Annotated in this window: 50 protein-coding genes and 3 pseudogenes (2 of these 53 cut by a window edge); 35 read left to right on the forward strand and 18 right to left on the reverse strand. The window is 63.5% G+C overall.

What is annotated here, in order from left to right:
• Window positions 1-2,124: the 3' portion of an ATP-binding cassette domain-containing protein gene (locus PV768_RS07525; RefSeq protein WP_421092686.1), read on the forward strand. 729 nt of this gene lie to the left of the window's left edge; only the last 2,124 of its 2,853 coding nucleotides appear in the window; the start codon falls outside the window, past its left edge; its stop codon occupies window positions 2,122-2,124.
• A 140-nt stretch (window positions 2,125-2,264) separates the two neighbouring features.
• Window positions 2,265-3,089 (forward strand): alpha/beta fold hydrolase, encoded by an 825-nt coding sequence (locus PV768_RS07530; protein ID WP_421092687.1) that lies wholly within the window; start codon window positions 2,265-2,267, stop codon window positions 3,087-3,089.
• Between the two features lie 94 nt (window positions 3,090-3,183).
• On the opposite strand, the gene PV768_RS07535 is transcribed toward PV768_RS07530, so the two are convergent.
• The 3 genes from PV768_RS07535 to PV768_RS07545 form a co-directional block, all read right to left on the reverse strand.
• Window positions 3,184-4,416 carry a saccharopine dehydrogenase family protein gene (locus tag PV768_RS07535; protein ID WP_421092688.1) on the reverse strand — a complete coding sequence of 411 codons (1,233 nt, stop codon included), beginning with the start codon at window positions 4,414-4,416 and terminating at the stop codon, window positions 3,184-3,186.
• 29 nt (window positions 4,417-4,445) lie between these two features.
• On the reverse strand, window positions 4,446-8,084 hold the full coding sequence (metH, locus tag PV768_RS07540) for a methionine synthase (RefSeq protein ID WP_421092689.1): 3,639 nt from the start codon (window positions 8,082-8,084) through the stop codon (window positions 4,446-4,448).
• A gap of 394 nt (window positions 8,085-8,478) precedes the next feature.
• On the reverse strand, window positions 8,479-9,060 hold the full coding sequence (locus PV768_RS07545) for a recombinase family protein (RefSeq protein ID WP_421092690.1): 582 nt from the start codon (window positions 9,058-9,060) through the stop codon (window positions 8,479-8,481).
• A gap of 206 nt (window positions 9,061-9,266) precedes the next feature.
• On the opposite strand from PV768_RS07545, the gene PV768_RS07550 reads away from it, so the two are divergent.
• The 4 genes from PV768_RS07550 (at window position 9,267) to PV768_RS07565 (ending at window position 12,181) form a co-directional block, all read left to right on the forward strand.
• Window positions 9,267-9,602, forward strand: coding sequence for a helix-turn-helix transcriptional regulator (locus PV768_RS07550; RefSeq protein WP_421092691.1), 336 nt, complete (start codon window positions 9,267-9,269; stop codon window positions 9,600-9,602).
• Entirely contained in the window at window positions 9,599-10,258 is a 660-nt protein-coding gene (locus tag PV768_RS07555; RefSeq protein ID WP_421092692.1) for a hypothetical protein, read from the forward strand. The genes PV768_RS07550 and PV768_RS07555 overlap by 4 nt, the downstream gene beginning before the upstream one ends.
• A 167-nt stretch (window positions 10,259-10,425) precedes the next feature.
• Window positions 10,426-11,517 (forward strand): glycoside hydrolase family 15 protein, encoded by a 1,092-nt coding sequence (locus tag PV768_RS07560; protein WP_421092693.1) that lies wholly within the window; start codon window positions 10,426-10,428, stop codon window positions 11,515-11,517.
• A 169-nt stretch (window positions 11,518-11,686) separates the two neighbouring features.
• Entirely contained in the window at window positions 11,687-12,181 is a 495-nt protein-coding gene (locus PV768_RS07565) for a GNAT family N-acetyltransferase (protein WP_421092694.1), read from the forward strand.
• A gap of 133 nt (window positions 12,182-12,314) precedes the next feature.
• On the opposite strand, the gene PV768_RS07570 is transcribed toward PV768_RS07565, so the two are convergent.
• Window positions 12,315-13,190: an alpha/beta fold hydrolase gene (locus PV768_RS07570; RefSeq protein WP_421092695.1), complete on the reverse strand. Its 876-nt coding sequence runs from the start codon at window positions 13,188-13,190 to the stop codon at window positions 12,315-12,317.
• A 237-nt stretch (window positions 13,191-13,427) separates the two neighbouring features.
• The gene (locus PV768_RS07575) at window positions 13,428-13,940 is read right to left on the reverse strand and encodes a GNAT family N-acetyltransferase (RefSeq protein ID WP_421092696.1); all 513 of its coding nucleotides are present in this window, start codon (window positions 13,938-13,940) and stop codon (window positions 13,428-13,430) included.
• Window positions 13,941-14,367: 427 nt separating this feature from the next.
• Here PV768_RS07575 and PV768_RS07580 point away from each other — a divergent pair, with 427 nt between their 5' ends.
• The 4 genes from PV768_RS07580 (at window position 14,368) to PV768_RS07595 (ending at window position 18,568) form a co-directional block, all read left to right on the forward strand.
• Window positions 14,368-14,982, forward strand: a complete 615-nt coding sequence (locus tag PV768_RS07580; RefSeq protein ID WP_421092697.1) for a hypothetical protein — start codon at window positions 14,368-14,370, stop codon at window positions 14,980-14,982.
• Between the two features lie 224 nt (window positions 14,983-15,206).
• Entirely contained in the window at window positions 15,207-16,502 is a 1,296-nt protein-coding gene (locus tag PV768_RS07585) for a TIR domain-containing protein (protein ID WP_421092698.1), read from the forward strand.
• A 20-nt stretch (window positions 16,503-16,522) separates the two neighbouring features.
• Complete coding sequence (locus PV768_RS07590; RefSeq protein ID WP_421092699.1) at window positions 16,523-17,311, forward strand: hypothetical protein; 789 nt, start codon at window positions 16,523-16,525, stop codon at window positions 17,309-17,311.
• A gap of 81 nt (window positions 17,312-17,392) precedes the next feature.
• Window positions 17,393-18,568, forward strand: coding sequence for a hypothetical protein (locus PV768_RS07595; protein WP_421092700.1), 1,176 nt, complete (start codon window positions 17,393-17,395; stop codon window positions 18,566-18,568).
• A gap of 218 nt (window positions 18,569-18,786) precedes the next feature.
• On the opposite strand, the gene PV768_RS07600 is transcribed toward PV768_RS07595, so the two are convergent.
• The 3 genes and pseudogenes from PV768_RS07600 to PV768_RS07610 all read right to left on the reverse strand — a co-directional run.
• The gene (locus tag PV768_RS07600; RefSeq protein WP_421092765.1) at window positions 18,787-19,050 is read right to left on the reverse strand and encodes a DUF3953 domain-containing protein; all 264 of its coding nucleotides are present in this window, start codon (window positions 19,048-19,050) and stop codon (window positions 18,787-18,789) included.
• Between the two features lie 461 nt (window positions 19,051-19,511).
• Window positions 19,512-20,007 (reverse strand): annotated as a pseudogene (locus PV768_RS07605) (LLM class flavin-dependent oxidoreductase); the annotation flags it as partial.
• A gap of 155 nt (window positions 20,008-20,162) precedes the next feature.
• A pseudogene (locus PV768_RS07610) lies at window positions 20,163-20,536 on the reverse strand (homocysteine S-methyltransferase family protein); the annotation flags it as partial.
• Between the two features lie 12 nt (window positions 20,537-20,548).
• On the opposite strand from PV768_RS07610, the gene PV768_RS07615 reads away from it, so the two are divergent.
• Both PV768_RS07615 and PV768_RS07620 read left to right on the forward strand, forming a co-directional pair.
• Window positions 20,549-21,184, forward strand: coding sequence for a hypothetical protein (locus PV768_RS07615; RefSeq protein WP_421092701.1), 636 nt, complete (start codon window positions 20,549-20,551; stop codon window positions 21,182-21,184).
• Window positions 21,185-21,399: 215 nt separating this feature from the next.
• A complete protein-coding gene (locus PV768_RS07620) occupies window positions 21,400-22,068 on the forward strand; it encodes a hypothetical protein (protein ID WP_421092702.1) in 669 nt (222 codons plus the stop codon).
• A gap of 113 nt (window positions 22,069-22,181) precedes the next feature.
• Here PV768_RS07620 and PV768_RS07625 read toward each other — a convergent pair.
• Window positions 22,182-23,228: pseudogene (locus tag PV768_RS07625) on the reverse strand (ABC transporter ATP-binding protein); the annotation flags it as partial.
• Between the two features lie 158 nt (window positions 23,229-23,386).
• Window positions 23,387-24,370, reverse strand: coding sequence for a LysR substrate-binding domain-containing protein (locus tag PV768_RS07630; protein ID WP_421092703.1), 984 nt, complete (start codon window positions 24,368-24,370; stop codon window positions 23,387-23,389).
• Between the two features lie 132 nt (window positions 24,371-24,502).
• Between PV768_RS07630 and PV768_RS07635 the strand changes: the two genes are divergently transcribed.
• The 3 genes from PV768_RS07635 (at window position 24,503) to PV768_RS07645 (ending at window position 27,832) form a co-directional block, all read left to right on the forward strand.
• Window positions 24,503-25,882 carry an MFS transporter gene (locus PV768_RS07635; RefSeq protein ID WP_323058260.1) on the forward strand — a complete coding sequence of 460 codons (1,380 nt, stop codon included), beginning with the start codon at window positions 24,503-24,505 and terminating at the stop codon, window positions 25,880-25,882.
• 109 nt (window positions 25,883-25,991) lie between these two features.
• Window positions 25,992-27,203, forward strand: a complete 1,212-nt coding sequence (locus PV768_RS07640) for an FAD-dependent monooxygenase (protein WP_421092704.1) — start codon at window positions 25,992-25,994, stop codon at window positions 27,201-27,203.
• 5 nt (window positions 27,204-27,208) lie between these two features.
• Window positions 27,209-27,832, forward strand: a complete 624-nt coding sequence (locus PV768_RS07645; RefSeq protein WP_421092705.1) for an NADPH-dependent F420 reductase — start codon at window positions 27,209-27,211, stop codon at window positions 27,830-27,832.
• A 22-nt stretch (window positions 27,833-27,854) separates the two neighbouring features.
• On the opposite strand, the gene PV768_RS07650 is transcribed toward PV768_RS07645, so the two are convergent.
• Both PV768_RS07650 and PV768_RS07655 read right to left on the reverse strand, forming a co-directional pair.
• A complete protein-coding gene (locus PV768_RS07650; protein WP_421092706.1) occupies window positions 27,855-29,873 on the reverse strand; it encodes an ABC transporter ATP-binding protein in 2,019 nt (672 codons plus the stop codon).
• Window positions 29,870-31,603: an ABC transporter ATP-binding protein gene (locus PV768_RS07655; RefSeq protein ID WP_421092707.1), complete on the reverse strand. Its 1,734-nt coding sequence runs from the start codon at window positions 31,601-31,603 to the stop codon at window positions 29,870-29,872. Before PV768_RS07655 ends, PV768_RS07650 begins: the two co-directional genes overlap by 4 nt.
• A gap of 201 nt (window positions 31,604-31,804) precedes the next feature.
• On the opposite strand from PV768_RS07655, the gene PV768_RS07660 reads away from it, so the two are divergent.
• A complete protein-coding gene (locus tag PV768_RS07660; protein ID WP_311216728.1) occupies window positions 31,805-32,236 on the forward strand; it encodes an Lrp/AsnC family transcriptional regulator in 432 nt (143 codons plus the stop codon).
• Window positions 32,237-32,400: 164 nt separating this feature from the next.
• Window positions 32,401-33,429 carry an ornithine cyclodeaminase gene (locus PV768_RS07665; protein WP_421092708.1) on the forward strand — a complete coding sequence of 343 codons (1,029 nt, stop codon included), beginning with the start codon at window positions 32,401-32,403 and terminating at the stop codon, window positions 33,427-33,429.
• Between the two features lie 5 nt (window positions 33,430-33,434).
• Here the strand turns inward: PV768_RS07665 and PV768_RS07670 are convergent, their stop codons facing one another.
• A complete protein-coding gene (locus tag PV768_RS07670; protein WP_421092709.1) occupies window positions 33,435-35,033 on the reverse strand; it encodes a PucR family transcriptional regulator in 1,599 nt (532 codons plus the stop codon).
• A gap of 104 nt (window positions 35,034-35,137) precedes the next feature.
• On the opposite strand from PV768_RS07670, the gene PV768_RS07675 reads away from it, so the two are divergent.
• The 6 genes from PV768_RS07675 (at window position 35,138) to PV768_RS07700 (ending at window position 41,081) form a co-directional block, all read left to right on the forward strand.
• A complete protein-coding gene (locus tag PV768_RS07675) occupies window positions 35,138-36,004 on the forward strand; it encodes a chorismate synthase (protein WP_157240831.1) in 867 nt (288 codons plus the stop codon).
• 23 nt (window positions 36,005-36,027) lie between these two features.
• Window positions 36,028-36,969, forward strand: coding sequence for an ABC transporter substrate-binding protein (locus tag PV768_RS07680; RefSeq protein WP_421092710.1), 942 nt, complete (start codon window positions 36,028-36,030; stop codon window positions 36,967-36,969).
• Window positions 36,966-37,982, forward strand: a complete 1,017-nt coding sequence (locus tag PV768_RS07685) for an amino acid ABC transporter permease (protein ID WP_421092711.1) — start codon at window positions 36,966-36,968, stop codon at window positions 37,980-37,982. Before PV768_RS07680 ends, PV768_RS07685 begins: the two co-directional genes overlap by 4 nt.
• Complete coding sequence (locus tag PV768_RS07690) at window positions 37,979-38,788, forward strand: amino acid ABC transporter ATP-binding protein (RefSeq protein ID WP_157240825.1); 810 nt, start codon at window positions 37,979-37,981, stop codon at window positions 38,786-38,788. Before PV768_RS07685 ends, PV768_RS07690 begins: the two co-directional genes overlap by 4 nt.
• Before the next feature lie 62 nt (window positions 38,789-38,850).
• On the forward strand, window positions 38,851-39,963 hold the full coding sequence (locus PV768_RS07695) for a mandelate racemase/muconate lactonizing enzyme family protein (RefSeq protein WP_421092712.1): 1,113 nt from the start codon (window positions 38,851-38,853) through the stop codon (window positions 39,961-39,963).
• Complete coding sequence (locus tag PV768_RS07700; protein WP_421092713.1) at window positions 39,960-41,081, forward strand: amidohydrolase; 1,122 nt, start codon at window positions 39,960-39,962, stop codon at window positions 41,079-41,081. Before PV768_RS07695 ends, PV768_RS07700 begins: the two co-directional genes overlap by 4 nt.
• Before the next feature lie 13 nt (window positions 41,082-41,094).
• On the opposite strand, the gene PV768_RS07705 is transcribed toward PV768_RS07700, so the two are convergent.
• The 3 genes from PV768_RS07705 to PV768_RS07715 form a co-directional block, all read right to left on the reverse strand.
• Window positions 41,095-41,961: a 3-hydroxyacyl-CoA dehydrogenase family protein gene (locus tag PV768_RS07705; RefSeq protein ID WP_421092714.1), complete on the reverse strand. Its 867-nt coding sequence runs from the start codon at window positions 41,959-41,961 to the stop codon at window positions 41,095-41,097.
• A 48-nt stretch (window positions 41,962-42,009) separates the two neighbouring features.
• A complete protein-coding gene (locus PV768_RS07710) occupies window positions 42,010-43,230 on the reverse strand; it encodes an acyl-CoA dehydrogenase family protein (protein WP_421092715.1) in 1,221 nt (406 codons plus the stop codon).
• Between the two features lie 128 nt (window positions 43,231-43,358).
• Window positions 43,359-44,261 (reverse strand): LysR family transcriptional regulator, encoded by a 903-nt coding sequence (locus PV768_RS07715; protein WP_157240816.1) that lies wholly within the window; start codon window positions 44,259-44,261, stop codon window positions 43,359-43,361.
• 208 nt (window positions 44,262-44,469) lie between these two features.
• Between PV768_RS07715 and PV768_RS07720 the strand changes: the two genes are divergently transcribed.
• The 12 genes from PV768_RS07720 to PV768_RS07775 all read left to right on the forward strand — a co-directional run bounded on the left by PV768_RS07720 (window position 44,470) and on the right by PV768_RS07775 (window position 56,070).
• Window positions 44,470-45,678 (forward strand): CaiB/BaiF CoA transferase family protein, encoded by a 1,209-nt coding sequence (locus PV768_RS07720; protein WP_157240814.1) that lies wholly within the window; start codon window positions 44,470-44,472, stop codon window positions 45,676-45,678.
• Window positions 45,671-46,084, forward strand: coding sequence for a thioesterase family protein (locus tag PV768_RS07725; protein ID WP_321214522.1), 414 nt, complete (start codon window positions 45,671-45,673; stop codon window positions 46,082-46,084). The genes PV768_RS07720 and PV768_RS07725 overlap by 8 nt, the downstream gene beginning before the upstream one ends.
• A gap of 102 nt (window positions 46,085-46,186) precedes the next feature.
• On the forward strand, window positions 46,187-47,347 hold the full coding sequence (locus PV768_RS07730) for an acyl-CoA dehydrogenase family protein (RefSeq protein ID WP_421092766.1): 1,161 nt from the start codon (window positions 46,187-46,189) through the stop codon (window positions 47,345-47,347).
• A 59-nt stretch (window positions 47,348-47,406) separates the two neighbouring features.
• The gene (gene fabG, locus PV768_RS07735) at window positions 47,407-48,183 is read left to right on the forward strand and encodes a 3-oxoacyl-ACP reductase FabG (protein ID WP_421092716.1); all 777 of its coding nucleotides are present in this window, start codon (window positions 47,407-47,409) and stop codon (window positions 48,181-48,183) included.
• Window positions 48,183-49,367 (forward strand): thiolase family protein, encoded by a 1,185-nt coding sequence (locus PV768_RS07740; RefSeq protein WP_157240808.1) that lies wholly within the window; start codon window positions 48,183-48,185, stop codon window positions 49,365-49,367. Before fabG ends, PV768_RS07740 begins: the two co-directional genes overlap by 1 nt.
• Window positions 49,368-49,618: 251 nt before the next feature.
• Window positions 49,619-50,593 carry a tripartite tricarboxylate transporter substrate binding protein gene (locus PV768_RS07745; protein WP_197432463.1) on the forward strand — a complete coding sequence of 325 codons (975 nt, stop codon included), beginning with the start codon at window positions 49,619-49,621 and terminating at the stop codon, window positions 50,591-50,593.
• A gap of 18 nt (window positions 50,594-50,611) precedes the next feature.
• Complete coding sequence (locus PV768_RS07750; protein ID WP_321214526.1) at window positions 50,612-51,145, forward strand: tripartite tricarboxylate transporter TctB family protein; 534 nt, start codon at window positions 50,612-50,614, stop codon at window positions 51,143-51,145.
• Window position 51,146: 1 nt separating this feature from the next.
• Window positions 51,147-52,727: a tripartite tricarboxylate transporter permease gene (locus tag PV768_RS07755; RefSeq protein WP_157240802.1), complete on the forward strand. Its 1,581-nt coding sequence runs from the start codon at window positions 51,147-51,149 to the stop codon at window positions 52,725-52,727.
• Between the two features lie 83 nt (window positions 52,728-52,810).
• Window positions 52,811-53,809: a tripartite tricarboxylate transporter substrate binding protein gene (locus PV768_RS07760; RefSeq protein WP_421092717.1), complete on the forward strand. Its 999-nt coding sequence runs from the start codon at window positions 52,811-52,813 to the stop codon at window positions 53,807-53,809.
• Window positions 53,810-53,849: 40 nt separating this feature from the next.
• Window positions 53,850-54,305, forward strand: a complete 456-nt coding sequence (locus PV768_RS07765) for a MaoC family dehydratase (RefSeq protein WP_421092718.1) — start codon at window positions 53,850-53,852, stop codon at window positions 54,303-54,305.
• Between the two features lie 17 nt (window positions 54,306-54,322).
• Complete coding sequence (locus tag PV768_RS07770) at window positions 54,323-55,237, forward strand: CoA transferase subunit A (protein ID WP_421092719.1); 915 nt, start codon at window positions 54,323-54,325, stop codon at window positions 55,235-55,237.
• A 71-nt stretch (window positions 55,238-55,308) separates the two neighbouring features.
• A complete protein-coding gene (locus PV768_RS07775) occupies window positions 55,309-56,070 on the forward strand; it encodes a CoA-transferase subunit beta (protein WP_421092720.1) in 762 nt (253 codons plus the stop codon).
• A gap of 88 nt (window positions 56,071-56,158) precedes the next feature.
• Here the strand turns inward: PV768_RS07775 and PV768_RS07780 are convergent, their stop codons facing one another.
• Together PV768_RS07780 and PV768_RS07785 are read right to left on the reverse strand one after the other, a co-directional pair.
• A complete protein-coding gene (locus PV768_RS07780) occupies window positions 56,159-57,628 on the reverse strand; it encodes an MFS transporter (RefSeq protein ID WP_421092721.1) in 1,470 nt (489 codons plus the stop codon).
• Between the two features lie 11 nt (window positions 57,629-57,639).
• Window positions 57,640-57,671, reverse strand: partial view of a tripartite tricarboxylate transporter permease gene (locus PV768_RS07785; RefSeq protein ID WP_421092722.1) — the final stretch only. It continues 1,615 nt past the right edge of the window; only the last 32 of its 1,647 coding nucleotides appear in the window; its start codon lies beyond the right edge, outside the window — the gene reads right to left on this strand; its stop codon occupies window positions 57,640-57,642.

The raw sequence follows: 57,671 nt of genomic DNA on the forward strand, positions 1-57,671 counted from the left end.
CGCATCGCCGGAACGGACCGGGCCGCCACGCCGCCGCGCGATACCGCCCGACTCATCGGCGTCGTCCTGCAGAATCCCCGTGCCGCCTTCGCCAGCACCCGGGTGCGGGACGAAATCTCCCTCGCCCTTGAACTGCGCGGCATGCCATCAGCCGCCGCCACGGCCCGGGTGCTGGAGGTCGCCGAGCGCATCGGGGTCTCGGCGCTGCTGGACCGGAACATCAGTACCCTCTCGGCGGGGGAGGCAACGCTCGTGGCCATCGCCGCCGCGGTGGTGGAGCAGCCTCCCCTGCTCCTGGTGGACGAGCCGCTGGCAGACCTCGACACCACGGCCCGCAGGGACGTAATCGCCGTGCTCAATGCCCTCGCCGGTGACGGCGTCTGCATCATCGTGGCGGAGCACCGGGCGGCAGCGCTCGTCCCGGTTGCCGACTCCTGGTGGACTATCGCCGACGGCGCCCTGGTGCCGGGCGCCGCGCCGTCGCCGCCTTCGCACCGCGATGCTTCTCATCCAGCGCCGGCACAGCCTGCGGGCGCCGCGCCCGTGCTGACAGCGACCAACCTCGCGGTGCACCGCAAGGGCACGCCGCTGGTGCGCGACGCGTCCCTGGCCCTGCACCGCGGCGAAGTGGTGGCCCTGGTGGGGCCGAACGGGGCAGGAAAATCGTCCCTGCTGGTGGCGCTTGCCTTAGGTGAGGGGGCGGTCAGTAAGGTGGCGGGCGGAGTAGAAACCAACGACGGCGGAACGGTCGACGGCGGCCGCGTCGCCCTGGTGCCGGACGCCTCGGACGACCTCTTCACCAGGGATACGGTCGAGGGAGAGCTCCGCGCGGCCGAGCGGCGCCTTGCGCGCCGAAAGAAGGGCGAACAGCCCGAGCCCGGCTTGGCGGCGTCACGCCTGGCCCGTCTGCGGGGCGACGTCACGATGCCCATTGGACACGAGCATCCCCGGGACCTCTCCGCAGGCGAGCGCAGGATCCTGGCCATTGCGCTGCAGACCATGGATGATCCCCAGGTGCTCCTGATCGACGAGCCCACCCGCGGGCTCGATCCGGCCGCGCGCAAGGCGGTCTCGGCCGCGCTCCGGTCCGCAGCGGATTCCGGTACCGCTGTCCTGATCGCCACGCACGACCACGACTTTGCCCACGGTCTCGGCGCCCGGATCCTCCCGATGCGTGACGGCGTCGCGCCTTCCCCGCCGGTGACTGACGCGCCGGAACCGCTTGCCCTGATTCCCCGGCAGGCGGGCGCCCGGCCAAAGCCATTCACCGAACCGGACTTCCAGGGCGCGGAACGGAAGCCCCGCATCCGGCTGCCGCGCGGCGTCGAACTCGCCGTCCTCGCAGCCGCAAACGTCGTGGCCCTCGCCGCGTTCTGCTGGCCGCTGCTTGCCGCGGCACTCCCGCAGGACGCAGCCGCCGCCCTCCCCTACGCGGCGCTGGCAATCGCGCCGCTCGCCGCCGTCGCCATCGTTGTGTCCCTGGACGGCTCAGTCCGCTCCGCACACACGGTCGCGCTGCTCGGCGTCCTGGCCGCCGTCGGCACGGCTGTCCGGGTGGCGAGCACCGGCGTCGGGGGCGTTGAAGCAGTGTTCATCCTGCTGATCCTGGCCGGCCGGGCGTTCGGCGCCCGATTCGGCATGCTGCTCGGCGCCGCCACCATCGCCCTCTCAAGTGCCCTGTGGGGCGGGATCGGGCCGTGGACTCCGTTCCAGATCTTCGCCTGTGCGTGGGTGGGTGCGGGGGCCGGCCTGCTCCCCCGGCGGGTGCGCGGCAGGGCCGAACTGTGGATGCTGGCCGGCTATGGTGTGGTGGCGTCCTACCTGTTCGGCCTGCTGACCAACCTGTGGTTCTGGCCCTTCGCGGTGGGCGCCGGCACCGGCATCTCGTATGTGCCCGGCGCGCCGCTGGGCACCAACCTGAGCAGCTTCCTGCTGTACTCGCTGGTGACGTCGACGGCGGGCTGGGACACCCTGCGCGCGATCACCACCATCATCGGAATCGCCGTGGTGGGGCGGGCCATCCTTGCCGCGCTCCGGCGGGTGAAGCCGGTCTCCAGCGCGGGCGGTCAAGCCGAAAAGGCTCATTCCGCCCAGGCCAAGGATCGGCTACAGCTCAGGGTTTGAGGAGTCGCGTAAGCCGTGTCAGTTTGCAACGGGCTGCATCGATGTCGCTGTGAAGGTCATAGTGGGAGGATCCCTAGGATTCGCAATTCCCCGTGGATAGTCTGGGACAGGACGCCACTCTACGGAGGGTCAGTGAGAATGTGATCGAAGCAGCTGCTGCGGTAATCGGCCGGAACAATGTCACCATATCGGGCCGGGATGATGGGCCTGTGATGATGTTCGCACACGGTTTTGGCTGCGATCAGGCTATATGGCGGAAGCTGCTGCCCTATTTCGTTGATGATTACCGGCTGGTGCTTTTTGACCACGTTGGTGCAGGACACTCCGACATCAGCGCCTATGACTGGGACAAGTACGGGTCCCTGAATGGGTACGCGTCGGACCTGCTGGAGATTTGCGCCGCCCTTGAACTCGATGACGTCATCCTGGTGGGCCACAGTGTCAGCACGATGATCGCCGTGATCGCCGCAGTGCAGGACCCCAACCCTTTCTCCCACCTGGTCCTGCTTGCTCCTTCACCCCGTCATACGGATGACCCGTACGACGGCTACGTGGGCGGGTTTTCGAGAGAAGACATCGAGGGCCTGCTGGCATCCCTGGACAGCAACTATTTCGCCTGGGCCGCGGCCCTGGCGCCCATGGTTATGGGCAACCCGCAAGAGCCGGAGCTAGCGGAGGATCTGCGTGGCAGCTTCTGCCGGACAAATCCAACCATCGCACGGCACTTCGCCGAGGTAACCTTCTTCTCCGACACCCGCCCTGAACTGAAGAAGGTGCGCACCAGCTGCCTGATTCTGCAGTGCTCCGACGATCGACTTGCCCCGCCGGAAGTGGGCGCCTACCTGCACAAGAATCTGGAACACAGCACCCTGGTGCAGCTCCAGGCCACCGGGCATTGCCCCCATGTCAGCGCCCCGGAGGAAACGGCCCGGGCGATTCTGCACTACCTCGACACCCGCTCCTGACAGGCGCCGCTGGCCCCTCCTCCGCCCGGTTTTGCCTGGTCGAGGCAGGTTCAGTCAATGATTGCCCATTTCAGGCGAGCTGCAGGATCCGGGTTCAGGCGAGTTTGGTTACTTCGTACGTGTGGCCGGCCGCGCGGAGTCGCTGTATGAGCACGTCGCCGAGTGCGGTGGCCGGTGTCAGCGACCCTTTAGCGGTTGGCAGCCGGTCACTGTCGAGGGCAAGAGCGAGTGCAGTCTCCCCTGCCATCACGGCGGTGGCGGCATAGCCGGGATCACCGGGGCCAGCAGCAATCGCCCGGTAACGCTGGCCGTCCTCGGTGCGGGCGGTCACCTGGGAGTGGAACCAGCCCGCGCGCTGCGTGCTGATGCTCGGACCCGCACCCGGTACCGGAAGACAGCGGTCGAGCACCCTCCGGGTCGGCGGAAATGCCATCGCGCCCGTGAATGCCCGAAGCCCGAGTGCCATTGCCCTGGCGAGGACCGCTCCCGCCGGTCCGGGGGCCACCCCCATCACCTCGCCGTACTGAAGGGAGCGTCCGTAGGCCCAGCCCTGCAATGCGTTGCTGCGGCGCACTATCCGGGTGTTGAACGGGGCCATGATGAACGGCGCAGTCCAGGTGCCGTCAGCGGAACGGCGCACAGGCCCGGCATCGGGTGGCTGTGGTGTTGTCGGCTCCCGGGTGCGGTCGGGGCTCAGAGCGAAGGGGTCCGCGGCTAATGACCTCAGGGCGGTGCTCGATCGCATCGCGTCGAGCTGCCCGCGCATCGATTCGAGCGTGCCTCCGCTCAGGCCGCCCTTGGCCTTAGCAACGAGTTGGACCTCGACCAAACCGCCAGCGGCATCGGCTTCTGCCGCCTGATGAAGCAGCAGTACGGCGAGGTCGGACGGCACTGAGTCGTAGCCGCAGGAGTGCACGATCCTGGCTCCGCTCGTCCTGGCCAGAACGTCATAGCGATCGATCGCCTCCCGGATGAAGGACACCTCACCCGCGAGGTCGGCATAGTGGGTACCGGCCCGTGCGCAGGACTCGACGACGGGTAGTCCGTGTCTCGCGTATGGACCGACGGTTGTGAAGAGCACCCGTGTGTTCGCAGCCAGGGCGGCGATTGAGTCCGCATCCTCCGAGTCGGCTTCGATGAGGGCCCATCCGTGCGCCGCGGCCGGCAACTGCGACCGAACCGCCTCGAGTCTGGACTTGGACCGGCCCGCGAGTCCGACTCGGAGACCGGCCGGTGCATGCTCGGCGAGGTAGGCGGCGATCAGTCTGCCAACGAAACCCGTCGCTCCGTAGAGAACGAGGTCATTTTCCCGAGATGAGGTGTCCATGACTGCAGCCTTTCACAGCGGCATTGCGCTCACACCTTGAAGTACTTCGCCTCCGGGTGGTGGAACACAAACGCGTCCGTGGACTGTTCGGGGTGCAGCATCAGCTCGTCGCTGAGCACCACGCCCATCCGTTCGGGCTTCAGGAGCTCCGTCACCTTGCGGCGGTCCTCCATGTCCGGGCACGCGGGGTAGCCGAGCGAGAACCGCGCACCGCGGTACTCGAGCTTGAAATACCCTGCCGTATCCTTCGGCTCCTCGGCGGCGAAACCCAGCTCCTTGCGGATCCGTGCGTGCCAGAACTCGGCCAGCGCCTCGGTGAGCTGCATGACCAGGCCGTTGAGCTCGTAGTAGTCGCGGTACTGGTTGGCGGCGAACATCTTGGAGGTGAACTCCTCGATCTTCGAGCCGGCCGTGACCAGCTGCACCGGCAGCACGTCGATCTGGCCGGATTCGCGGGACTTCACAAAGTCCGCGAGGCACAGGTGCCGGTCGCGGCGCTGGCGCGGGAAGTTGAAGCGCAGACGGTCGCTGCCGATCGGGCCGCCTGAACCACCGTCCGGGGCGAGGAGCCCCGCAGTGCCCAGGACGCCGTCGCGATCCTCGCCGTGGTGCAGCACCACCACCTGCTCCCCCTCGGAAACCACCGGGAAGTAGCCGTAGGCGACGGACGCGTCGAGCATGCCCTCGCCGAGGATGCGGTCCAGCCAGTAGCGCAGGCGCGGCCTGCCCTCGCGTTCCACCAGTTCCTCATAGGAGGCGCCGTCCTCGCCGCGGCCGGGCTTGAGCCCCCACTGCCCCATGAACGTGGCGCGCTCGTCGAGGAACGCCGAGTAGTCGTGGAGCGAGACACCGCGCACAATGCGCGTGCCCCAGAACGGCGGCGCGGGCACGGGGTTATCGGAGGCGACGTCGGACCGGCCGGGCATCGCTTCGGGCTCGGTGACCGTGAACTTCGCGCCGCCCTTGTGGATGCGCTTCTTCAACGGCGGCAGGCCGACGTCGTCCGGCGATTCGCCCCGGGCCACGCGGACCAGCGGCTCCATGAGGGAAAGGCCCTCGAAGGCGTCCTTGGCGTACCGGACCACGCCGTCAAACTGCTCCGCCAGGTCCTGCTCCACGTAGGCGCGGGTCAGGGCTGCACCGCCGAGGATCACGGGCCACTTCTTCGCCAGGCCGCGGGACTGCAGCTCCGCAAGGTTTTCCTTCATCACCACGGTGGACTTCACCAGCAGCCCGGACATGCCGATCACGTCGGCGTTGTGCTGCTCGGCTGCGGCGATGATCTCAGCGATGCCCTGCTTGATGCCGATGTTGACCACTTTGTAGCCGTTGTTGGTGAGGATGATGTCCACCAGGTTCTTGCCGATGTCGTGCACGTCGCCGCGCACGGTGGCGATCACCATGGTGCCCTTGCCGGAGGAATCCGACTTCTCCATGTGCGGCTCGAGCAGGGCCACGGCGTTCTTCATCACCTCGGCGGACTGCAGCACGAACGGCAGCTGCATCTCGCCGGCGCCGAAGCGCTCGCCCACCACCTTCATGCCCTCGAGCAGGTGGTCATTGATGATGCCGAGCGGGGTCATGCCCTCGCTGCGCGCCAGGTCCAGGTCCTCCTCGAGGCCCTTGCCCTCGCCGTCGATGATGCGGCGTTCCAGGCGCGCGCCCGTGGGCAGTGCGGCGAGTTCGGCAGCGCGCTGGTCCTTGAGGGCTGCGGTGTCGACGCCGGCGAACATGTCCAGCATGATGGCCAGGGGGTCGTACGTGGTGTTGCCCTCGGCGTCGTATTCGCGCTTGTCCCAGACGAGGTCCAGGGCCACTTTGCGCTGCTCCTCCGGGAGGGAGGCGAGCGGCACGATCTTGGCGGCGTCGATGATGCCGCTGGTCAGGCCCGCCTGCACGGCCTCGTGCAGGAACACGGAGTTCAGGACGACCCGCGCTGCCGGGTTCAGTCCGAAGGACACGTTGGAGACGCCGAGCGTAGTGTTGATGCCCGGGTACTTGGCGGTGATCTGGCGGATGGCCTCGATGGTTTCGATGCCGTCCCGGCGGGTCTCTTCCTGGCCGGTGGCGACGGGGAAGGTCAGGGCGTCCACGATGATGTCCTCGACGCGCATCCCCCATTCGCCCACCAGGGCGTCGACGAGGCGGGAGGCGATGGCCACCTTGCCTTCGGTGGTGCGGGCCTGGCCCTGTTCGTCGATGGTCAGGGCGATCACGGCGGTGCCGTGTTCCTTCACCAGCGGCATGATGCGCGCGAAGCGGCTGTCCGGGCCGTCCCCGTCCTCGTAGTTGACGGAGTTGACCACCGGGCGGCCGCCGATGTGTTCCAGGCCGGCCTGCAGTACGGCGGGTTCGGTGGAGTCCATGACCAGCGGGAGCGTGGAGGCCGACGCGAAACGCGAGACGATCTCCTTCATGTCGGCCACGCCGTCACGCCCCACGTAGTCGATGCAGACGTCCAGCAGGTGCGCGCCCACGCGGATCTGCTCGCGGGCGATATCGACGCAGTCGTCCCAGCGCTCTTCGAGCATTGCCTGACGGAACGCCTTGGAGCCGTTCGCGTTGGTGCGTTCACCGATGGCGAGGTAGGAGGCGTCCTGGTCGAAGTTCACGTGCTGGTAGAGGGAGGCGACGCCGGCCTCGCGCTCGGTGGGGACGCGGGCTGGGCCGCTGCTCGCTTTCGTCTCGCGGGTGCGGAAGGGCGCAAGACGTTCGACGACGGCGGCCATGTGCTCCGGCGTCGTACCGCAGCAGCCGCCCACCAGGCCCAGTCCGAACTCGCGCACGAACTGCTCGTGGGCGGTGGCGAGTTCGGTGGGGGTGAGCGGGTAGTGCGCGCCGTTGGCGCCGAGGATGGGCAGGCCTGCGTTGGGCATGCAGGCGATGGCCACGGAGGATTGCTTGGAGAGGTGGCGCAGGTGCTCGCTCATCTCGTCCGGGCCGGTGGCGCAGTTCAGGCCGATGGCGTCGACGCCGAGCGGCTCGAGCGCGGTGAGGGCGGCGCCGATTTCGGATCCCATCAGCATGGTTCCGGTGGTTTCGACCGTCACCTCGACGAAGATGGGGAGCCGGATGCCGCGGGTGACGATGGCCTGCTTGCAGCCGTTGACGGCGGCCTTGGTCTGCAGGAGGTCCTGGCTGGTTTCGATGAGGAAGGCGTCCGCTCCCCCGTCGATGAGGCCCTCGGCCTGCAGGGCGAAGGTCTGCTTGAGGTAGTCGTAGCTGGTGTGGCCGAGGCTGGGGAGCTTGGTGCCCGGGCCCATCGAACCCAAGACCCAGCGCATCCGTCCGTCTGTTTTTTCTGCCGCCTCAGCGCGTTCGCGGGCGATCTTCGCGCCCTTCAGGGCGAGCTCTGCGATCCGGTCGTCGATGCCGTAGTCGGAGAGGTTGGACCAGTTCGCACCGAAGGTGTTGGTTTCGACGGCGTCGATGCCGGTGGCGAAATAGGCGTCGTGGATGTCGGCGAGTACGTCCGGGCGGGTGTCATTGAGGATCTCGTTGCAGCCTTCCAGGCCCAGGAAGTCCTTCTCCAGCGAGAGGTCCCGGCCCTGCAGCATGGTGCCCATGGCGCCGTCGGCAATGACCACGGAGTGGTTCACGGCGTCCAGAAGCTCCTGCGAACGGGCAGGGCGGGGCACGGATTCGATGTCGAGCGCAAAACGGGGCATCAAACAAGGTTACGCGGAGGGGCCAATTACATTGCTTAGTGTTTCTGTGTGCTACGGCGGGGGTGCGATGCCGGGCGCCATACCGCGAGCGCCAAGTCAAGTCTCTACATGTGACGGTAAGAGCGACCACATTCAACGACCACCCACTGCACAAAGTTGATAACGGGCTCCGGCTTCCTCAATCCAAAAAACCTCCCTCGCCTAGTTTTGACCAAGGTCGCTCCAGTAGTTTCCGGTGTCGAACTTTGACACGGCGATGCACCAACTAAAGCCGGCTCTTTGTGTCATTTTCCGAAGTCGTCTGCACGGAATTTCCGAAGTCCTCTGCACAAGTCTCGGTGGCGCCGTGCGATACGGGTCCGAGGAGGGTTGGTAGGGAAATCACGCTAAGTGGTCATGTGGCGTCGCCTGCGCGTTTGATGGCACGGTAGACGGTTGAGCGCGCTACCGCGAAGAGTTCGGCAAGTTCCACCGTGGTGTGCGTCCCTGCACGGTGAACGGAGACCAGGTGGGCTTCCTGCTTTTTGGAAAGCTTGGGCTGTTTCCCCCGCAGGCGACCCTTCGCCTTGGCGACCGCCATGCCTTCCCGGGTCCGTGCCCGGATCAAGTCGGCTTCGAATTCGGCGACCATTGCCAGGACGTTGAAGAGAAGCCGGCCCATGGGATCGGTGGGGTCATGGACGGAACCGCCGATGCTCAGCTTGACTTCGCGGCGGGTGAGTTCGTCGACAATGTCCGTCGCGTCGCGCAGCGACCGGGCCAGGCGGTCGAGTTTGGTCACGACCAGGGTGTCTCCGTCGCGGCAGGCGGCCAGCGCTTCCCTGAGTCCCGGCCTCGCCCGGTTGGCGCCGGTCAGGCCTTGGTCTGTGAACGTCTTTTCCGACGATACTCCCAGAGCGGCCAGGGCATTCTTCTGGGCGGTGAGGTCTTGGTCGTTGGTGGATACGCGGGCATATCCGATGAGGAGTCCGGTCATGGTGTTGAATGTACCGTTTAGCCCCCCGTCACCGGGCATATTTGCGGGCGGGTCTTACGGGAATCGGGCGGCTGCGGAAATCCGGCGAATCGTGATCCGAAAATTTTGGGTGGCGCTTGCGCCGGTGGGGGACCGGCTTGCGGGCGGTGTGTTCGGGGGAGTAACTGGCGGCTTGACATCTAAATCTATATAGATAGATTTGGCCTATGGAGAACTTGGGGCGGGTTACGCCAGCCACCGCACTGGTCCTGGAAGCCCTATTGTCGGCCGACAGCGTTTGGGGGCTTCACATCGTGAAGGATGTCGGTAAGAAGCCGGGAACGGTCTACCCCATACTTGACCGCCTCGAGTCGGCGGGTTGGGTTCAGGGGGAATGGGATTCATCGGAGGAGCGCAAGGGCCCTCGCCGTAGGTACTACCGCCTATTGGCTGAGGCGCGTCCTCTGGCGCAGGAGTACGTGGCGGCACAACAAGCGAAGCTTACGCCCTCTCCACTCCCGCCCTCGCCGGCAATTCTTCAGGGCCAGTGGTTCGGCGTATGAAGATGACTGAGGCTGCCCTTGCCCTCTGTGTGGCGCTGACTCCAGACCGCCTTCGGGAGGTTCGTGAGGAGCAATGGAAAGCGGACCTGCGGGACGGCCCCCAAATTGGCATCTCCGTGTCGTCGCTGCTCATCGGAGCGGCCTGTTCATCGGCAACTGCAAGGTTCTATGAGGTGCTTCACCGCGGCAGCCAGGTGCTGTCGCGTTTCAAAAAGGGGGAAAGTATGAAACTAGGACTGGGCGTGGCCGGTGCGGCCGCCATCCTATTAGTCGGCGCTGCTGTCGGCATTCAAGCAAGCGGATCAAATGCGGAAACACCGCCAGTGGCTCGAACGCCTGTGCACGACCGTCCGATCGGCGGCTACGAAGGGTGGTGGAACTCCACGCCGGAGCGCGGAAGCACGGCGAATTTGCCTCAGGAAATCGTGGCAGTGAACACCCGCACTGGTGCAGTCGTAGATGCGTTTAATCGCGCGACTAACAGCACCAGCATCCCGGACGTCAACTACGCGCCAGTTCCTGACCCGTCATGGCCAGCGAACTCCATCATCATTATCGACACCGCCTCGGGCCAGGTCGTCGAGGACTTTCTTGTTGACGAGAGGGGCGTCCCACTCGACGCGAACGGACGGCCCCTCGACGCCATTGCTGGTTAGGGAACTCCGGAGGGTGGCAAAAAGACTTGGACGTTCGCTCGCTCGGAGGGTTATAAAGTCGCGACGCCCGGTAAGGGATCCTCGAACGGAACGTGAAAACCGCCAAAAACCGAACTGTGAAAAAGCCGCCATTCCGAACCAACAGCTACAGCCGCCACACTGTAGCTATGACCTTGACTGCTTCCCGCTCGGTTGATCTCCTCGTTGGTGCGCAGACTCGATGGGGCTCGATTCCCGCGAGCACAGAGCATGAGGTGTACCAGTTCGGGTGGCTGCGCGATGGTTCGTGGTGTGCGTACGCCCTCGACGTCGCCGGGCACCACGAGCAGGCCGGGGCCTGGCATCGGTGGGTGGCGCGCACCCTGCTCGACCATTCCGCTCGGTTCGATCAGGCATGCGAGGCCGTCCATCACGGCGCGGTCACCGGCGCGGTGATGATGCCCGCCCGGTTCACCCTGGACGGCCACGAGGAAGAATCAAGCGCCGGCGACGCGGAAGAGTGGCCCAACTTCCAAACGGACTGCTACGGATTCTGGCTGTGGGCGCTAGCCGATCACGTCAACCGAGGCGGTCTGCTCGACGACACACTCACCGCCGCCGCTGACCTGGTCATCCGCTACTTGCTGGTCGCCGGTCAAACGCCCTGCTTCGACTGCTGGGAGGAACACCCGGGCAACGTGCACACCTCGTCGCTGGCCGCTGTGGCGGCCGGCCTCCGCGATGCCGGCCGGATGCTCGGGCACGACTCCGCGATCGCCGCCGCCGCCCAGATCACGGCCCGTGTCACTGGTCCCGAGCACACCCTGGGCGGAGCCTTCATCCGCTTCCCCGGTGACACGCGGGTCGACGGCTCGCTACTGTGGCTCGCAGTGCCGTTCGGCCTCATCGAGGTGACCGACCCCACCTTCGTCAACACGGTGACCCGGATCCAGCAGGAACTGGTCGTGCCGGGTGGTGGGGTCCGTCGCTATCTCGGTGACACCTTCTACGGCGGTAGTGAATGGATCCTGCTGGCCGCCTCCCTTGGCTGGGTGCAAACCCAACGCGGCGACACCGCCACCGGCGCGGCGATGCTGGACTGGATCGAAGCTGCCGCCACGGTCGACGGGATGCTACCGGAGCAGGTGCAAGATCACGTTCAATCGCCCTACATGCTTCAGTTCTGGCGCACGAAGTGGGGCCAGACCGCCACGCCGCTGCTGTGGTCTCATGCGATGCACGTCGTACTCAACGACGTATGCCGCCGCGGCTCGGCCTGAGCGGCTCGAAACGTCGTCTCACGGCTGCCGCAGCTGACAGAGCAGAGACTGGCGCGTCGATCCCATGCCGAGGTCTTCCTAAAAACGGAGGTACCTATGTGTGTGTCTCCTTGTCCGGAGCAGGATCGGCTTACGGGATCCGCCGCCAAGTGTTTTGTAGGCTTTGCGCGTGAACACACCCGAAACAGGCCGCCTCCGGTTCCGCGAGATGGACGACAGCGACCTCGACAACATCGCTGCCATGCTAGGCGATCCGGAGGTCATGGCGTTTTACCCCTCCCCGAAGACCCGGGCCCAGGCGCAGGACTGGATCGATTGGAACAAAAGGAACTACGTCGAGCACGGCTTCGGCCTCTGGCTCGTGGAAACCACGGACGGGGAATTTGTTGGTGACTGTGGACTCACCTGGCAAGAGGTCAATGGCACCCTGGCTCTTGAGGTCGGCTATCACGTTCGCGTCGACCTCCAAGGCCGGGGCTACGCGAGTGAGGCAGCAGCCGCCTGTCGCGAGTTCGCCCGTGGACTCGGGGCATCCCATCTGGTAGCGATCATTGACCCCGCAAACATCGCCTCCCAACGTGTCGCTGAAAAGATCGGGCTGTCGTTCGAGCTCACGGCAACCGACGGCGGCCGTCATCGCTCAGTCTTCGGAGCCGACCTTTAGACCGCGCGACCGTTTAGGGTTCCCCCTACGGACCGCCTCCCGCGCCCCGGGGCATCATCCCCAGCCGTCGCAGGTTCCACCTTTCTGAAGCCAACTCAACGTGGATGGCTCCGCCCCGGCGCTCAGCCGCAGCTCAGGCGGTGCTATCGAGGATCAGGCGCGCCGCTTCCGTTGGTTGGTCCCAGTGCGGGAAGTGACCGCAGTTTTCGAACCAGTGCAGCGTTGCATCCGGGAACAGCTCCGTGGCCCGCGCCGCCTCACTGGGAACGGTGACCTTGTCCTTCCGCCCCCATCCAATGACCACTTTGCCCTTGAGTGAACCGGCCGGTGCGCCTTCCTGGCGGGGTCCGTGAATCAGCGCGTTGAGGGCCGGGTCCAGACTGGTCGATGTCTTGAACCCGCGAAGCTCATGCAGGACCAGATCCTGCGGCAGCTTCCAGGGGTGGGCGGAGAACTGAGCCAACAGGGCCGTGCGGCCCACGGGGTTGCCCGTGAGGAAGGGGAGCGCCGGTTGGATGCGGCGCACCAGTGCGACGGAGGCCTTGATGCTTGCACCAAAGATCGCTGCCTGGCGGTCATTCCAGAATCCACCAGGGTCCAGTGCGATCGTGGTGCCAGCGTGCCCTCGCCGTGCCATTTCCATCGCCATGCGGGCACCCATGGAGCTGCCCACCAGATCAAGGTCACCCAGTTCACTTTCGCGAATAAAGGCTTCGACGGCATCGGTCAGCGTGGCAATGGTGGTTTCGCCGGTCAGCGGCGCGGATTCGCCGCAACCGGGGAGGTCGACGGCGATGACATCGCGTTCAGCGGCCAGCGCCGGGATTATCGGGTTCCAGTTACCAATACTGGAACCGAGCCCATGGATCAGGAGGAGTGGCTTACCGGAGCCTTGCCGGGTTGAGTGCAGCATGACTTCACTGTAAGGGGCGGTGCAAAATATCTGGCCAGAGGTCATCTGGCGAAAGGCCCGACGGCACAGCGATACGCGGTTAGGCAGCGTATCCAACACGCCTCAGGTCGAACACATCTCAGGCAGGGGCGAAGAGTTCAAGCGCCATGTTGTCGAAGGGCACTGAATTCCAGGATGTAGCCGGCGCCGATGTCCTTGACTTCCCCATGCGCAATGCCGGGCTCATTAGGGTTGACCGATCAGGGATCCCCTGCGGGAGCTTGCTTGCGATGACATCTGGATGTGCCACCAATTTGTAAGGAACGTTTGCAGGGAACACCGTTCCCGTATCTGTTATGAAGTGCTCGCTCTTAGCCTTAGAACGTAGCGGACATAGGGCCGACCAGAATCAAAGACTCCATGATCTGTGGGCTGCCAGCCCGCACTCTCGTATATTTTGCGCGCCGGAAGATTCTCAGCCAGGACTCTGAGGGTGGCTTCTGTGAATTTCTCAAGCGCAAGCGAGTAAGTGAGTTTTGTAAGCAACGACTTTCCCAGGCCTTGGGATTGGTTTCTTGGGTCCACGGCCATCAGCGTGACGTGCGCTGTTCGAGCCCCACCTGGCTGAGTGCTGTCCGTTGCCATAGCAAACCCACGGATCCTCGAAGCGCCTTCTGCGATGGAGAGAACGTTTCCTCCGCCAGCGAGCTTTTCCAACGCTCGGCGCTTCACTTGCGGATCCGGGGATGTTCTGTCACGCACGGCCAAGGCGTGCATCCAAAGTTCTGCGCACGGAGCGAAGTCTGATTCGACTCCCTCGCGGAACGTTATCGACTGCGGCTGAGTGCGCCTATTTGGGCTTTGCATCGAATCATTTGTAGCGCAGGAAAGCGAAACCGACGAATGGCGGCATCTGAGGGGCTACGGGAAGTCGGTGGACGCCACCACAATCTCCACCGTTGAGCCGGTGGACCGTCGGGTGACCAACTGGAGGTGTCCCGGTGAAGGTTCCGCTTACGGACAAGTAGCGGCCGTGCAGAGGACTTTGGACATTTCGTGCAGACGACTTCGGAAAATGACACTTTGTGAGGATTCCGTGCTTGGTCGTCGACACTGGCAAACGATCGTTTTTGACTACCGGGAAATCAGGGCCGAGCAACTGAAGTCCGGCTCCCGCGTCAGTGACTCCCCTAGCGCCCAGTCGCGCGGCTCGGAGACAGTCGATTGAAACCAGTTGGCGACGGCTCCCAGCAAAGTCCAGTCTTCTGCACAGGAGCTGGGTCAAGATAGTCCAATGGACAAGTGGACGAGCAGTGAATGGCTGGCCTTCTGGAGCATCGTGATTGGCGGCGTCATAGCTATTGCTGCGATCTTCTTCAGCATCTGGGCAGCACGGCGTTGGGGAAACCGCAGGGGAAGACTACTGCTGGCTTACAACGTCACAAATCTCATGCCTAATGGAGGGCCACGGGAAGGCCTCGGCTTCACATACAAAGGAATGCCCATGAATGACCCGCAGCTTGTGACCTTGCGGCTAAAGAATGTAGGTCCTCACGACATCACCCGAGATCACTTCGATCAGAATCAGCCGCTCTGGGTTGGACTCGACGCAACATTTATGGGCTTGATCCGCACAACCAGTACAGTCGGCATCTCCCCGGGAATGGCAATGCAGGCCATCGGAACCGAAAAGGCTCAAATTGGATTCAATCCTGGGCACTTGCCTCGAAAAGCTGAATGGATGGCAGAGTTCCTCGTAGAGGGGACTGCTGTACCAAGTTTACGAGGACTTCTCATCAACACTGACATCGACGAAGGCGAGAGCGGCAGTCGTAAGGTCCTTCGCGAGTTAGCACTAATGACTATCCCATGGCCCGGCCGCGTGTTAGCGGAACTGCTGTTCAAATAGGAAGCCAGGCAAGCGCAGTCGTCCGCTAGGAACCGGCACCGTGGCACCGTCGCCAGATACAAGTACATTCAAAATCAGTCGTTCTTGTAGTGCCTTACCGGTTCCTGATGCTCCCCAGCTAGTGGGCGTCTTACCGTCATAGCGTACCGGGGCGCTCACTAGCGGCTGACGGGCTGCCGCAGCAATTAGAGTGATCACAGACCTTTCCACTGCAGGAGACAAGAATGCGCGTGCCCAGAATATTTATTGGATCGTCCTCAGAGGGGAAGGATGTTGCCCAGCGTCTAGCAGTGCACCTGGAGGCTGACGGCTCGGCCGAAACCAATATCTGGACTTACGGCGTGTTTGATCTCGGGGAGCATGTGCTGGACGGCCTTATCCGACAGGCACAGACGTCTGACTTCGCTGTTCTGGTGCTAAGTCCTGATGACACCGTGTCCAGTAGAGATGCCATTGCCCAGGCACCCCGCGACAACGTTATTTTTGAACTCGGCCTTTTTATCGGGGCCCTTGGTAGAGATCGCACCTATATGGTGCAGCCACACGGACTTGATCTAAAACTTCCCTCGGACTTGGCAGGAGTCACCCAGGCTAGGTATCGTCCCCGATTTGATGGCGACGTCACTGCCGCGCTCAACGCGCCTGCATTAACCATCCGTGATCGAGTCAAGAAGTTGGGCCTTCGGTCTACAGCGGATACAGAACCAGCGGTCGTTCGTGATTCACATGAGCCGGCCGGAGCAGTTTCACGAGAACTGGCTAACCAACCACAGTTCGACGTCTCGCTCAATGGTGCAGCACACATTATCCTGCACTCCAAGGATGCCAGAGATCAACTCATCGAAAACGAGATTGAGAGGGCACGACGAGAGGAGGTCGAGGAAGATTCCGCGGAAGCCGGGCCGTTCTCGCTTAACTTGTCCTCAGCCAGGGCGTTGCTAGGAGTTTCACGCCTGACGTCCGACGCATTCGAAACGAAAGCAAAGGCCTGGGAGAAGGAAATCATTGGATCGTGGCCGGATATCTTGAATGAACTGGCCAGCTTCACGCTTGCCGCTCCGGTCATCAAGGTCAGCAATACCAAGCAACAGTTCTTAGAGTCAGTGCGGATTGACATACTTTTTAAAAATGCGACAGGGCTGGACAAGAAGGACCTGGATGACCTTGACCTTAATTCGCTCATTCCGCCGGTCATACCGGCCTCCAACCCACATGGTCACTCATTTATCCACCAATACATTCCCGGCCCCGTGGTTACGGGTTCCTACCCGCTGACTTGGCGCAACGAGCCCGCTGGGGTCCAGGTGGTCGTCGAGTTGGACAACCTTCGACCACAGACACCTTGGGTAAGCGATGGAGATGATTTTGTACTGATTGCCCATGCCTCAGAGGTTTTAGCGGAATGGCGCATCACCGCCCGCGGATATCACCAATCTTTTGAGGGAAGTTTCCCTGTGCCCGTCGCAGGGCAGCACGACTTCCGCTCGCTACTGGCTCTAACGAGCGGCGAGGAAGCGTGACGTCGCCTGAGGATTCACAAGTGAACAACCAAAAACAGGGTCGTCCCTGGTACAAGAAGTCCTGGTTTTACACCGTCATACTGCCGATTTTCATAGGCGTAGGTATAGCGATTTTTGGCGTGTTATTCGAATACGTCGTTGTCAAGCCGGTAGAAAATGAACCGCCTACAGCAATATTCGCGCGTATTGGGAGCCTCCTCTGGCGGGCTGTCCCCTGGATTGCCGGAGCTGTTGTTCTGCTCTTGCTGATCAAGTCCATCGTTCAGAAAAGGGGCAGAGCCCGCTGGGCTGCGCTATGGGACTTTGTTACTGGCCTTCGCTTCCGCGCCCCCGTTACAGTCAGGAAGCACCGCTGGGCGAAGGCTCGACTAGCAGCGGAGCAACAACGGGACGCAAAACGGCTGAAATTCGATGCGGGCTATGCAAAGCGTAGTGCTGAGGTGGCCGCAGAACGCGCCGCCGTGCGGAGGCCGGACTGGGAGATACGACCGCACGAACATCGTGGTCAGGTTAACTACACTCTCTACAACTACGCATACCCCGTGAGTAAGGTGCGATTGACCGCTCCTAGTGAATACTTCGATTTTGGGGGGTATGATCCGCGCTTCCCGGACCCGTTCGAGGGCCGAATCGGCGGCGGATTCTCAGGGAAGTACTTTGAAGGGCAGCCCACAGACAATGGCATGAGCGAGGGCGTCGACTTCACTATTCATTATGTGGATGAGAATGGAGACCCGCAGGAGGACCTCGTAACAGTCAAGCCTGAACTCTTGAAGCGTGCCGCGGCCGACGATGAGAAGGTCGGCTAGGTGGAGTCGGCTGAGGGTGGCAGCACTAGCAGTATCAGAGAGCAGGTTCGCCGGGCTGTTGATCCCACCGGCAAGCAGTCAATGATGTTCGCCGCTATTGATGCAGCGCCGGACCTCTACGGCTGGCTTTCAACGCTGGACCGAGAAGTCGCCGGTCAGTTCGCGTCCATGGCGGCAAGGAAAGACGAGTATGTCGAACTCCTCCGGTCTATGGAAGATGCTTTGGAGGTTCTGGTTCCTCGTGGGTGGGCGCCGTTCAACATGGATTCGGCGGTAGTGGCTTCGGCTGTCGCTCTGGTCCGTTCAGGTCGCCCTGCTGAGGCAGATGCCTTGCTGGCCGGCCAATGGGAGGACGGAAGACTCACGGGCCAGGTGTGTTCCCGTGTCTCCGTTATGGGGGCAGGTGAGGGTGAGCATGCCTACCACGATTTGTTTAGGCAACGGGCTCGCCTCCTCCGCAAGGCCCACGAGCATCACCAGGCCAGCCGCTACGATGCTTCGATTCCGATCATTCATGCCCAAATTGAGGGGCTGGTGATAGATCTGTCGTCGGGAAAGAAGTTCTTTACGAAGGGTCCGCAAAAGGCCAATCTCATCAATCCAACTCAGTTGGTCAGTATCGAGGCTTGCCTCTCAACCCTTCAGGCCATCTTCGGGGAGGGCGCAGGAGAAACCCAAGCGGCGGGAAGCTTGTCCCGCCACGCAATTGCACATGGACGCGAGCTTGCTTATGACACCAAGGAAAACTCTGCCAAGACCTGGTCTGTCATTCACGCCTTAGTCCAATGGGCACAGCCGTTGGCCCAACAGGAAGCACAGCGGCTTCGCCGGGACCGTGAGGCCAAGAACACCGGCATTGATGGTGTAAACGAGAAAGGCCAGCGAATAGACAACCGAGAGTTCCGCGAAACAAGGGCCATGCTGAGAAAGCTACTTACCCCGGCAATGGCACAACTGTCTCAACATGGGGCCGTGCAGCGAGCCATAATTGGGGATCTCTACCGCGCGAAAGACTTCCAGCAGGCAGGATTGCCGGCCGATCCCTGCATCGAAATGAGAAGATCCGCCGATGGAAAAATAATTTGGTTTTGGCGTACGACCGTTTCGGGGTGGGTGCTCGGGGCTGCTGTCGGACTGACTGGGGAAGGGTTTGATGAGTGGCTCTGTTCCGGCCCGACGCCACCTCTGGAGTCACCAACCGAGGCGCCAGCACTTTGGGGAAATGCTTTTGATACCCCAGCCGACTGGAGATCATGACGACGCCAAAAATGAGCGGGCCAGCACGGTATTCGCTGGCCCGCTCCGGTTTTCCTCTGCAAAAGACATCTGTGTTTCAGCGTAGTTGAATTCTTGACGGTGCTGCAACGGGGATGGGGACCGTCGTTGTTCCGGGTCCCGCCGTGGATTGGTTTTGGGCTTGTGTCGCGTTGAGCGGCGGTCCGCCGCTGGTGAGTGAGCGCCGTCTACGGGGATGGCTACCTCGGCCCCCGGATCGCATCCCGCACGTCCGCTGGAGGATATGCATACTCTTCCGACGCTGATGTGTGGAAAGTGTGCGCACGGAATGGTCTTCCTACCAAGAACCGTTGTGTCTTTCGGACACGGCGATTGTGAGCCCAAATATGGGTGAGTGTAAGGACAAGGCCGCTCACCAGCAGGGCGAGTATGGCGACCCCTCGAGGGTCCTGTTTCTGTAATTCGGATATTCCAAATACGCCAAGCGTCGCAAATCCAACTATTTAAAGGAATAATCCATAGACTTCAGCGGCTCTTTTCACTCGATAAGAATGACAGTTCACTCTGGTCGGAGGTGAAAGGACCAATCCGCAATCGCTTTTGCCCCCTAGCTCTAGAGAGATTGTTGCGAACTTGCACCAAGGCTGGAGGTGTCTGCAAGGTTAGCTAGCAGCTGTCATATTCGGGGATGTGTAGCTAGATGCCGTTCAGCCTCTCGCGGCCACCCACGAAGCTGCGCGTCAGTAGTGAGCTCACGCTCACGCGGTGAGCCGACGGATCTCGTCCCGTATTGCACCAGACCACCGCAGGAGTAACAGCGCGGTCCGCTGCAACGGATCGGACATGCCCGCGATTGCACTCGTTAGGGTCCAACTCCTGCCGGGGCAGATATCGGGGAACTGTCTCCTGCCTGCGAGGCGCGTCCCGGGTCGTGAGCAGCGGCCCACTTGGGCAACCATGATGACTAGGATGCCGCGCTGCCATCTTTTGGAGTCCACCCCAAGGCCGGCCCCAGCTTCCCTGCGATGTCCGTCAGGATCTGTACGTAGTCCTCATGGTAGAAGCTGAAGGGCAGTGCGAACGCCACCTCGTCCACCTTCTGGAACCCGGCGTGCGCGTAGAGCTGCTCGGCGATCTCCTCGCTCGTTCCGATCAGGTCCCGGGCGAACATCATGCCCCGCGGCCCCTGCGGCGCGGAGGTGCGGGGCGTGCGTTCGTCCACATGCCGCTGGTATTTCTCCCGCTGGGCCGCCGACGCAGAATCTGCTGGAATCACCACCAGCCCCTGCGACACCCGCGCCGAACCACGCCCGGACGCTGCAGCGATTTCCCGGAACGCTCGGATCTGCGACTGCTGGACGAGGGCGAAATCCGGCTCCTGCCCTTCGTCCGGGGAAGATCACACTGCTGGAAAGCAGGTTGAAGCCGTTCGCGCGGGCCCACACCGCCGACGTCGTCGATGATAGGTGTCAAGCTACTGACCCTCGAGGACCTCGGCTTGACCGCACTGGGCGAGCCCGGCGGGCCGCCGTCGGACGCCAGGATGGCGCCGCTGGCGTTGATGCCGTCGTCGCAGGAAAGTGATGGACGCGGCGAGCTGAGATCCCTAGGTGGCCACCGGGAGCCGGACGCCGCGGGTGATGATGGCCTGTTTGCAGCCGTTGACCGCGGCTTTGGTCTGCAGGAGGTCCTGGCTGGTTTCGATGAGGAAGGCGTCCGCTCCCCCGTCGATGAGGCCCTCGGCCTGCAGGGCGAAGGTCTGCTTGAGGTAGTCGTAGCTGGTGTGGCCGAGGCTGGGGAGTTTGGTGCCCGGGCCCATCGAGTACAGGACCCAGCACATCCGGCCGTCTTTTTTTCTGCCGCTTCCGCGCGGTCGCGGGCGATCTCCGCGCCTTTGCGGGCGAGCTCTTCGATGCGGTCATCGATGCCGTAGTCGGAGAGGTTGAACCAGTTGGCGCCGAAGGTGTTGGTTTCGACACCGATCAATCCGAACTCTATTCTTTGATCGACAGTCTCACCCGAGGGCTAAATCCGACCCTGCGAATAGAACTTGAGACCGCGATTGTCCCCGCCGCCGATGAAGACGGCATCAGTCGTCTAACTGACATTGAGGACCAAATTGCGTTTTTCAACAAGCTAATTGAGATGATTCCCGATCACCGAACGCCTCGACGGCGCCTCGTTCGGCTATTTCTTAAGAATGACAAGTTAGCTGATGCGGAGCATGAACTTACTACGGCCGAACGAGCGCTGGGTGGGGGCCAAGTTCTCGCTAGATACAACGCACTGCTCCATCTTCGTAGGACCGGCTCTTTGCCGAACCTAGAGATGAGTGATAGGAAAGCAATACTGCAGGATGCCGAGGGCATAGTACGTCGCAGCATAAGCAACCATGGTCCAGATATCGACACCTACAGGGCACTCGGTGATGTGGGACTTGCCCTGGCTGGTCGATTTAGCGAATTTGCCGCAATTGATGATGCCATCACTCTGTTGCAGGAGTTCGAAGAGCGAAATACTGACCCTGAAATACAAAAAGTGAGACGGTCACTACAGTCGCAGTTACGCTCGATAGAAAACGGAATCCCTCAAAATGACTTTGAGGTAGGAGATGATGCGGCGCTGATCGACCTCTAGTTCGTGGCCGTAATTGCACAGGAAGCGAAACTGTTCGATACTTCCTGACGCCCTGCAGGAGTTAAAATGAATGACCGACCCTGCCACGGCCGCGCCATAAGTTGGACTGACCTGCCTCCACCCGGGTTGAGGTGATGCACTCACTTAACGAATGGTTTGACGACCCGATTTCCTCAGCTGGAAATGCACAACTCGTTTTAGCGTAATATGGGTACTTGGCTCTACTTTCTGAAGCCCGACTTTGGGGCACTGCAAGAAATCAGGAGTCCTGGTCGCATGTCAACAATGGGGGAACTTTGACCAATCAACCTACCGTAGCGCTTTCCGTCGAGAACAGGCTTCTTGCTCTAGAAGCGAAGACCGTGCTGCCAGGTCCTCCTGTGTCTCAAACCACGGCAAAGGATGCTTGGACGATAGCGCTGTCTGGGGCTGCAATTTTGATTTCACTCCTCGCACTAGCCGTCCCCTTTTGGATTCAGAGTTTGGATGTGAAAAAGGAATTGAACGCTGAGCAGCGAGCAGCTATTGGACCGGTCTTGGGCGACGTTTCGGTTGCAGAAAATAAACTCTGGGATGCCAAAATAGAGTTGAGTGCCAATCAGAACGTAGCTAATGAGGCTCTGAAGGCTGAAGTTGAGGAGCTGCATGACGCGTACTTGGAGGCTACATATCAAGTGCTACCCCATGGGGGTCTAGCGGAACTTAGCGCAATGAACCGTCTCACTCAGGTTGTGTTGGGAAGTGGCTACAGTCCCGAAGAGGGACAATCGGAGGTCAAGATTAGCCAGTCAGAGATAGAAGCACACGAAGGTGCCGTAAGTGATTTCCACCGAACCTTCAGGTGTGCGGTTAATGTGCAAGACCGACGCCAGTGCGACGGATAGTATCTCACCGACCAAACGCTGGTGATTACAACTGCATCCGCACTTGCCTCAGGCTCAACCCCATCCAAACAGCTTCAGAGTTCGATTCAGATATTGTCGGCACGCTCAGTTGCTCAAACCTCCGCCACCGGAGCCGCGAACTGGGCCTCGTACAGCCGCGCGTAAGCCCCGCCCGCAGCCAACAATGAAGCGTGCGTGCCCTGCTCCACGATCTGCCCGGCCTCCATCACCAGGATGAGGTCGGCGTCGCGGATCGTGGACAAGCGGTGCGCAATGACAAAGGAAGTCCGGTCGGAACGCAAAGCACTCATCGCCTTCTGCACCAGCAGCTCGGTCCGGGTGTCCACGGACGACGTCGCCTCGTCCAGGATCAGCACCGACGGCCGCGCCAGGAACGCCCGGGCAATCGTCAGCAACTGCTTCTCCCCCGCGGACACGTTGGACCCCTCGTCGTCCAGGACCGTGTCGTACCCGTCCGGCAGCGACCGCACGAACCGGTCCACATACGTCGCCCGCGCCGCCTCCAAAATTTCAGATTCAGTGGCCGAAGGCCGCCCATACGCGATGTTGTCCCGGATGGTCCCGCCGAACAGCCACGTATCCTGCAGCACCATCCCCAGCCGCGAGCGCAGCTCGCGCCGCGGCACCGAGGTGACGTCCACGCCGTCGAGCGTTATCCGCCCGCCATCCAGCTCGTAGAACCGCATCATCAGGTTCACCAGCGTGGTCTTGCCCGCCCCGGTGGGCCCCAAAATCGCCACCGTCTGCCCCGGCTCCGCCACCAACGAAAGCCCGGAAATCAGCGGCTTGTCCGGCGAGTACGAGAACGACACATCCTCGAACACCAGCCGCCCCCGCCCGAACACCGGCCCGGCAGAAGGCTCCGGCTCCACAGACTCCTCGTCCTCATCCAGCAGCTCGAACACCCGCTCCGCCGACGCCACCCCGGACTGCAGCACGTTGGCCATGGACCCCAGCTGCGCCAGCGGCATGGTGAACTGCCGCGAGTACTGGATGAACGCCTGCACATCGCCCAGCTGCATCGCCCCGGACGCCACCTGCAGCCCGCCCACCACCGCGATCCCCACGTACACCAGGTTCCCGATGAACGTCATGGCCGGCATGATCAGCCCGGAAATGAACTGCGCCCCGAAACTCGCTACTGCCCCAGGAGGGGCAATGACTCGTTCATCTCGCAGCCCACAGTTCAGTCTGATGCCGCAGGTCAGGACGGCATCAAAGGCCTAAACGGGAGGCTTGCCGGTAACCGGTCAGAAACCGTCGTTTTGTTTCCCGATCCCTCATTCGATCTGAAGGCCTACTCTTGAAAAGCGTCGCTGCCCGCATGAGGCGGGGCGGCGACGTCGTGGGTGGCTGCGCTCTGAACTACGCCTGCGCGGCCATAGTCGCCGAGCTTCTCGACCGCATAGTCGAGCAGGGCCGAGGCTCGTCGCGTGAGGGTCATGTCCTCGGGCCAGATCCCCACGACGTTGGAGAGGGTTACGGGCGGGTCGAATGGGCGGATGGCGACCGGCCGCCCCTCGACGCTCATGGGGAGCGCGTTGGGCCGGGACATGAGCAGGCCATACCCCATGCCGCGGCCCACGAGCGCCTCGACGAGGATGATCTGGGTGACCCGGGCCGCGATCCTGGGCTCGAGCCCGCGCGCGGCGAACGCCTCGACTATATTGATGGTGCTCGGGCTCACGTCGTAGAGGATGAGCGGCTCGCCGGCGAGATCGGCGAGATCGACGGTGCTGCCCGCCGCGAGCGGGTGGTCCGGATGCAGGTGGGCCTCGAGCTCGGTCGCGTAGACCTTGCGGTGACGGTAGCCGGCAGGCAGGAACCTTTCGTATGTGATGGCCACGTCGAGGCGTCCCGACTGCAGGGCGGGGAACAGGTCCTCGTTGGTGCCCACCGTGGTCTCGAGGTCCACCCCGGGATGCCTCCGCGGGAAGCCTTCGAGGAGCTCCGGCACCACGCTCGCAGCGAAGCTCGCGTAGCAGCCAAACTTGACACTGCCCCGCAGCTCTTCTCCCAGTCGGTCGCCCTGGACGAGCTCCCGCGTGTCCGCCAGGATCCGGCGCGCCTGCATTGCGAAGTGCTGGCCCGCGGGAGTCAGCGCGAGGCCCCGCGCCTTGCGGCGCACGCATAGCTGCTCCCCCACAGTCCTCTCGAGCCCCGTGATGGCCTGGGACAGCGCCGACTCTGAGATGTGAAGATGGGCTGCCGCCGCACTGGATGTGGTGAAGTCCGGCAGGGCAGCGAACAGCTCGAGTTGCCTCAGGCTCACATCGGCCATGGCCACCTCATCGTAGATCGGGCTTCTTAAGTACAACAGAACTTTATCTGCAAATCTCTGTGATTTACATGCAGATGTGAGTTCGCTCACCATAGAGGAACAGCATCGTCCGCACACTTCACAAGGACAGCAATGACCTCTTCCAATTCCGTTAGCAATCCCGCCACGCAACGTCGCGTCGCGTTCGCGACGATCATCGGCACCACGATCGAGTGGTACGACTTCTTCATCTACGCGCTGGGCGCTGGGCTCGTGTTCAGCCAGCTCTTCTTCAAGCCTGCCGGGGAGGAAATCGGGCTCTTGCTCTCCTTCGCTACCGTCGGCATCTCCTTCCTCTTCCGCCCGCTCGGTGCGTTCCTCGCGGGGCACTACGGCGATAGAATCGGCCGCCGTGCCATGCTTGTCATCACGCTCATCCTCATGGGTGTAGCAACGACACTCATCGGCGTCCTGCCCACCTTCGCCCAGATCGGCATCGCGGCGCCGATCCTCCTGCTCCTCCTCCGCATTCTCCAAGGCGTCTCCGCCGGCGGCGAGTGGGGCGGCGCAGTCCTCATGGTCGTCGAGCACGCTCCTGCCGACCGCCGCGGTCGCGCTGGCGCCTTGCCGCAGGTCGGCGTCCCGCTGGGCTTTCTTCTCGCTTCGGGCTTGATGGCCCTCATGACCGGTGTCGTCTCCCCCGGCCAGGCCTTCCTCGAGTGGGGCTGGCGCGTGCCGTTCCTGCTGAGCATCGTGCTCATCGTCGTCGGCTACTTTGTCCGCCGCTCCGTTGAGGAGAGCCCCGTGTTCACCGAGATCGCCGAGCGCGGCCAGCAGACCAAGGCCCCGGTTGTGGTCCTTTTCAAACGTCACTGGCACCTTGTGATCCTTGCCGCGCTTGTGTTCGTGGGCAATAACGCCGTGGGCTACATGACCACCGGCGGCTTCCTCCAGAGCTACGCCACCGGCAAGCTTAAGATAGACACTACGGCGATGCTCATCGCGTCCACGGTCGCCTCGGCGGTGTGGTTCTTCGCGACGCTCATTGCAGGGCGCCTCGCCGATTCGATCGGCCGGCGAAACACCCACCTCATCGGCTTCGCCGTACAGGCACTGATGGCCTTCCCGCTATTCTGGCTCGTCAACACCGCGACGCTACCCGGCCTCTACGCCGGCCTGGTCCTGCTCTCGATCGGCCTCGGCCTCACATACGGGCCTCTGGCAGCCTGGTACGCCGAGATCTTCCCGGCATCCGTTCGTTTCTCTGGAGTGGCCATCCCCTACGCCATTGGGTCAATCCTCGGCGGGGCGTTCGCTCCCACCATCGCCCAAGCACTGCTGCAGGCCACCGGCACCACGACTGCGGTCTCCTGGTATATCCTCGTGGCCACCCTCGTCGGGGCCGCGGCGACGCTGTGCCTGCGCGACCGGCGCGGTATCCCGCTCGGCCCGGACCACGAAGCCGAGCAGGCCAGCGGCGCAACGATGTTCGCCCCCAACGTGGCCCACAGGGAGCTTGCGGCGAAGCCGTAGCGACCCCGTTCCCCTTCCACCGTGGCGTCCACGGAACTATTCACCATGCCGTCGTGGCCCCTTATGGTCGGCAAATTCAAGGATTACGTAATGCAGTCGAGGAGAACCGATGGTAAATCACACCACCAGAGTCGCGGTTATTGGAGGGGGGCTGGGCGGGCTTACCGCTGCGATTGCCCTCACGCGGATCGCCGGTGCCCACGTCACGGTGTTCGAGCAGGCAAGAGGGCTGGGCGACGTGGGCGCAGGCGTCACTGTCGCTCCGAATGGCCAGCGCGTTCTCGACAAACTCGGTGTGCTTGAACAGGTCAAGCGCGCAGGCGCCACTCCGGATGGCCACGGCGTCTACCAGGACGCCATGGGCAACGTTGTAGCCGAAGCAGCTTGGGAAGATTCAGCAAAGCGGTATCAAAATGTCGGCATGTACAGGCCAGACCTGGTAGACGTTTTGTCTCAAGAGGTCGCGCCCGACACGATCCGTCTCGGCCATCGTCTGACGTCGATTCAGACGCTAGACACAGGCGTCCGCCTCGAATTCGAGAACGGCGTACACGATGAGTTTGATGCAGTGGTGGGCGCGGACGGCATCCACTCGGTGGTGCGGGATTCTCTGATGCAAACCCCCGACCCCGTCTACTCCGGATTCATAGCGTTTCGCGGAGTACTTGACGCGGCCCTCCTTCCCGATGACTGGCCCATGATCAGCCAGGTATGGATGGGTGAGGGAAAGCACTTCATGTGCTACCCGCTGCAGCAGCGCAAGTTGTTCAACTATGTCGGGTTCGTACCCAGTGACAGGCCGCTCAAGGAAACCTGGTCGGCCCCGGGGGACGTGAGCGAACTCGCCGCCGAGTTTGCGGGTGAGAAATGGGACCCGAAGCTTCGCCACTTCATCCAGCTCATCGACCAGACCTTCTGGTGGGGCCTCTACGACCACGAGCCACTCACTAATTGGTCGCGAGGGCGCGTCACGTTGCTTGGGGACGCAGCACACACCATGCTGCCGCACGCGGGCCAGGGAGTGAACCAGGCAATCGAGGACAGCATTACTCTTGCCTTCTTCCTCAGGGAGGCCGAAGACGCCGATGAGATTGCCGAAGCCTTCAAGCGCTACACCGCCGTTCGAATGCAACGCACGGCGATCCTGCAGAACAGCTCTCGCAGAAGCGGCTCACAATTCGACGCGCAGAATGAATTTGAGGACATCAAGAAGCGTGACGCTGATTTGCGCGCAGGACGCGATTTTCGCCGAAGTGTGCTCTTCGACTTCGACGCGGTGGCAGCCGCCGAAAAAGCACTCAAACGATTCAGGAGGATCTAGTTCGCATGACATCGATCAGCATCATTGGCACTGGCAAGATGGGCTCAGCAATTGCCGAAGTATCAGCGCGAGCCGGAGCGAGTATCCAAATCATCCGGCGCAGGGCGGGGGCTGGCTCGTCCGCCGAGCGTCCGGATGCGGATTATGGGCTTGTCGGCGATGAACTCACAGGTGACCTCGTCGTCCTCGCAGTTCCGTATGAAGCGTACCCGAACATACTTGAGCACTATCGGGATCGACTCAGCGGCAAGGTGGTCATCGACATCAGCAACCCCATTGATTTCACCACGTACGATGAGTTGCTGGTCCCATCAGACTCCTCGACTGCGGTTGAACTTTCCAAGGCCCTCCCGGTGGGCGTTACAGTCGTGAAAGCGTTCAACGTCAATCTCGGCGACACGCTCAGCACCGGCACCAATGGCACAACGCGCACGACTGTCCTGTTCGCCGGAGACGATGCAGAGGCGAAAATAGCAGTCGCGGCCCTCCTCGAAGCGGCAGGACTCCGGGCGGTCGACGCTGGTCCTCTTTCGCGTGCGAGGGAACTTGAGGCAATGGGCTTTCTCCAGATCGTATTGGCAGCTATCGGGAAAACACGCTACGAGTCCGGATTCGCACTGCTGCAGTGAGGATTCCCGAGCGGCAGGCCACTCAAACCTCCGCCGCAGGAGCCGCGAACTGGGCCTCGTACAGCCGCGCGTAAGCCCCGCCGGCAGCCAGCAGTGAAGCGTGTGTCCCCTGCTCCACGATCTGGCCGGCCTCCATTACCAGGATGAGGTCGGCGTCGCGGATCGTGGACAGGCGGTGCGCGATGACAAAGGAGGTCCGGTCGGACCGCAGTGCACTCATCGCCTTCTGCACCAGCACCTCGGTCCGGGTGTCCACCGAAGACGTCGCCTCATCCAGGATCAGCACAGAGGGCCGCGCCAGGAACGCCCGCGCAATCGTCAGCAGCTGCTTCTCCCCCGCGGACACGTTGGCGCCCTCGTCGTCCAGCACCGTGTCGTACCCGTCAGGCAGTGACCGCACGAACCGGTCCACGTACGTCGCCCGCGCCGCCTCCAAAATTTCAGATTCAGTGGCCGAAGGCCGCCCATACGCGATGTTGTCCCGGATGGTCCCGCCGAACAGCCACGTATCCTGCAGCACCATCCCCAGCCGCGAGCGCAGCTCGCGCCGGGGCACCGAGGTGACGTCCACGCCGTCGAGCGTTATCCGCCCGGCATCCAGCTCGTAGAACCGCATCATCAGGTTCACCAGCGTGGTCTTGCCCGCCCCGGTGGGCCCCACAATCGCCACCGTCTGCCCCGGCTCCGCCACCAAAGACAACGAAGAAATCAGCGGCTTGTCCGGCGAATACGAGAACGACACATCCTCGAACACCAGCCGCCCCCGACCAAACACCGGCCCGGCAGAAGGCGCAGGCTCCACAGACTCCTCAGATTCATCCAGCAGCTCGAACACCCGCTCCGCCGAGGCAACCCCCGACTGCAGCACGTTCGCCATGGACCCCAGCTGCGCCAGCGGCATGGTGAACTGCCGCGAGTACTGGATGAACGCCTGCACATCACCAAGCTGCATCGCCCCGGACGCCACCTGCAGCCCGCCCACCACCGCGATCCCCACGTACACCAGGTTCCCGATGAACGTCATGGCCGGCATGATCAGCCCGGAAATGAACTGCGCCCCGAAGCTCGCCTCATACAGCTCCGCGTTCTTCTGCCGGAACCGCTCCTCCACCTCGCGCTGCCGGCCGAACACCTTCACCAGCGCATGCCCGGTGTACGTCTCCTCGATCTGCCCATTTAACTCACCTGTGTTCTTCCACTGCGCCACGAACAGCTTCTGCGAGCGCTTGGCAATCAGCGCCGTGATGCCCAGCGTCAGCGGGATGGTCACCAGCGCGATCAGCGCCAGCGTGGGCGAGAGGATCACCATCATCACCAGCACACCCAGCACCGTCAACACGGACGTGACCGCCTGGCTGATGGTCTGCTGCAGGCTCTGGGAAATGTTGTCCACGTCGTTCGTCACCCGGCTGAGCAGCTCACCGCGCTGGATCGAGTCGAAATACCGCAGCGGCAGCCGATGGATCTTCGCCTCGATCTCCCCGCGCAGCCCGAACACCGTCCGCTGCACCACCCCGTTCAGCACATACGCCTGCACCCACATAAACGCCGACGACAGCACATACAGCACCAGCGCCCACGTCAGCACGTTCCCCAGCGCGACGAAGTCGATCCCCTGCCCCGGCACCAGGTCCATGGCACTGAGCATGTCCGCGCGCTGCCCCTCCCCGGACGCCCGCAGCTGCGCGATCAGCTGCTCCTTGCTCACCCCGGCCGGCAGCTCCCGGGACACCACCCCGGCGAAGATCAGGTTGGTGCCCTCCCCCAGCAGCCGCGGCCCGGTCACCGAGAGCGCCACCCCGGCCACCGCCGTCACGAACACCAGCAGCAGCCACGCCCGCTCCGGCCGCAGCTTCCCCAGCAGCCGTTTGGCCGACGGCCAGAAGTTCATCGCCTTCTCCGCCGGGACGTTCATCCCGGCGAACGGCCCGCCGCGTCCCGGCCCGCCCATGGGACGGGGAATGCGTACGACGGCGGCGCCGCCGGGTGCGGAGGCGGGTGCGGCTTTGGTGCCGGCTGCGGGAGAGGGCTGGCGGCTCATACCGTCTCCTCCGCCGCGAGCTGGGAGGAGACGATCTCGTGATACGTCTCCGACGTCTCCAGCAGCTCACTGTGCGTTCCGCGCCCCACGATCCTGCCGCCGTCGAGCACTAGGATCTGGTCCGCGTCCACGATGCTGGAGACGCGCTGGGCGATGATCACCAGCGTGGCGCCGGCGGTGCTGCGCTTGAGGGCCTGGCGGAGGCGGGCGTCGGTGCCGGTGTCCAGCGAGGAGAACGAATCGTCGAAGATGTAGAGCTCGGGCCGCTTCACCAGGGCCCGGGCGATGGCCAGCCGCTGCCGCTGCCCGCCGGAGACGTTGGTGCCGCCCTGGCTGATGGGCGCATCCAGGCCGCCCTCCATCCGCTCCACGAAGTCCCGGGCCTGGGCGATTTCCAGCGCGGTCCAGAGCTCGTCCTCGGTGGCGTCCGGCTTGCCGTAGAGCAGGTTGCTGCGCACGGTGCCGCTGAACAGGTAGGGCCGCTGCGGGACCAGGCCGATGTGCCCCCAGAGCAGGTCCGGGTGCAGCTCCCGCACGTCCACGCCGTCCATCCGGACCGAGCCGCTGGTGGCGTCGAACAGCCGGGGCATGAGGTTCACCAGGGTGGTCTTGCCGGACCCGGTGCTGCCGATGATCGCCGTCGTCTGCCCCGCCCGGGCGGTGAAGCTGATGCCAGAGAGGACGGGCTGGTCGGCACCCGGGTAGGCGAATCCGACGTCGCGCATTTCCAGCTCGCCGCGGCGGACCTCGCTGCTCAGGGGGTTCCGTGGCGGACGGACGCTGGACTCGGTGCGCAGCACCTCGCCGATCCGGTCCGCGGAGACGGCGGCGCGCGGGATCATCACGGCCATGAACGTGGCCATCATGACCGACATCAGGATCTGGATCAGGTAACTCAGGAACGCGATGAGCGTGCCCACCTGCATGGAGCCGTCCTGGATGCGGAACGAGCCGAACCAGATCACGGCCACGCTGGAGACGTTCAGCACCAGCATCACCACCGGAAACGCGAGGGCCATCAGCCGGCCGGCACGGAGGGCGGTGTCCGTGACGTCCTCGTTGGCCTGGGCGAAGCGGCCGGTCTCGATGTCCTCGCGGACGAACGCGCGGACCACGCGGATGCCGGTGAGCTGCTCGCGGAGGACGCGGTTCACGGTGTCGATCCGCTTCTGCATCTTGCGGAACAGCGGCACCATCCGGGCGGTGAGCAGGCCGACGGCGACCAGCAGCACCGGGACGGCGACGGCGATCAGCCAGGACAGCTGCACGTCCTGCCGCACGGCCATGATCACGCCGCCGACGCTGAGCATGGGGGCGGTGACCAGCATGGTGGCGGACATCAGGACCAACTGCTGGACCTGCTGGACGTCGTTCGTGGACCGTGTGATGAGGCTGGGCGCGCCGAACTTGGTGACTTCCTGCTCGGAGAACTCCCCCACCCGTTTGAAGATCGCGCCCCGAAGGTCCCGGCCCACGCCCATGGCCGCCTTCGCCGCGAAGTACACCGCGATCACCGCGCACACGATCTGCAGCAGGGTGATCGCCAGCATCACGCCGCCCAGGCTGAGAATGTAGCCGATGTTCGCTTTGGCCACGCCCTCGTCGATGATGTCCGCGTTCAGCGTGGGCAGGTACAGGGACGCAATGGACTGCGCCAGCTGGAAAACCACGACGACGGCGAGCAGCGGCCGGTGCGGCCGCAGGTATTCAACAAGCAGCTTCCAGAGCATGGGCGGCTCCTGACACAGTGTCCACAAGAGGTGGTGCGAAGGTCAGTTTACGTCCGGAGGCTGGGAACAGGCCGTGCCGATGCAGGAGAATCCGGGCTGGTTCTCGGAGGGCGTATTTTGCTGATCCTGCAGGGAACATCAGGGCTTGCGTCTTGCCTCCCAGAATGCGCGTATTGCAAACCATCGTTATACGTTCTGTACATGACTGACCTCACTGATCTTGATCGCAGGCTGCTGTCTGCCCTCCGCGAGGACGGCCGGGAGTCTGTGGCCAGCCTGTCGCGCAGGCTTGGAGTGGCGAGGGCTACCGTGAATAGCCGCCTTGAACGCCTGCTCGCCTCTGGAACCATCGTGGGCTTTACGGCACGGGTCCGTGACGAAGTAGATCCACTGACAATTCGCGCCATCACGCTCATCGCGGTCGAGGGCAGGTCTGCCAACAACGTCATACGGGAGTTACGCGGTTTTCCGGAAATCCGCGCCTTGCACACCACCAACGGCGGCTGGGACCTCGTAGCGGAACTGGCCACCGAAAACCTCAGCGGCTTCGACGATGTCCTTGGCAGGATCCGTGCGGTCAATGGCGTGCTCAACAGTGAAACAAGCCTGCTGCTCAGTTCGGTGCTCAGGTAGGGGCCCCGAGCGGAGCGTTGAGTGCATGATCTTGCACAATGCCAGAAATGACCTGGCAAAATGCATAAGCATCTGACGAAAGGTACGCGCTTTGCTCATTGTGGGCGCTTATCGGCGCCGAATACCGTGAGGACACTAATGGTTCACACGGAAGAAGGAGCGCAATGACGCGTTTTGTGGATGTTCACAACATGGTTCGCTGGGTGGCCCGCACGGGAACGCAAACCATCATCTCGGAAATGATGGACTACCTTGAGGACGACTTCCGCCGCTGGGAATCCTTCGATAAGACTCCCCGGGTGGCCAGCCACACCCCGTTTGGCGTCATTGAACTCATGCCTACGAGCGACCACGAGACCTACGGTTTCAAATACGTCAATGGTCACCCCTCGAACCCCGCCCGAGGCTTCCAGACAGTAACCGCATTCGGAGTGCTGGCAGACGTCCACAACGGATACCCCACGTTCCTGACGGAGATGACGCTGCTGACAGCCCTGCGGACTGCAGCCACTTCCGGCATGGTTGGCAGAAGGCTTGCCCGCCCCGGCTCCTCCGTGATGGCCATGATCGGCACGGGAAGCCAGTCGGAGTTCCAGGCTTTGGCGTTCAAGGCCGCCCTGGGGATAACCACCCTCCGGGTCTGGGATACTGACCAGGCCGCCATGGAGAAGCTGCTGCGCAATGCGGCACCGCTGGGTTTCGATGTCCACATTGCGTCCTCTGCGGCCGACGCCGTCCAGGGTGCGGACGTCATCACCACGTGTACCGCGGACAAGGCCAACGCCACTGTCCTCAGCGCAGACATGATCTGCCCCGGCGTCCACATCAACGCCATCGGCGGGGACTGCCCGGGAAAGACCGAACTTGACGCCGCCATCCTGGAACTCGGCGAGGTGTTCGTGGAGTACACGCCGCAGACCCGAATCGAAGGCGAGATCCAGCAGATGCCGGCGGACTTTGCCGTGACCGAGTTCTGGCAGGTCCTGGCCGGAGGGGCTGCCGGGCGGTCAACGCCTGAGCAGGTCACCATCTTCGACTCTGTCGGCTTCGCCATCGAGGACTTCTCCGCCCTCCGCTATGTGCGGGATGCGGTCCAGGGATCCGACTTCTTCGAAGAGATCGACCTGGTCGCAAACCCGGAGGATCCCAAAGACCTCTTCGGCCTGGTGGGCGCGCTCTCCCCGGTCGGCTAGCCCGGCTAGTTCAGCTCGAGCACGTGCAAGCTTAGCCACAGCACCAGCGTGTCCTCAGGCTGGTCCAAATCCACCCCGAAGAGGTCCCGCAGGCGCTTGAGGCGGTACCGGAGAGTGTTCTGGTGCAGGGACAAGGCTGCCGCTGTCCTTGCGGAATCGCGGGAGCAGTCAAGGTAGGTTCTCAGCGTCAGGGCATATCCGGTGCCAAAATCGGCGTCGTACTCGTGGATTCTCCGGGCGGCAGCGGACAGAAGGTGCGGTGCCGCCCGGAACGTCGCGGCCAACTCCAGGAGCGTGAGGCGGCTGCGGACCTCCCCTGCGCTGGCGTACGTGCCCGGGAAACCGTCCGAGGCGAGCATCAGCAGGACAAGATCGGCGTCATGCCGTGAACGGCTGATGTCCGAGACGGCGTCGACGGCGGGACCCGCCGCCGCCCGCAGCTCAACTCCCAGCGATGCCCGGGAACGCTCGTTGAGCCTTCGGGCAAGGGCTTCGATTGACCCCAGGGACGACGCAGCCGCCGCCGGGAATATTGCATAAATGGTAGAGCCCGCCTGCACGCATTGAGCGCCTTGGCCGTGGGCCTCGCACTGCGTGGTCACCAGGTCCGCAATCCTCACCAGCGTAGTCTCGGCTGCCTGCCCGGGTTCCGCCTGAAAAGCGACGACCGCAAAGGGACCCGAATTCCGCAGCCCCAGCTGTTCGGCAACCAGGATGGCGTCGTCGCCTCCTTCGAGGAGCCGGCGCAGCAGCTCCGCGCGTTGCTGGCGTGCGAGATCATGGCTGCTGCGGGCGCGGAGCATGTGGAGCGCAGCAATGTCCGCGGCGCGTTCCAGGGCCTGTTCGGCTTCGCCATCCAGATCGCCATGGACATCAACAACCCAGATCGATCCCAGGGGCTCCTTGCCCGCCCGGACTGCTATCGCCATCCTGTCCATGGCGGGCCGGACGCCCTCGATCCGGACTGCCCCGGAGGACCGGAACACCGCCGCGTACTGGCCCGCGTTCTCGGGCAGGTACGGCACCTGCCGGCCAAGGATTCCCCTCCGCCGGTCCTCATCGATCGGCTGGTGCTCAAGCGTGGAGTACGCCAACACCTGTTCCTGCAGGTTCTCGATGGTGGTAGCCCCTCCGACCATCGCCGCAATGGCGTTTGCCAGCGCGAAAAGGTCCCCCACCCCCAGCGGTGAGAGGGTGCTACCGGCATCTGCCGAGGCGTTGAGGGCAGAGTCCAGGAGTGCATTGAGATGCCGCCACCTCACGTCGTCGTCCACCACCAGGAGGGCGATGCCGGCTTCGTCCGCCACCGCTGCGAGGTGTCCGATGTCCTGGTGGAGCTTCTTGACCACCACTGCGGCAAAGCCGGCTTCCGCCGCATCCCGGACCACGCCTGCAGTGCCCGGGTCCGCGGGATGCAGCCCGATCCCGAGCAAAATGCCCCCATGCAGCCCTTCAAGCGGCACGAAGGGGTCATAGAGCGACGGACTCATCAGGCACAACTTGGGCGGCACCGCTCCTGAACCGAGCACCAGTCCGGTGTCCTCGAGCATCTTCAGCAGGTGGGGCAGGTGGATGCTGTCATTGCGATGAGTGGCCTCGGTCATAGGGCTAAAGCTTCACACCTATGGTGCTGGAACACAAGAAGAATCGATAACCTTCGTTGCCTGCACTGAAGCCGCCGCATGCTGGCACAGCAGATAGTTGACGCATGTCACTTACTCTTGATGCCGGTCCGGCCGCACTTCAAGCCGCAGAATCAGCAACCGCAGCAGCGTCCAGGGCCGGTGTCCTGGTGGTGGACGAACACGACCGCGACCGCCTCCGGGACGTGGAAGCACTGCTCATTGCCATCTGGGGCATGTCACCGCACGGCGCACCTATCCCCTTCGACCTCCTGCGCAGCATTGCACATGCCGGCTGCAATGTGTCCGCCGCTTACGACCACGCCGGGCAACTGTGCGGAGCGGCGGTGGGGATCGTCTCCCCCGGAGGGCGATCCACCTACTCGCTGATTGCCGGCGTGCTTCCTGGCAGCGGCGACAAGGGCGTTGGCTTCGCCCTCAAACAACACCAGCGGGCTTGGTCACTGGCCCGGGGCATCGACACCATGACCTGGACCTTTGACCCGCTGGTCAGCCGCAATGCCCGCTTCAACCTCACCAAGCTGGGAGCGTACGCATCAGAGTATGCCTGCAACTTCTATGGCCAGATGCAGGACGAGATCAACGCCAACGACGAAAGCGACCGCCTCGTGGCGGTATGGCCGCTGGCCTCCCAGCGGAGCATGGATGCCGGGCGCGGAATCCATGCGGAGATCGAACTTCCACCTGACCACTCGGCTGCCGTCCTCGAATACGGCCCCGACTCGCTGCCTGTCCTCCTGGAATCGGGCGGAACGCTGTGGTGCCGCGCGCCGCGGGACATCGTGGCACTCCGCGGCTCGAACCCCGACGCCGCAGCCCGGTGGCGTGTGCTCGTGCGGGAGATCTTCGAACCCGCTTTCGCGTCGGGGCGTCAAGCATCCGGCGTCACGCGAGACGGCTGGTACAAACTGACCGCGCCCGACCAGGCCTAAACCCACCCCCAAGAGGAGAACCCATGCGCATCACATCCCGTGCAGTAACGGCCCGGACGGCCGTCCTTGCCGCCGGCCTCGCGCTGGCGACAGGCCTGGCAGCCTGCTCGGCAGAGACAACACCTGCCAGCAATGCGAACACCTTTTCGGGAGGCGCCGTGGACGCCGCGGCCGCCGCCGCTCTTCCCGAACGCTTCAAGAGCGCAGGCGTCATCAACGTCGCCTCCGACATTCCCTATCCACCCATGGAGATGTTCGACGAAAACCAGCAGCTCACGGGCCTGGACTACGATCTCGCCCAGGCCCTCGGAGCCAAGCTCGGGGTGCGGCTGGAGCTCCGGACCCAGGCGTTCGACAGCATCATTCCCTCGCTGCAATCGGGCAAGAACGACATCATCATGTCGGGGATGAACGACACCCCGGAGCGCCAGGAAACCCTGGATTTCGTGGACTACTTCCACGCAGGATTCTCGATCCTGGTCCCCGAAGGGAACCCCGGAAACATCACCACCGTCCTGGACCTGTGCGACAAAGAAGTCGCCGTGCAGAAGGCCACCGTCCAGGCCGAAATCCTCCGCACCTATGATCAGCAGTGCCTGGACAAAGGATCCCGGCCCATCAGGATCTCCGAACTCCCGCTGGAGACGGACGTCCAAACAGCCGTCCGCTCCGGAAAGGCCGCAGCCGACGTCGTTGATTCGGCGGTGGCAGCCTATGCCGCCACGACCGCCGGCGGCGGGAAGATCTTCGACCTCGTAAAAGACCCTGCCAACCCGGCCGGATACAACCCCGTCTACACCGGTATAGGTGTTCTCAAGAAGGACGCTGAGCTTTCGAAGGCGCTGCTGGCCGCCCTCCAGTCGGTCATCGCAGACGGCACCTACGATCGGATCCTGGCCAAATACAGCCTCTCCGACTACACGGTCAAGGAGACCGGGCTGAACCTGGGCGGTACCAAGCCATGAACACCGCCGTCACCACCCCTCGCCAGAAACCTGCCGGCCCCGGAACCGTGCCTGCCCATGGAAGCAGCCAGGACGACGTCGTAGCCGTTCCCCTCCGGCACCCCTGGCGCTGGGTGGGAGCTGCCCTCCTTGCCCTGGGCGCTGCCGCGCTGGCGGCATCACTGTGGACCAACCCGAACATCGACCACGGCACCATTGGCACCTATGTGTTCCATCCCCGGATCCTCGGGGGCGTGGGCCTGACGATTGTCCTCACCGTTGTATCCATGGTGGTGTCCACGGTTTTTGGCGTATTCCTCGCCGTGATGCGGCTGTCCACGAATCCCGTCATGAACGCCTTCGCCTGGTTCTACGTCTGGGTCTTCCGGGGCACTCCCCTGCTGATCCAAGTGGTTTTTTGGGGCTACCTGGGACTGCTGTATTCACAGATCTCGCTGGGCATTCCCTTCACGGAATTCACTGTCTTCTCCGTGGACACCAACACCCTGGTCCCGGCCTTCACCGCCGGACTGCTCGCCATGACCCTGAACCAGGCCGCCTATTCAGCGGAAATCATTCGCGGCGGGATGCTGTCCGTCGACACCGGCCAGCACGAAGCTGCATCTTCCCTGGGAATGTCCCCGGCCTTCACCCTGTTCCGTGTGGTCCTGCCCCAGGCCATGCGGGTCATTATCCCGCCAATGGGCAATGAGACGATCTCGATGCTCAAAAACACGTCTTTGCTCTCCGTTATTGCGGTGCTGGAGCTCTACACCGTGGCCACGCAGATCTCTTCCCATAACCTGCGCCAGGTGGAACTCCTCATCGTTGTCAGCTGCTGGTACCTGTTCCTCACCTCGGCGCTGTCCGTTCCCCAGTACTACCTGGAACGCCACTACGGCAGGGGCAACGCCCGCCAGCAGGCTCCCACTCCCCTGGCCAGGATCAGGGCAGTGCTAGGTAAACAGCGGTCCCCCGGTACGGCAACGTCCCCCGGTTCGGCCCCGAAAGCATCGAAAGGACAACCGTCATGACCGAGGCACTGGCCTCCCCCAGGCGTACCGGCCACCGGCCGGCCGCACAGCCGCTCCTCGTGGCCAGCAACGTACGGAAGCACTATGGCGGCGTCGAGGTGCTGAAAGGCATCTCCCTGACGGTCAACACCGGCGAGGTCATGTGCCTCCTGGGTCCGTCCGGTTCAGGTAAATCCACCTTCCTCCGCTGCATCAACCACCTCGAACGGATCGACGGCGGCCGGATCTCCGTTGCGGGCGACCTGATTGGCTACGCGCAACGCCAGGACAAAATTTTCGAGATGAGACCCCGCGAGGTTGCCAAACAGCGCCGGGGCATCGGAATGGTCTTCCAGCGCTTCAACCTCTTTCCCCACATGACCGCACTGGAGAACATCTGGGCCGCCCCGGTCGGCGTCAAAAGGGTGCCCAAGGCGGAGGCCGTCAAGCGCGGGATGGAACTGCTGGACAGGGTGGGACTGGCCCACCTGTCCAAGGCCTATCCGTCCCAGCTTTCAGGCGGGCAGCAGCAGCGGGTCGCCATCGCCCGCGCACTCGCCATGGATCCCCAGCTGCTCCTGTTCGATGAGCCAACCAGCGCCCTTGACCCGGAACTGGTGGGCGATGTCCTGGACGTCATGCGGACACTGGCAGCGGACGGCATGACCATGATCGTTGTCACGCACGAGATCGGCTTCGCACGCGGCGCGGGCGACAGCGTGGTGTTCATGGACGGCGGCGTGGTGGTGGAGTCCGGCGCCCCCGAAGACGTGCTGGACAACCCGCAAAACCCAAGGACCATTTCCTTCCTCGAGAGCGTGATGTAGTCCCGCTTCCCACCGCCAGGACGGCACGCTTCCCTCCGTCCTCTTTGAACAGTGAGCCTGAATTGAAGATATCCCGCGCCACCATCACCCTGATCGATGTCCCCTTGCTGGAACCGTTCGTGGTGTCCTACGACAGCTACTCGTCCATGCCCAGCGTCATCCTCACCCTCGAAACAGACGACGGCCTGATCGGCTACGGCGAGAGTGTCCCGGACGGGCACATCACCGGGGAAACGCCCACGGGAACCGTCGAAGCGCTGCGAACGGAGTTGATTCCCGCAGTCCTGGGGCTGGATCCCCGCGATATCACAGCCGTCCACCAGCAGCTCAACGGGGCGCTCAAGGGCTGCGGAGCCGCAAAGGCCGCCGTCGACATTGCCTGTTGGGACCTGGCCGGCAAAGCAGCCAACCGCCCCATTTACAGCCTGCTCGGCGGGCGGCGTCCGGAGCAGCCCACGATCGCGAGGGTCATGAGCATCCTTGCCCCGGAGACCCTGGCCGAACAGGCAGTCCAGGCCCGGGGCCAGGGCTACCGCCACCTCAAGATGAAACTCGGCGGCGGTGATGGCCTGGATATTGAACGCGTGCGGGCTGTCAGGGAAGCCATTGGCTCAGACCTCGCGATCCGGGTGGACGCCAACCAGGGGTGGGCCGATCCCGCAACGGCAAGAGAGATGATTGCTGCCTTGGAACCCTACGGAATCGACTGGGTGGAACAGCCGCTCCACGCGGACGATATCGACGGTTTCAAGCTGCTGCGCCAGGCCACCGGCGCCCGCCTGATGGCCGACGAATCAGTGGTGGACGGCGCCGACCTGGGCCGGTTCGTCAGGGACCGTTCAGTGGACATGGTCAACCTCAAGCTCATGAAGAGCGGCGGAATCACACCTTGCCACCGGCTGGCCACCCAAGCCGAACTCGGCGGCCTCAAAGTCCAAATCGGTTCAATGCTGGAAACCAGCATCGCCTCGGCCGCCGGCTTCCATCTGGCCCTGTCCCATCCAAACATTGTCTCCACCGAACTCTCGGGACCCGTTAAGTTCGCCCGGGAACCCGGAAACCTTCAGTACGTCCTGCCCGAAGTCCAGATCGGCGAGGGCCCGGGGCTGGGGGTGGACGTGGACCTCGATGTCCTGGCCGACCTAACGGTCAGCGAGTGCGGGGTCACTGCGTGATCAATGAGGCAGCGCGCCGCCGTCTGCACGACATTTGGAACCACCTGCACGATCACCCGGAACCGAGCATGGAGGAGTTCGCCACCTCCGCGTACCTTGCCGGCCTGCTCGCGGAAGCGGGCCTCGAACCACGGAAATTTTCCGACTTTCCCGGTTTCACCGTGGATGCCGGGGAGGGAGTTCCCAGGATAGGGCTCAGGGCGGATATGGATGCCTTGGTGCAGGAGGTGGACGGGAAACGGATTGCTGTGCATTCGTGCGGCCATGATGCCAACATGGCGATAGTCGCTTCCGTCATGCTCGAACTTGCGGAGCAGCCGGAGCCGCTCAACGGAGCCGTCCGTGCCATCTTCCAACCCGCGGAGGAGGCGGGCAACGGGGCGGAACTGGTGGCGTCACTTGGTGTCGCGGACGGGCTTGAGTATCTCTTTGGCGTGCACCTGCGCCCGCAGCAGGAACTCCCCGCTCCCTGCCTGGCGCCCGCCATCTCCCACGGGGCCTGCCTCTTCGCCAGCGGCACCATCACAGGTGAGGACCACCATGGGGCACGGCCCCACCTCGGGGCGAACGCCGTCGAACTTGCGCTTGAAATCTCGGCAGGGCTGCAGCGCATCAAGGTCGATCCGCAAATCCCGAGTTCCGCGAAAATGACAATGCTGCACGCCGGCGGAAGCAACCTCAACGTCATCCCCGGCAGCGGATGCTTCGGGGTGGACCTGCGCGCCCAAACCAACGAAGCCATGGCCACGCTGCGGACGGGGCTGGTGGAGGTGTGCCGATCGGTGGCGGCGAACAGCGGGGCGGAGATCCGCCTCGACTTCCGGGATGAGGTGCCTGCTGCAGTGATAGGGCACAAGGCCGAGGCCGTCCTGGCTTCGTCGGTCACGGCGACATTGGGCAGGGAGTACCTGCGTCCCAGGATCGTCACGTCCGGCTCGGACGACTTCCACTTCTACACCCGGCAGAACCCTGCGCTTCAGGCGGCCATGCTGGCCGTCGGGGCAAACGTCCAACCCGGACTCCACCACCCGGACATGACGTTCGACGGCGGTGCGATGGAACGCGCCGTGGATGTCCTTCTGGCGTCCTGCCGGCAGTCGCTGGCCCGGAGCGAATAGAAGGCAGGTCGAGTCATGCAGACTGGTCATACCGGTACCAGCCCTGCCCGGTTTTCCGGCCGTAATTACCTTGTTCGTAGAGCTCCGCCAAGGCGGGGTGGGGCAGGTCTGCCGGGTCCTGCGTTTCCTCGAAGGTCGCTTGCCGGATCAGGTAGCTCACGTCAAGGCCCACCAGGTCCATCAGCTCAAACGGCCCCATGGGGTGGCCCAGCGCAGTCCTGGCTGCAGTGTCGATGTCGCTGACACTGGCGATGCCGTCCGCGTAAAGCCGGAGTGCCTCGTCCCGGATGGCGCCCATGAGTCTGTTGGCCACAAATCCGGGGATCTCGCGGTTGATAAGGACGGGCGATTTGCCCAATGAGCGCGCCAGATTCATGGTGGTGTCCACCGTGTCCGGAGATGTCTTGGCGTGGCGGACCACCTCAACACATTTCATGACCAGGGCCGGGTTGAAGAAATGCATGTTGCAGACCTGTTCCGGCCGCCCTGTCTCCTCGGCCACTTTCGAGGAGCCCAGCGTGGAGGAATTCGTGGCCAGGATGGCGTGCGTGGGGGCTGCCCGTCCCAGCGCCGCGAAGATGCTGCGCTTCACTTCGAGTTTCTCGGTGGCGGCCTCGATCACGAAGTCGGCATCCGCGGCGCCGGCCTCCAGCGAGCTGGTGAAGGTGAGCCGCGCCAGGGCGGCCCCGGCATCCTGTCGGCTCCGGCGCCCCTTGGCCACGCTGCTGTCCATCCGGTCGGTGAGCTGGCTCCGGGCGGCTGCCAGCATGTCTGCCGCGACATCCTGGATGGTGACCTGGTAGCCGGCCAGTGCGCACACCATGCCGATCTGTGAGCCCATGGCTCCGGCCCCGACCACCAAAATCCTGTTGACCTGCATGATTCTCTTCTCCTGGTGCAACGGGAAGTTCCCCGACCGGCGCCTAGCTCAGCGGAAAGCGGGAATCCCGGTGATGTGGTTACCCAGGATCAGGGTGTGGACCTCGTCGGTGCCTTCGTAGGTCCGGACAGACTCCAGGTTGTTGGCGTGGCGCAGGGGCGAATAGTCCAGGGTGATGCCGTTGCCGCCCAGGATGGCGCGGGCGTCGCGGCAGATCTTGATGGCTTCCCGGACGTTGTTGAGTTTGCCTACGGAGATCTGGACGGGTGCAAGGGTGCCGGCATCCTTGAGCCGGCCCGTGTGGATCGCCAGCAGGGTGCCCTTCTGGATTTCCAGCAGCATGTCCACCAACTTCTGCTGCGTGATCTGGTACGCAGCCAGCGGTTTATCGAACTGCATCCGCTCCAACGAGTAGGCCAGAGCCTGCTCGTAGCTGTCCCGGGCCGCCCCCATCGCACCCCAGATGATGCCGTAGCGGGCTTCATTCAGGCAGGAGAACGGGCCGCGGAGGCCCGCGGCGCCTGGCAGCCTGGCGGTGTCGTCCACTGTGACGTTCTCAAGGGTGATGTCGCACTGGATCGATGCCCGCATGGAGAGCTTTGGCTCTATGGGTGTGGCGGTGAAGCCGGGAGTGTCGGTGGGGACCAGGAAACCCCGGACGCCGTCCTCCGTAGCGGCCCAAATGACGGCGATCTGCGCCACGGAGGCCAACCCGATCCACCTCTTCGCGCCGCTGATGATCCATTGGTTGCCGTCGCGGCGGGCGAAGGTCTGCATGCTGGAGGGATCCGAGCCTGCCGTGGGTTCGGTGAGGCCAAAGCAGCCGATGATCTCACCCTTCGCCATGCCGGGCAGGTAGCGGTTCTTCTGGTCCTCCGAACCCCATTTGTGGATGGCGGTCATCGCCAATGAGCCCTGGACCGAGACGAAGGTCCGCAGCCCGGAGTCTCCGGCTTCCAGTTCCATTGCCGCCAAACCGTATTCGACGGCGGAACGGCCCGGGCAGCCGTAACCCTTCAGGTGCATTCCCAGGAGTCCCAGGGCACCCATCTCTTGGGAAATCTCCACCGGAAAGTGCGCAGCTTCATACCAGTCCTTGATGTTCGGCTTGATGCGCTCGCGCACGAATTGGCGGACGGTGTCCCGCAGCTTCAGCTCGTCACTGCTGAGCAGCCCCTGCAGGTCCAGCACGTCCGAGCGGATCTCTCCGGCAGCGCCGGTAACGGCCTGCAGTTCCGGTTCGGACAGGGTTTCTGGTGTGACGCTCATCTTTGATCCTCCGACTGTGACGGCCTAACGGCGTTGGTTTGCGTTCGCCCCGTTCACTGTGACAGCAATTTATGTTCCGATCCAATACCAAATGGCAGCACTATTGATTCGTTCGGAGCATTAGACGCTCAGTCGAGTTCGGGTGTCGGCAGCGCAATTTCAGAAAGCCTCAGAACCTCGCGGAGGGCGGGACTGGTGTTGTCCTTGCGCCAAATCATTCGCAGCAGGACGGGATCCGCGGGGTCCTCCAGGGGCAGGAACAACACGCCCGGATAGTGGAGATTCTCCGCAACGGAAGAGACGGTCATCGCCACCCCGATTTCAGCGGCCACCAGTGAGACCAGCGTCAGTGAATCCGGGGCTACCTGCACAATTGACGGCAGGAACCCGGCATCGCTGGCAAGCCTGAGGAGATGGTCGCGCAGGACCGCGCCGGGATCCGCGGGCAGGGTAACGAATGGCTCGCCGTCCAGGTCAGCCATCCGCACCGAGGCCCGCCCGGCGAGTGGGTGGCCGGCGTGCACGGCGATGACGAGTTTTTCGTTGGCAATGACCCGGGAGTCGAGGGCTGCCGGGATGAAGTTCCACCGTCCCAGCCCGATTTCCATGGCGCCGTTGGCGACTTTGTCCAGGGCCGGGATGGCGAAATTCGAGCTGTACAGCTCGAAGTCGATGCCAGGGTGGGTTTTGCGGACCAGTTTTGCCAGCTTTCCGACCATGACGTGCGACGACGCTCCGGCGAAAGCGACCCTCACGCGTCCGGTCTCGCCCTTGCCGGCGTTGGCCACCATGGTCCTGGCCCGCCGGCAGGCATCGAGAATATCCGTCGCCGGCTGGACCAGGGCCTCGCCTGCCGGGGTGAGCCGCACAGAGCGGGTGCTGCGCTCAAAGAGTGGGGCGCCGAGCTCCCGTTCCAGGTTCTGGACTGCACGGCTGACCGGGGGCTGGGCCATGTGCAGCTGCTGGGCGGCCCGCCCGAAATGCAGCTCTTGGGCAACGGCCAGGAACGCGCGGATCTGCTGGATCTCCATAGCGGGCAATTATGCGTCAGGCACATAGAAGCGTCAAACGTCAGTGAGGCTTCCGCATCAATGCTGTTTTTCCACCAGGGGCTGCGCGGCGGCAAGAGCAGGGCCTTTGTTGCGCTTCGCGCATCAAAGAGGGCCGGAATACGTATTGGACGCGAAGTAATGGGTTTGCCACAGTGGGTGATGTGGAGCACAAACCGGAAGGCATGACATGAATCAAACTGACGCTGCATCAAGGCTGAACCAGGCTTTCGGCCGCTCCGGCAGCGGGCCGCTGAGCGGCGTGGTTGTTGCGGACTTCACCCGCGTCCTCGCCGGACCGTATTGCACCATGCTGTTGGCGGACATGGGAGCGACGGTGATTAAGGTCGAGAGCCCGCAGGGAGACGACACCCGCGGCTGGAAGCCGCCCGTCCGTGACGATGAAGCCACGTTCTATCTGTCCGTCAACCGCAACAAGCATTCGATTGTGCTCGACTTCAGGGACGAGTCAGATCTTGAAGTTGCCCGCGAACTCGCCGCAAGGGCAGATGTCCTCGTGGAGAACTTCAAGCCTGGCGGGCTGGAGCAGTTCAAGCTGGACTACGACAGCGTTTCCGCACTGAACCCGGATGTCATCTACGCGTCCATTACCGGTTTCGGCACCGCCGGGGGCGCGGGCTTGCCGGGCTACGATCTGTTGGTCCAGGCGGTGTCCGGGATGATGAGCCTCACCGGCGGGCAGGACACCGAACCATACCGTGCCGGACTGGCCATATTCGACGTGATCACCGGCCTGCACGCCAGCATCGGCATTCTTGGGGCACTCCACCACAAGGACAACACCGGCCAGGGGCAGCTTGTTGAGCTGAACCTGCTCTCGTCCGCCCTGTCCGGAATGGTCAACCAGTCGGCGGCCTATGTCACCGGCGGGCTGGTACCCACCCGCATGGGCAACGAGCACCCCAGCCTGTACCCCTATGAACCGATGCCTACAGGCGACGGAATGCTGATCGTCGTGGCAGGAAACAACGGCCAGTTCACCAAACTCTGTGATGCTCTGGGCATCCCCGAAGTTGCCGCAGACCCGCGCTTCGGCAACCCGCAGGAGCGCAACGCCAACCGTGAGGAGCTGCGGCCCATCCTCCAGGGACGCCTGGCCGAGCGTTCCGCGGCTGAGTGGTTTGAGCACCTTTCCGGACTAGGCCTGCCCTGCGCGCCCATCCAGGACGTCAAGGGCGGCATTGAACTCGCCCGGAAACTGGGACTGGAACCGGTCGTTATGGCCGGAAACGGCGAACGCCGGATTCCCTCCGTGCGCCACCCGGTTGCCTTCTCGCAAACCCCGGTCAGTTATGAACTGGCCCCGCCGGAACTCAATGCCAGCTCCGATCTGGTCCGCACCTGGCTGGCCGCCAAGGAGGTGCGGCTCGTTGGCTGAGGAATTCCGCGCACAGGTGTACGTCCGCTGGTCCGACCAGGACGTCAACGGCCATGTAAACAATGCGCGCGTGGCAACCCTGCTGGAAGAGGCCCGGATTCAGTGGCGGCGCCACGCGGCCTCCGCAGCCGCTGCCGCCGAAACAACCACCCTGGTGGCGTCCCTGACGCTGCATTACCGCCGGCCCATCGAGTTCGGCCAGGACGTTGACGTGGACATCTGGGTGGCACGCATCGGGGACAGGTCCTACACCATGGCCTACGCCGGATACCAGGACGGGAACCTGGTCCTGGACGCCTCAACAGTCATGGTTTCCCTCGACGACGCGACCGGGAGGGCCCGGGCGCTCGACGCCAGGGAAAGAGACTACCTGGAGCGCTATCTGCGCGCTGAAGTGCCGGTCTGAGCGGCACCCAAACAACAACCGGACAAACACTGCGGGCAACCCCGGCTGTCCAGAGACAAAGGAAAAACTGTGGTTACAGAAGAGATCAACAGCGACTACTTCATGGTCGATGACTTCCTCTCCGAAGACGAACGGATCATCCGGAAGAAGGTCCGTAATTTTGTCGAAACCGACCTTCTGCCGGTCATCAACGACTATTGGGACCGGGCGGAATTTCCGTTCGCCCTCGTCCCCAAAATCGCGGCGCTCGGCATCGTCGGCACAACCATCGAAGGCTACGGCTGCCCCGGCATGAGCCGCCTGGCCGCCGGAATGGTGGCCATGGAGATGGCACGGGGCGACGGCTCCATCAACACCTTCATCGGGGTCCAGTCCGGCCTGGCGATGGGCACCGTCAATACGCTCGGCAGCGAGGAGCAGAAGCAGCGGTGGCTTCCCGGGATGGCCAGGCTGGAAAAGATCGGGGCCTTCGGACTCACCGAGCCGGACCATGGCTCGGACTCCGTGGGGCTGGAAACGAGCGCGCGCCGGGACGGTGACCACTACATCCTGAACGGCCGCAAACGCTGGATCGGCAACGCGAGCTTCGCCGACGTCGTCGTGCTCTGGGCCCGGGATGAAGCGGACGGCAAGGTCAAGGCGTTCATTCTGGAAAAGAACGGCGACGGCAGCTACCCGGCGGGCTACCGGGCCGAGGTGATCACCGGCAAGATCGGCAAAAGGGCGATTCTGCAGCCCGACATCACCATTGAAAACCTGCGGATTCCGGCGGAGAACAAGCTCGCCGAGGCGAATTCCTTCCGCGATGTCACCCGTGTGCTCACCGCGACCCGCGGCGGTGCCTCCTGGGAATCAGTGGGCCACGGGATCGCCGCGTACGAGGCCGCAGTGAAATACGCGAAGGAACGCGTGCAGTTCGGCAAGCCCATTGCCAGTTATCAGCTGGTGCAGAACAAGCTCGCCAACATGCTGGCCGAGTTGACCGCCATGCAGCTGATTTGCTTTCGCCTGGCCGCACTCGCCGACCAAGGGAAAATGACCGGCCCCATGGCGTCACTGGCCAAGATGCACACGGCCCAGAAGGCGCGCTGGATCTGCCAGGAAGCCCGCGACATCCTGGGCGGCAACGGGCTGCTGCTGGAAAACCATGTGGCGCGCCACATGACTGATATGGAAGTCGTCCACACGTACGAGGGAACGGACTCCATCCAGTCGCTGCTGATCGGCCGCGATATCACCGGCATCTCCGCATTCTCAGGATGACGTCCTTCTTGCCAGGAACAAGCCAAACCAAACGAAGAACAAGCCAAGAGGGAGAGCCAATGTACAGGCTGAAGAACAAGACCGCCATCGTCACAGGCGGGGCACAGGGGATCGGCGCTGCCACGGCCCTCCGGCTGGCCGCGGAGGGCGCGACGGTTGCCATCCTGGACCTGAACGCCGAGCGGGCGGCGGCCACGGCCGCCGAGATCAGCTCAGAAGCCGCCGTCGGGGCGGCCGGAGGTTCGGCAGTCAGTGCCGCCTGTGATGTCACGAGCGAGGAACAGGTTGCCGAGGTCTTCGGGCAGATCTTCGCCGACCACGGACGCATCGACATCCTGGTCAACAACGCCGGCATCACCCGGGACAACATGCTCTTCAAAATGGACCGTCCGGACTGGGATTCTGTCCTGGCCACCAACCTGACCAGCGCCTACCTTTGCGCCAAGGCAGCGCAGAAGTTCATGGTGCAGGCCCGGTACGGAAAGATTGTCAGCCTGAGCAGCCGCTCCGCGCTGGGCAACCGCGGGCAGGCTAACTATGCTGCCGCCAAGGCAGGGATCCAGGGACTCACCGCCACGCTGGCACTGGAACTGGGTCCGTTCAACATCAACGTCAACGCGGTGGCGCCGGGCTACATCGCCACCGCCATGACCGCTGCGACAGCTGGACGGGTCGGCAGCACGCCGGAGGAGCACCAGAAATCCGTGGCCGAGCGCACCCCGTTGGGCCGGGTCGGGGAACCGGAGGAAGTGGCCGCCGCCATTGCCTTCTTCGCCAGCGATGACTCCTCATATGTCTCCGGGCAGACGCTCTACATCAATGGAGGAGCACGTTGATGGCTGAAGCATTCCTGGTGGGCGGGGTGCGCACCCCGGTGGGGCGCTACGGCGGCTCACTGTCCGGGGTCCGTCCGGATGACCTGGCGGCACTCGTTCTCGGCGAAGCTGTTCGGCGGGCAGGAATCGAGGCTGCCGACGTCGATGAGGTGATCCTGGGCAACACCAACCAGGCGGGAGAGGACAACCGCAATGTGGCGCGGATGGCATCCCTGCTCGCAGGCTTCCCGGACAGTGTCCCGGGGATGACCGTGAACCGGCTTTGCGCCTCCGGGCTCAGCGCCATCATCATCGCATCGCAGATGATCAAGTCAGGTGCGGCGGATATCGTAGTGGCCGGCGGAGTGGAATCCATGTCCCGGGCCCCCTGGGTGCTGGCAAAGCCTGAGAAGGCATTCGGACGCCCGGGAGAAATCGCCGATACCTCCATTGGTTCGCGCTTCCTGAATCCGAAGTTCCACGAACGCCCCAAATCCACCTTTTCGATGCCGGAGACGGCAGAGGAGCTGGCGCGCGTGGACGGTATTTCCCGCGAGGACGCGGATGCCTTCGCGCTCCGTTCACATCAACGGGCCCTTGCGGCTGTGGATGAAGGCCGTTTCCTGGCGGAGATCGTTCCGGTGGAGACTAAGCGGGGAGCTGTCAAGGAGGACGAGGGTCCCCGACGTGAAACGACCCTCGAAGCGCTGGCGGGCCTGCGCTCGGTGGTGCACCCCGGCGGCGTGGTGACCGCGGGAAACTCCAGTTCACTCAATGACGGCGCCTCCGCCGTCGTTGTTGCCAGTAAAAATGCCGTCGAGCGGCTGAACCTTCACGCTCGGGCACGAATCGTCGACGGCGCCTCCGCGGGCGTGCCGCCGGAGATCATGGGCATCGGCCCGGTGCCGGCCACACTCAAGGTGCTTGGGCGGGCCGGCTGGTCGCTCGATGACGTGGGGGCGATCGAGCTCAACGAGGCCTTCGCGGTGCAGGCACTGGCCTGCATGCGCAGGCTGGGAATGAACGAGGAGATCGTGAACCGGGACGGCGGCGCAATCGCGCTCGGCCACCCCCTTGGATCCTCCGGTGCCCGGATCGCCGTTACGCTGCTGGGCAGGATGGAGCGTGAAGGTGCGGCCAGGGGCCTGGCCACCATGTGCGTGGGGCTCGGGCAAGGTACCGCGATGCTCCTCGAACGAGCCTGACCCCTTGTTTCCTTGCTGAAAACCGCTGAATAACGACGGCGAGGGGCGACCTCACAGCGCCGCTCCCCGCCGCGAATGCCCGCCTGATTATTGATGCCTTAAGCACATCAATCGGTGCTCAATTTGGTATTGGATTCGAATTGAACACTCTGCGAGAGTGATCTAGCTAACACAAAGGCGATCAACACAATGTGCAAGACCAACCACCAACCCGAACGACAATGAGGTCCGTTTTGAAGAAGCGAAGCGCAATGCATTTGAAAGTCTCTGCAGGGCTTGTGGGGATCTCGCTGGCACTGGTGGGCTGCGGCGCCGGTGGAGCGGCCCGTGCCAATGACGGATCCGACTACCCGAAGAAGCCGGTGCGGTTCCTGGTCCCTTTCGCCGCGGGTGGCCCCTCCTCCATGACAGCACTCGCCTACGCATCCTGCCTCGAACGCAGCCTGGGAAAGCCCGTCGTGGTTGAAAACAAGCCCGGCGGCAGCGGCGGCATAGCCATGCAGGAGTTGGCCGGCGCCAAGCCGGACGGCCACACGCTCGGGCTCGGCACCAACGGCCCGCTGGTCATGAACCCCATCGTGAACAAATTAGGCTACAGCCTGGCTGACTTCACCTCGGTCGGAGTCATGGCCGAGATGCCCACCGTGCTCGTGGTCGGCGCCGACTCGCCGTTTGCCGATGCGAAGGAATTTTTCGCGGCGGCCAAGGCAAGTCCCGGGAAGCTCAGCGTCGCAGTTCCCGGGGCGACCACCTCCGCAGCGATCGAGCTGACGCGGTTGAAGTCCGACTACGGCATCGAGGTCACGGCGGTTCCGACCGCCGGCAACGCGGAAATGACCACGAATCTGCTCGGCGGCCATGTCGACGCACTGTTCATAACCGACCATTCCGACGTTGCAGCACGGATCGCGGACGGATCCTTCAAGCCGCTTGCCATCAGCAGCCCGGAACGCGCCGCCTGGTACTCCGAGGTTCCGACGCTGGCCGAAGTCGGCTTCAAGGATCTGGTCAACGCAGTTTCGGTGTTCGGCGTCGTCGGCCCGAAAGGCATGCCGGAGAACGTCGTCTCCAAGCTCGAAGGCGAACTCAAGACTTGCGCCGCTGATCCGGGCGTGGCCGAACAGGTCGGCGAACGGTTTGTGCCTGACGAATTCGCCGGTTCCAAAGAGCTGCACACCGCATTCACTGCCATGCAGGACCTCTACCAACCCCTGCTGGGGAAGTAAATCAGCAAAGGCATGGACATGACGAAACCCGCTCTTGGCCCCGCAGAGGTGGACGATGCCCGTCCGGCGGCCGGACACCCCGACAGGCCCCGGCATCGGCTCCGCCGCCTGGTCCCCCTTCTCCTGGTCGCCGCCGGAGTATCGGCCGTGATCGGGTCCTGGCAGCTCTCGCTGGGAGAGCTGAACAGCCCCGGTCCCGGGCTCTGGCCCTTTATCGTCTCCGTCGCGGTGACCATCGCGGCGGTGGCCCTCGTGCTGTTCCCGGACGCGGCGGTTCCCGAGTCCTGGACCCGGCGGACGGCCGCTATTGCGGGCGGCGTGGGCAGCCTGTGCGTGTTCGTGGTGCTTTTTGAAGCCATAGGCTTCCTGGTTCCGGCGTTTCTGATGCTTCTGCTCTGGCTCCGGGTTTTCGGCCGCGAGCCGTGGCGCTGGACCGTCCCTTTGGCCCTCGGAGGTGCCGTTGTGCTGCACGTTGTTTTCGCAGGCCTGCTTGGGGTGCCGTTTCCCGACGACATCGTAGTCACCAGCCTCTCCCCGATGATCGGATTCTGATATGGACGCCCTGAACAACCTGGGCCAGGGCTTCTCTGTAGCCTTTGACCCGATGAACCTGCTGTTCGTATTCGTCGGTGTGGTCATCGGAACTGCCATCGGCGTCCTGCCGGGGCTGGGCCCGACCGCCACCATCGCGCTCCTGCTGCCGATCACCTACACGATGGATCCGGTCGGCGCGGTGATCATGCTGGCCGGTATCTACTACGGCTCGATGTATGGCGGCACGATCACCTCGGTACTCCTGCGTCTTCCCGGCGAGGCCGCATCAGTGGTCACCACCTTTGACGGTTATCAGATGACCAAGCAGGGCAGGGCCGGAACGGCTCTCGGCATTTCCGCGGTCGGTTCCTTCATCGGCGGCACGGTAGCCATCATCGGCCTTACCTTCCTGGCTCCGTTGCTTGCCAAGGTGGCCGTGGCGGTGGGCCCGGCGGGCTACGTCGCCATCATGATCCTGGGCCTGTTCCTGGTGACCTCCCTCGGCACCGGTTCAACGGTCAAGAGCCTGTTCATGGCAGGAGTCGGCCTCCTGCTCTCAACCGTGGGCCAGGACCCGGTTACCGGAACCGCACGCTTCACGTTCGGCCAGACGTCGCTGCTGGGCGGGTTGGATTTCGTCGCTATCGCCATGGGGCTTTTCGGTGTGGGAGAACTGCTCCATAGCCTCGAGCGGAGCGAAAAGGGCCAGGCCGTCACCGCCAAAATCAAGAACATCTGGCCCTCGCGCAAGGATTTCCGTGACTCCTCCGGTGCGATAGCCCGGGGCTCGGTGCTGGGCTTCTTCATCGGCGTCCTGCCCGGCGGCGGCGGCGTCATCTCATCGCTGGCATCCTATGCCATGGAGAAACGCCGCGCGAAGGATCCCAGCCGGTTCGGAAAGGGTGCCATCGAAGGCGTCGCCGGTCCCGAGACAGCGAATAACGCCTCATCAACGTCGGCCTTCATTCCGCTGCTCGTCCTGGGCATCCCGTCCAACGTTGTCCTGGCCATGATCTACGGAGCGCTCCTGCTGCACGGGATCACACCGGGGCCGCAGCTGATCAACGAGCATCCCAACGTTTTCTGGGGCGTCGTCGCGTCAATGTACATCGGCAACCTGATGCTCATCATCCTCAATATCCCGCTGGTTGGAGTCTTCATCCAGATGCTCCGGGTACGGACGGGGATCCTTTCGACCTTCGCCCTGCTGGTGGTCATGGTCGGCGTGTTCTCCATCAACAACAACCCGTTCGACATGTGGGTGGTGCTCGCGTTCGGGGTTCTCGGCTGGATCATGATCAAGGCTCACTTTGACCCAGGCCCCCTGGTGCTGGCTTTCATCCTGGGCCCGATCCTGGAGAAATCCTTCCGCCAGACGATGCTGATCTCCGAAGGAAGCTTCGGTATTTTCGCCTCGGACCCGGTGTCCGCGACCATCTTCATCCTGATCGGGCTGTTCATCGTCTACGGCTTCATCAGCCGCAGACGGCGGCAGCGCAGGACGCGCCGCGCAGCCGCTGCAGGCCCGGAAGAGGGCAATACGCTCGTCCACGCCTCGGCCAGGCGCGAGGGGACTCCGGATTCCGGCACCGAAGAATGATTCCGCGCCGCCACGTCCATCCGTGAGCGCCGTCGGTTGCGAGTCAACCGAAAGACAATTCGACAGAAAGACAAGGGAGCACCTTGAAGACCGTCTTGCGCCTTCAAACGACCGCCGGGCTTGCCTTGGCATCGCTGGCATCCCTGACTGTAGCAGCGTGCGGTGTGGCCGGTTCCGCCGGCCCCGGGAATGCCGGATCCGACTATCCCGCGAAGCCGGTCACCATCCTTATGCCCTATGCCGCCGGCGGCCCCTCGGATCTTACCGCCCGTTCGGTTGCCGCCTGTTTGGGGAACAGCCTCGGCGAGGCCTTCGTCGTCGAAAACAAACCCGGCGGCAGCGGAGCCGTCGCAATGCAGGAGCTGGTGGGTTCCAAACCCGACGGCCAGACGCTGGCGCTCGGTACCACCGGCACGCTGGTCATGGCCCCTATGATCAACTCGCTGAGCTACACTCTTGCGGACGTTGAACCCATAGGTGTCATGGCCGACAATCCGACCCTGATCGTTGTGGGAACAAACTCCCCCTACAAGGACGCAGCAGAGCTCTTCGAAGCGGCCAGGGCGGATCCTGGAGCAATCTCGATGGGTGTTCCTGGTGCTACGAGTCCCGCGGCCATTGAACTGCAGCGGCTGAAGAACGACTACGGGGTTGAGATCACCGCCGTGCCGGCCTCGGGTAACGCGGAGATGACCACCAATCTGCTGGGCGGGCATGTGGATGCACTTTTCATCAACGACCATCCTGATGTCCAGGCACGGATTGCCGAGGGGTCTTTCCTTCCCGTTGCCGCCACCACGCCTGAACGGCTCGGCTGGCTCCCCGACGTACCGACGCTGGCCGAATCGGGGTTCCCGGACCTGGTGAATGCCACGTCAATCTACGGCCTGTTCGGTCCCCAGGGCATGCCGGACGCTGTTGTGTCCACCCTCGAACGCGAACTCGAAACCTGCCTTAGTGACCCCAAGGTCGTTGAGCAGATCGGAAAGAACTTTGTGCCGAAGGAATTCATTGGTGCCGAGGAGCTGGGCGCCAACTTTGCCCGGATCAAGGCACTCTACGAACCGATCCTCGGCCGGTGAGCCGGGTAACAATCGTCGTCCTAGTCAACGGGAGATTTTCATGGTGAGGGAACTGAATGGCCTGGCGGAGCTTGTGCCGCTGATTGGCTCAGAACTTGGTGTGAGCGGCTGGCACAGTGTCCAACAGGACCGGATTCAGGACTTTGCCGATGCCACCGGCGACCAGCAGTGGATCCACGTCGATCCGGAGAGGGCGGCCGGCGGCCCGTTTGGGCGGCCGGTTGCCCACGGCTACCTGACCCTGTCGATGATCCCGTTCTTGGCACAAGAGGTGTACCGGGTCAATGGATTGAAGATGATCGTGAACTACGGGCTGAACAAGGTCCGGTTTCCGAGCCCGGTCCCGGTGGGTTCCCGGGTCCGGAGCCGCCTCACCCTCGTCTCCGTCACGCCGACTGCCCAAGGCAGCCAGGTGGTGATCCGCCATGAGATTCAACTCGAGGGTGGGGCCCGGCCGGCCTGCGTGGCTGAAACAGTCTCCTTGATGGTCGGCTGAGGGGCCTCGGCAGGCCGGTGGACAAGAGAACATCCCTCAGCGATGCCGTGGCGGAGCACATCCGGGATGGCCAGATTGTTGCCCTTGAAGGATTCGGGCACCTGGTTCCGGTGGCGGCTGCCCACGAAATAATCCGGCAGGGATTCCGTGACCTGACGCTGGCCCGGATGACTGGCGACGTGATGATTGACCAACTGCTGGCGGCCGGTTGCCTGAAGGGGGTCATCGGCTCCTTTGTCGGAAACAGTTCGGCAGGCTCGCTCCACGAGCTGCGCCGGCGGGTGGAGAACTCGGACCCCGTTCCCTTGGACCTTGAGGAATACAGCCACGGGGGCATGGTTTGCCGGTACCTTGCGGGTGCCTCGAAGCTTCCGTTTTATCCCATCAACTCCTACCGGGGCAGCGATCTCGTGGCACTGAACGGAAAGATCCGGTCCGTCAAGGACCCGTACGGCGGGGAGGAAATCCACGTGGTCCCGGCGCTGAATCCCGACGTGACGATCATTCACGCGCAGCGGGCCGACCGGGCCGGCAACATCCAGGCGTGGGGCATTCTTGGCGTGCAGGCCGAAGCTGCCTTCGCCGCTAGGAGGGTCATTGTCACGGTTGAAGAAATTGTCGACGACGCCGTCATCCGCTCCGATCCGAACCGCACCATCGTTCCATCCCACGTAGTCGACGCAGTGGTCCACTGTCCGCGGGGAGCGCATCCTCATTCGGTCCAGGGCTACTATGACCGCGACGACGGGTTCAGCCGCCGCTGGTCCGAGCTCGCCCGCGATCCGCGGCGGCTTCGCGACTGGCTGCAGGAAAACATCCACGGCACCCGGGACCATGCCGAGTATATTGCCCGTCTCGGCCCGGACTACTGGGACCGCCTGCAGGTCGAGGCGGCATTCTCCGTTCCGGTCAACTACGGAGGCCGCAAATGAGCATCACGGAACGATCGGAAAAATCATCGACACGCGTATCCTGCCGCCAAACGGAACCTGCACAGCCGGAAGTGACCAGCAGCGAGCTTCTCACCACCCTGTCCGCCCGTGCGCTGGAAGGAAAGCATGTGGTGTTCGCCGGACACGGACTTCCCACCCTGGCAGTGTCCTTGGCGCAGCGGACGGTTTCTCCCGGCGTCGAAATAATCTATGAGTCAGGCGTGACCGGGGCGCAGCCGGCAGACCTGCCGCGCAGTATTTCGGATTCGGTCCTCGTCACCGGCGCGGCGGGGGTCCTGCCCATGGCGCAGCTGTTCAACTTCGTGCTGCAGGGACAGCGCGTGGACGTCGGATTCCTCGGTGCCGCCCAGGTGGACAGATACGGCAGCCTGAACTCCAGCCTGATCGGAAAGGACTGGGCGGCACCGGCCAGTAAGCTCCCAGGCTCCGGGGGCGCCATCGAGGCGATGGCCGGGGCCGGCGAAATCTTCGTCGTGATGCGCCGGCACAATCCCCGGTCCCTCGTGGCGGACCTCGACTTCTGCACCACGCCCGGACCGCGTCGGGCGGCGGCGGCCCGCGGCGGCGTGATGCCCGTGGGCCTGGGCGTGACCACCGTCATTACGGATCTGGGCATCATGACACGCCGGGACATCGACGAAGATCTTGTCCTTACGGCTGTACATCCCGGCGTCGAGGTGGACGAAGTCAGGGCAGCCACGGGGTGGGACCTGCAGGTCTCGAAGAACCTGGTCACCACGGTGCCGCCGACCGGCCGGGAACTGGCACTGCTGCGGGACGTGCTGGATCCGGAGCGGGTATACCTGCGGTGAGTCCGGGTCCGGTACCCCTCCGGATCGACAGGAATCACCGGCTTAGCCACTCCCCCACGCTGGCAGTGCCACCACTGACGCTCTGCCATCAGATTGCCGGCGCCGTATTCCTGATGCCCTGATCGATTCGGCCGACCTTTTTGGTTAATGAGGGGCGTTGCCGGGGCAGGAAGCTCGCCAGTACCGCAGCAGTAAGGGCTGCTGCCGCGGCAATCCAGAAGACGTGTTCGAAGGCTCGGAAGGAGGGGTGCTCTGTTCCGTCAAGCGTCAGTGTGGTCGAGGCCAGCAGCACGGCCACGGCAGCGCTGCCGATGGTGGTTCCGATGACGCGCAGCACGGTGTTCAGCCCGTTGGCAGCGGCAGTGACGGTTACGGGGACAGATCCCATGATGAGGATGGGCATCGCTGCATAGGCGATGGCGTTGCCGATGCCTATGACAACGGCTCCCAGCATCACCATCCAGACTTCTTCGGTCAGGAAGAGGCGGCCAACGTAGCCGGCGGCAGAAACGAGGGAGCCCATAATGAGGGCGGTTTTGGCGCCGTAACGGCGGCTGCTGAGGGCGGATACGGGAGTGAAGAGCACCATTGCCAAGCCGATGGGAACCATGCAAAGGCCGGCAGCCATCACGCTCAGGCCGAAGCCGTATCCAGCCGCGCCAGGCATCTGCAACTGCTGGGTGGTGGAGAGCAGGTTGGAGTACATGGAGTAGCCCACGAGGACCGCCACCAGGTTCGTGATCAGCACGGGTCTCCGGGCCGATGTCCGCAGGTCCAGCATTGGTTGACTGATCTTCAGTTCGAGCGGGACCCACATGGCCAGGGCAGCGACCGCGGTTAGTGCCGTTATCAGCGTCGGGGCACTGGTCCAGCCCCAGGTACCGCCCTTGGACAAGGCAAGAAGTGCGGCGGTCAGGGCCGTCGAGAGCAGGATGGCCCCTCCGTAGTCGAACGTGCCCGGCGTGCGGACCCGGGATGCCGGCATGACCAGCGGCACTAGCGCGACCAGGACGATTCCGACCGCAGCGGCGCTCCAAAAAATTGACTGCCAGCCGAGGAACTCATACAGCACACCGGCCAGCGGAAGACCCAGCGCGCTCCCGAAACCCAAGGTGGCGCTGATCATCGCGACGGCAGGACCCAGCTTCATGGCGGGGATCTCCTCGCGCAGGACGCTGATGCCCACGGGCACGAGGGCTGCGGCGGATCCCTGGAGCGCGCGGCCGGCGATCATGGCCGGAAAACCCAGATTCAGCGCCACCAGCGCTGAGCCGATGGTCATCATGACCAGGCAGACGAGCATGATCCGGCGTTTGCCGAACATGTCTGCCAGACGGCTCAGCACCGGGGTGGCCACTGCACTTGCAAGCAGTGTGGCGGTGAGGACCCAGGAGGCGTCCTCAACGGAGATCCCGAGCAAGCGCGGCAGGTCGGGCAGCAGGGGAACCACCGTAGCCTGCTGAAGCGTGACGGTCGTTCCGCACAGGCACAGCACCGGTACAAGGAGCCTGCCGGCAGCCCTGGGCTTCGATGCTCTGCCTTTCCCGCGTAGAGGCATTCCCTTGGCGATCAGCGGGCGGTGGGGCTGTGTTGCTTGTCGG

The organism is Pseudarthrobacter sp. CC4 (genome assembly GCF_048957775.1).
In the GTDB taxonomy this organism is placed as follows: Bacteria; Actinomycetota; Actinomycetes; order Actinomycetales; family Micrococcaceae; genus Arthrobacter.

Coding starts and splice junctions, on each gene's coding strand:
- PV768_RS07585 (WP_421092698.1), top strand. CDS start 15,207: ATGCGCGTGCCCAGAATATTTATTGGATCGTCCTCAGAGGGGAAGGAT.
- PV768_RS07645 (WP_421092705.1), top strand. CDS start 27,209: ATGACATCGATCAGCATCATTGGCACTGGCAAGATGGGCTCAGCAATT.
- PV768_RS07650 (WP_421092706.1), bottom strand. CDS start 29,873: ATGAGCCGCCAGCCCTCTCCCGCAGCCGGCACCAAAGCCGCACCCGCC.
- PV768_RS07635 (WP_323058260.1), top strand. CDS start 24,503: ATGACCTCTTCCAATTCCGTTAGCAATCCCGCCACGCAACGTCGCGTC.
- PV768_RS07655 (WP_421092707.1), bottom strand. CDS start 31,603: ATGCTCTGGAAGCTGCTTGTTGAATACCTGCGGCCGCACCGGCCGCTG.
- PV768_RS07720 (WP_157240814.1), top strand. CDS start 44,470: ATGAATCAAACTGACGCTGCATCAAGGCTGAACCAGGCTTTCGGCCGC.
- PV768_RS07670 (WP_421092709.1), bottom strand. CDS start 35,033: ATGACCGAGGCCACTCATCGCAATGACAGCATCCACCTGCCCCACCTG.
- PV768_RS07595 (WP_421092700.1), top strand. CDS start 17,393: ATGATGTTCGCCGCTATTGATGCAGCGCCGGACCTCTACGGCTGGCTT.
- PV768_RS07550 (WP_421092691.1), top strand. CDS start 9,267: ATGGAGAACTTGGGGCGGGTTACGCCAGCCACCGCACTGGTCCTGGAA.
- PV768_RS07630 (WP_421092703.1), bottom strand. CDS start 24,370: ATGGCCGATGTGAGCCTGAGGCAACTCGAGCTGTTCGCTGCCCTGCCG.
- PV768_RS07660 (WP_311216728.1), top strand. CDS start 31,805: ATGACTGACCTCACTGATCTTGATCGCAGGCTGCTGTCTGCCCTCCGC.
- PV768_RS07545 (WP_421092690.1), bottom strand. CDS start 9,060: ATGACCGGACTCCTCATCGGATATGCCCGCGTATCCACCAACGACCAA.
- PV768_RS07730 (WP_421092766.1), top strand. CDS start 46,187: ATGGTCGATGACTTCCTCTCCGAAGACGAACGGATCATCCGGAAGAAG.
- PV768_RS07555 (WP_421092692.1), top strand. CDS start 9,599: ATGAAGATGACTGAGGCTGCCCTTGCCCTCTGTGTGGCGCTGACTCCA.
- PV768_RS07765 (WP_421092718.1), top strand. CDS start 53,850: ATGGTGAGGGAACTGAATGGCCTGGCGGAGCTTGTGCCGCTGATTGGC.
- PV768_RS07690 (WP_157240825.1), top strand. CDS start 37,979: ATGACCGAGGCACTGGCCTCCCCCAGGCGTACCGGCCACCGGCCGGCC.
- PV768_RS07710 (WP_421092715.1), bottom strand. CDS start 43,230: ATGAGCGTCACACCAGAAACCCTGTCCGAACCGGAACTGCAGGCCGTT.
- fabG (WP_421092716.1), top strand. CDS start 47,407: ATGTACAGGCTGAAGAACAAGACCGCCATCGTCACAGGCGGGGCACAG.
- PV768_RS07685 (WP_421092711.1), top strand. CDS start 36,966: ATGAACACCGCCGTCACCACCCCTCGCCAGAAACCTGCCGGCCCCGGA.
- PV768_RS07640 (WP_421092704.1), top strand. CDS start 25,992: ATGGTAAATCACACCACCAGAGTCGCGGTTATTGGAGGGGGGCTGGGC.
- PV768_RS07680 (WP_421092710.1), top strand. CDS start 36,028: ATGCGCATCACATCCCGTGCAGTAACGGCCCGGACGGCCGTCCTTGCC.
- PV768_RS07535 (WP_421092688.1), bottom strand. CDS start 4,416: ATGGACACCTCATCTCGGGAAAATGACCTCGTTCTCTACGGAGCGACG.
- PV768_RS07740 (WP_157240808.1), top strand. CDS start 48,183: ATGGCTGAAGCATTCCTGGTGGGCGGGGTGCGCACCCCGGTGGGGCGC.
- PV768_RS07755 (WP_157240802.1), top strand. CDS start 51,147: ATGGACGCCCTGAACAACCTGGGCCAGGGCTTCTCTGTAGCCTTTGAC.
- PV768_RS07750 (WP_321214526.1), top strand. CDS start 50,612: ATGACGAAACCCGCTCTTGGCCCCGCAGAGGTGGACGATGCCCGTCCG.
- PV768_RS07575 (WP_421092696.1), bottom strand. CDS start 13,940: ATGCAAAGCCCAAATAGGCGCACTCAGCCGCAGTCGATAACGTTCCGC.
- PV768_RS07560 (WP_421092693.1), top strand. CDS start 10,426: ATGACCTTGACTGCTTCCCGCTCGGTTGATCTCCTCGTTGGTGCGCAG.
- PV768_RS07745 (WP_197432463.1), top strand. CDS start 49,619: ATGCATTTGAAAGTCTCTGCAGGGCTTGTGGGGATCTCGCTGGCACTG.
- metH (WP_421092689.1), bottom strand. CDS start 8,084: ATGCCCCGTTTTGCGCTCGACATCGAATCCGTGCCCCGCCCTGCCCGT.
- PV768_RS07715 (WP_157240816.1), bottom strand. CDS start 44,261: ATGGAGATCCAGCAGATCCGCGCGTTCCTGGCCGTTGCCCAAGAGCTG.
- PV768_RS07705 (WP_421092714.1), bottom strand. CDS start 41,961: ATGCAGGTCAACAGGATTTTGGTGGTCGGGGCCGGAGCCATGGGCTCA.
- PV768_RS07675 (WP_157240831.1), top strand. CDS start 35,138: ATGTCACTTACTCTTGATGCCGGTCCGGCCGCACTTCAAGCCGCAGAA.
- PV768_RS07665 (WP_421092708.1), top strand. CDS start 32,401: ATGACGCGTTTTGTGGATGTTCACAACATGGTTCGCTGGGTGGCCCGC.
- PV768_RS07580 (WP_421092697.1), top strand. CDS start 14,368: ATGGACAAGTGGACGAGCAGTGAATGGCTGGCCTTCTGGAGCATCGTG.
- PV768_RS07780 (WP_421092721.1), bottom strand. CDS start 57,628: ATGCCTCTACGCGGGAAAGGCAGAGCATCGAAGCCCAGGGCTGCCGGC.